This window comes from Luteolibacter flavescens (assembly GCF_025950085.1).
Lineage (GTDB): Bacteria > Verrucomicrobiota > Verrucomicrobiia > Verrucomicrobiales > Akkermansiaceae > Haloferula > Haloferula flavescens.
The window spans coordinates 1-57,671 of sequence record NZ_JAPDDS010000012.1 but is presented as its reverse complement, the minus strand read 5'-3'; the positions used below and the strand labels follow the sequence as shown (position 1 = coordinate 57,671).

Sequence of the window (57,671 nt, the reverse complement as noted above, 5' to 3'; positions counted from 1 at the left end):
GATCTCGAGCGCTTCATCTCGCGCTACTCGGGGCCACCGGATTTCTGGCAGCACGCCATCTCCTCCTTCACGCCCTCGGACCTGCGCGAATGGGCAGCGGGCCTCGGCATCGAGACATTCGAGCAACGCACCGGCCGCGTTTACCCTCGCGAGATGAAGGCGGCTCCCCTGCTCCGCCGCTGGGTGGATCGCCTGCGCGCGCTCGGCGTGACCTTCGCGATGAATCATCGCTGGACCGGCCTCAAGCCGGGACCACCGCACGAAGTCGGTTTCTCCATCTACGATGAACATCGTACTTATGCGTTCGATGCCGTCATCCTCGCGCTCGGGGGGGCATCATGGTCCATCACCGGATCGGATGGAAAGTGGACATCGATCCTCGAAGGCCTTGGAGTCGAAGTGACACCGCTCGCTCCGGCGAACTGCGGATGGGAAACCGAGTGGTCCGCCGAGGTTCTACGTATCGCGGAAGGCCACCCGCTGAAGAACCTCGTGATCCGTGCGGGTAATTACGAAGCGAAGGGCGAACTGATGGTCACATCGTATGGCCTTGAAGGCGGAGCCATCTATCAGCTCGGCGCAGCATTGCGCTCCATGAACGAGCCGACGATCCACATCGACTTCAAGCCGACGTTCTCAACCGAAGAATTGGCCGCTCGTCTAACAGCCGCAAACATCGATCCCGTAAAGGATTGCAAGCGCCTGTGGAAGCTTTCCGATGCAGCACATGCTATCCTCTGCGATGCATTAAGCCCCGCAACTTCTGCATTGCAACTTGCTGCACGCGCCAAAAATTTTCCTGTTAGATTCAAGTCACCGCGTCCGATCGATGAATCAATTTCATCTGCCGGCGGAGTGTGTTGGGATGAGCTTTATTCCAATTTAATGCTGAGAAAATTTCCCGGCATTTTTCTCGCCGGTGAAATGATTGATTGGGAGGCACCCACGGGCGGCTACCTGATGCAGGGATGCTTTGCCACTGCAACGATTGCGGCGATTTCCGCTACTGTTTGAAGCGCGCAAAACGGAACTCGTAGTTCTCCGTGTATTCGAAAACGGACTAAACCTACGACGTATATCGTACGTCATCGGACCGAATGAATCGAAACGCGTTTGTCCGGCAGTTTGACGGCTTCTGTTAGTTGCCGACTTGAAATCGCGGCCTATGGTCCCGCGGTTTCGGCGATCCTGGATGATCGTCACATGCCGGACCGAACGTGTTCCGATTCGCTCTGACACAGCCTCAAGATCCCTATGCAAAAAACACTCGAACCCCGTGACGGTGGACGTGCGATGCCGCGTCTGCCCATGATCCGAACCCTCCTCGCCCTTGCCGCCGCCAGCACTGTGGTTACGCAAGCTACGGAAGTTACTTTCCGATATTTCCGGTTTACCCCGACGAAAAATTACCTGGCTCCCGACAACGCAGTCACCCAGCTTTCCGAGTTCACCTTCGGCCTGCGGGGGACGATCCTGAACGTCAGGGGATCGACAGGTGCCGGACCAGTGGTTCCGATGACGCCTACCGGCGGATCATTTGCTCCCGATGCAAATGAAGGAATCGAGAAGATGTTCGACGGCTCCGTGCAGACCAAGCTCTTCAGCGGAGACCGCGGACCATTCCTCTTCGACTTCCTCACCCCGGTAACGATCGATTCTTACAATTTCGCGACCGCCAACGATTTCAACGACCGCACGCCTGTCAGTTGGACCCTCGAGGGAAGTAACGACAATGCGAACTGGGTGGTCGTTGACGCCCGTGCGGACGTGGCAATCACGGACCTCTACCGCACTTTCCAAACCGGCTGGACCATCTCGGGCGGCCCCCTGCTTCCTGCCTTTTCATCCGCATTCGGACTCGCGGCTCCAGCACAGACGAACCCGTTAACCTACGCGGTGTCCTCACCGGGCATCGTCAAGGTCGGCGAGTCCACGAATCTAGCATGGACCGTCACCGGCACCAATCCCGCCGGCACCGTGCTGAATCCAGGCGGCGTGGTCCAAGGTGATGCCGGTCCATACACCATCACCCCGACGGCAGGAACCACCGCCTACACGCTGGCTGCAACGAATGCCTCGGGAACTTCCAGCAACACGATCCAGGTCCGGGCTGTGACCGGAGGTACTGCAACCTACCAGTACTTCCGCTTCACCCCGCTCTCGCTGCGCAACAATGCAGGAGCCAACTCGATCCAGCTTGCCGAGTTCGAGTTCTACAACGGTGGGGTCAAGGAAACCGCCGTGCCATTCGTCTCCAATCCCGGAGGCAACTTCCCCGGTGGCGAACCACCATCCGCCCTTGTCGACAACAACCCCGCCACCAAGTGGCTGGACTTCAACAAGCAGGGCCTGGTCTTCGACTTCCCTCAACCGATCACCATCGACGGCTACCAGTTCGTCACCGCAGGTGATGCGCCTGAGCGGGATCCCGTTGCATGGGTGATCGAAGGCAGCGAGGACCTCACCAACTGGGTGCTGGTGGATGCAGTCGGCGGCGGATTCCCATCCTATCCGACCCCGACTCGCCGCATGACAGGCACCGGCGTGCTCCCGATCTCCGGTCGCACCCTGCTTTGGAAGAACGACGCCAATGGCAATTGGGACACCACCACCGCGAACTTCAATCCGAAACCCGGCGACGCATCGACCACGGCATTCGGCCAGGGAGATCCGGTCAGGTTTGCTGACATCACGGGCAATACCAACGTCTTGCTGACGGGCCCGGTGACGCCTTCTCACGTGGCATTCGCGAACGAGACGACCAATTATGTCCTCTCTGGCTCCTCGATCAGCGGCAATACGCAGTTCGTTAAAAGCGGTGCCGGAAGTGTCACGCTTGGCGCTGCCAATGCGTTCACGGGTGGCATCTTCCTCAATGGCGGAACCGTGGTTGCTGATACAGCCCACAGCCTTGGTGCAGCACAGTCGAACACCCGGCTCCAGCTTGGCGGAGGAAGCACCCTTTCCATCAAGGCGGCAACCGTCTCGCAGAGACACCTCGAAATCGTTGGCGACGGCGCCACCATCGACATCGATAGCGGCGCATCGCTGACCAAGATCGGAAGAAGCGACTTCAATGGCACGCTGACAAAGACCGGCGGCGGCACCCTGCGCTTCGAAGCTTACATGGGGTCATCGGCCGGAGCTCTTGAGGACATCATCATCGAAGAAGGTACGGTGGACTTTGGCCAAAACTACTACGCCAACTTCATCCCCTATCCAACATCGAGCCTGAATATCACGGTGAACCCGGCAGGAACCCTCCGTCTGGGAGCCAGTTCTTCGCTCGGCGGTCACCACACCTACACCACCACATCCATCGGACAGGTTCGTCTGATCGGGGGAACCATGGAAGTCGCCGAGTGGCTGACCTACTTCCCATCGGGAACCGTGGACGACCAAGGTCGTGTCGTTCTCCAAGGCGGTCTCATCACCGGTGGTGCGACATTCGAACCTGTGGAGGGAAATGCGGATGCAGTGACCACCTTCAGCGCGCTCGCGAGCGAGATCTTCTCGCAGATCGGCGGTTCCGGTGAACTCGCACTGAATCCCGGCAACATCACCCTGATCACCGAGGCCGGAGCCGTCCTTGAGATCACGCGCCCGGTGTCGGGTGGCTATGGTATCCTCAAGCAGGGAGAAGGAGAATTGATCTTGACCAATGCGAACACCTACACCGGAGCCAACCCGAAAACATGGACCGGCGATGTAGGCCTCGGCACCAACGTGGTGGCAGGAACGCTGACCCTCAGCAATTCGACCGGCAGTGCCACCGGCACGTCCGAGATCAAGATCGCGGCCGGAGCCAAGCTACAAGGCACCGGAACGGCCACGGGTGCCGCAACGGTTGCCGGCACCATCGCTCCCGGAGATGCCTTCTCCCCGATTGACGAACTGACCTTGGGAAACACCACTCTCACCGGCAGCCTCGACATCGAACTCTCCGGAGATGCAGCGGACAAACTGACGGTCACCGGCTCGCTCAACATCACCGGTGCGACGCTCAACATCACCGGCACCCCGACGGCGTCGATATACCAAATCGTGTCCTCGACGGGTCCGATCACCGGAACCTTCGCGGCAAACGGTGTCCCGGCCGGCTACACCCTGCAGTATTCACAGAATGCTGTCGTGCTCACCACGGGGGAAGCACAGGGCTACGAAGCCTGGGCCGCCGGCCTGAGCGATCCGTCCCCTGAAGCGGATATCGATAACGACGGCATCGCGAACATCCTTGAGTATCTCCTGAACTCGAATGCAACTGTCAGCAGCACCGCAGACCTGCCGAAGGTCACGAAAAACGCAGCCGGTGATCTGATCTTCACCTTCGTGCGGAAGTCGGAAGCGGCTTACCTCAACGCGGTGGTGGAATACAGCACCACCCTCGCCGACGGTAGCTGGACCACCGTCAGCGGAGCCCAGGTGGCGACCAACACCCCGAGTGCCGGACTCGACACCGTGACGGCGACGATCCCTGCATCGGCAGCAGCCGCAGGCAAGGTCTTCGCCCGCCTCCGGGTCGAGACCGCCATCCCCTGATGGACTGAGGCAAGATAGTTTATTGAATATGTGAGGGCCGCCACCGGATCATCCGGTGGCGGCCTTTTCTTCTGTCGGAGGGAAATGAGTGTCAGCACATCCCCGCGTGCATCCGGGCAGAGATGGCCATTGAGCCGCGGCCCGTTCATGACATTGTGCGGGCAATGAAGTGGCGCTCACGTCTCCTCCCAAAGCCCCTGCCTTTCATCGCGCGTATCGCCGCGCTGGCGGGCATTTTCCCGATCCTCGGTCTCTTCGGCGGGATGCATTGGAAGCTGGATCTCTTCAATCACTTCCAGGTCCATTATGCGGTGTTCATCGGGATCTCGGTGATCGTGTTGCTCGCCTTCAAGTCGTTCCGGCTCGCCGGCTTCGCGGCGATCTTCCTCGTGGTGCCCGTCTTCCAACTCGCGCCATGCTTTATCGGCAGTGGGGGCAAGCCCGTCGGGAATCCGGTGCGCATCGCGACATTCAATGTCCTCACGGCAAACCAGCGCTATGACGACGCGGTGCGCTGGACCCGCGAGACCGATTCGGACGTGATCTTCCTCCCCGAGGTGAATCGCGTGTGGGCCAGGGAATTGCGGCCGCTTCTAACAAGTCATCCTCACGCGATCAAGCACCCCGTGGAGGGAAACTTCGGCTTCGCCTTCTACTCGAAGCTTCCCATCGTTTCCCACGAGATCATCCCTTGCGGAAAGATGGAGCTACCCCTGCTCAAGGCGCGCCTCACGGGCCCATCGGGCGACTTCATCCTCTACGGCGCGCACCCGGTGCCACCGACCACGGAATTTTGGTCGGGCGAGCGGGATGAGTTCCTGCGGATCATGGCGGACGAGGTCGCGAAGCAAACGCTGCCCGTGATCGTCACCGGCGACCTGAATGCCTCGCGCTGGAGCCATGGCATGAAGCCGCTGTGGGATGCCGGCCTCATCGACTCCGCACAAGGCAAGGGCGCGGGCAGCACGTGGATGCGCGGGCACCTGCTCGCCGTGCCGATCGACCACGTGCTCTATCGCAGTGCCAAGGATGCACCGGGCATGGCGAACTGCCGGAAGCGCTGGATCGGTCCTGACCTCGGCTCGGATCACCGCGCCGTGGTGGCCGAGATCGCGTGGTAAGGCATCACGCCGACTCCAGATCCACGCGGTAGAGTCGCTCCGCGGCGCGACGGGCATCGCCTCCCTTTGGGAGGCACTCGGCACCGAGCGGCAGTGGCAGCCCCAGCTCGCGCACCTTTCGAAAAACCTCGCTGTAGCAAATCTCGCCGGTGCCCGGCTCATTGCGCGCAGGCGAGTCGGCGAATTGAACGTAGCCGATCCACTCCTTCCCCTTTTCCAGATTGTCGATGAGGTTGCCCTCGTAGCGCTGCATGTGGAAAAGGTCCCAATTCAGCTTCACCCATTCCGATCCCACCGCCTCGCAGATCGCGATGCCATCGGCGCTGCCGTAGAGACAGTGCCCGGGATGGTTGTAGGGATTCATCGGTTCCAGGATGATCATCTTCCGCTTCGCCTCCAGCACCGGCACGGCGGCACGCAGCTTCTCGATGATCGAGGCGTGCATCTGCTCCTTGGTCAGCCCGGGGACATTGTCGCCGCCCACCACGCAGAAGCGCTCGCAGCCGGGCAGGATCTCCGCGGCTTCACAGGCAGCGGCGATCTCCGCGACGAAGTCTTCCTTCGGGAATGCCGGATCATTGATCTGCTGGCCAAATCCCCACGCGGTGAACTGCGTGGCGATGATGTCGTGCTTTCTCAGCGCCTCGGCACCGGCGGCCAAGTCCTTGTCACGCCATGACCACAGCTCGATCGCCGGGAAACCTAGCGCCGCCGCCTGCTCGATGCGCTCCACGAAGGAGCCCTCGAACCACATCTCGACATTGACGGCGATGGGTGTCTGCGGCGTGCGTCCGGGAAGTTCGGTCATGGGCGGGCAGGAAAATGGAAACCTCCGGACAACTCAAGCCAGTGTCTCGTCGTCCTGGCCCGGAGCGCCTTCGACCAAGCTCTTCTCATCGAAGTCCACTTCGCGGACGCGCTTGCGGTCGCGCCAGAACTCGACCTGCTTGCGCAGCGTCTCGCGGAGCCCGTCACCATTCCGCACCGCCTTGATCTCGATGCGCGGCTGCGAGCGATCCGAGGTCTCGATGATCAGCGTGGAAAGGCCGAAGACTCGATACCAGAAGGGGCGCTCCATCGAGGTGTCCTTCACGCGGTAGAGTTCCACGTCGTCGAGCTTCTGGTTGAAGACACCGGCGGACAACTTGATGCGCTCCGTGGTCAGCTCGTGGCGGATGCTCTTCGTCTCGATGAAGACCCACAGCATCCAGCCAAGAGGCAGGACGAGGGCGATCCACAGGAGCTGCAGACCGGGGAATGCCCCGGCTATCGCCAAGCCGACCGTCAGCAAGATGCCGACGACATACTTGCCGAGATTGAGAACCTGCGACGGGCTGCCTTTCCAAAGAACTTCTTCACTCACGATCACAGGGTGCACGAAACCGGCCGGGGGCAACAAGTGGAGAAATGTACGGGAATTGGATCACCTCACCTTGATCGGCTCCGAGGAAATCTCGGCGGGCTTGCCGCGGAGGTGCATGTCCAGAAAGAGGCGGATGCGGTTGTTCAGCTCCGGGCTGGCGAAGCCGTGACCGGCACCCTGCATGGCGACGAGATGGCTCTCCACGCCTGCCTTCACGAGCGCCTCGTGGATCGTGGTCGCCTGCGAATAGGGCACCAGTGTGTCCTTCGTGCCGTGGGCGGTGAAGAAGGGCGCATCGTCCTTCGTGACCCACGAGACCGGCGAGGCGGCCTTGGCATTCCCGCGGGCCTCCTTTTCATCCCTGCCGAGGAGTTGCTGGACCATCTTGCGGCCATTGCTGCGATCCGCATCCGCGTCGGGGATGAGACCGGTCAGGAAGTCGGTGGGGCCGAAGAAATTCACCACGCACTGCACGCGGCTGCTGACCTTTGCAAAGGCACCCAGCGTCCCCTCCAGGCCCGGATCGTCATTGCCGGTGCCGAGCAGCGAGACGAGGTGTCCGCCGGCCGACATGCCGACGACCCCGATGTGATCGGCATCGATGCCGTATTCGTCTGCCTTTGCCCGAAGGAAACGGATCGCTGCCTTGCAATCATGGATCTGCGCGGGCCACTTCGCCTCCTGGGAGAGCCGGTAGTTGATGGTTGCGGCGGCGTAGTCACCGGTAGCAGTGACGGCGCGGATGATGTCCAGCCCGTCTTCCTTCCGACCTGCCTGCCAACCGCCGCCGTGGACGAAGACGACCATCGGGCGCTTCTTCGCCTTGCGGTCCTTCGGCAGGATCAGGTCGAGCTTCTGGCGGGGATTGTCCGCACCGGCGTAGTCGATGTCCTTCAGGTGCTCCATCTCCGCCACAGTCCCACCGCTCCCTTGCCCGGAGATGACGGCGAGGAATTCCTCCTTCGTCACCACGCCATCGCCATTCGCATCCACCAGCGGGAACTGCGGACGCAAGGGTTCCGGGATCTCCGTCAGGGTGAGCTTCCCGTCCTTGTTCTTGTCGAGGGAAGCGAAAGGATCGCCCTCCTGGGCAATGGCGACGGAAGCGAGCAGCGGAAACAGAAGCCAACGCATGACCGAGCTAACACCAAGGCCCGCGGGCTGTCGCGGGGAAAAGTCGCCGGCCCATCTCACGCGAAAACCAAAGGGAAGCTCACTCGACCTCGATTTGGAGAACTCCATGATCGAAGTCCGAAGATCGAATCGTCGCGGACTCCAACTTCCCGGAATTGAAATCCAGGATCGAGCTGAACCGCGGCCGGGACAGAAGAATCACCGCCGGATAGGTATCCATCTCCGGCAAGAAGCTCATCTGGCAAGCGATGCGGATGCCATATTTCGTCGTCTCAACCTCGTCGGGTGCGATCCCATCAAGCGCCTCATATTCGTTCAGAAACTCCCAACTCTGCCTCCAGAACATGAACGTCAAGGCGATCCATGATTCCGTCGGGATATCGGATATCCGGTATTTCTTCATGTCCACTGGCCCTACCCAAAGCTTCTCCGTGCACGTGGGCGATCTCAATCCTCCCTCCGCCGGCAAACAAAAACGCCCGGCCTCTCACGAGACCGGGCGCTTTGTAAATCAATCAGGCGTGAGCCGTCGGGATCAGATGCCCTTCTTCACCACGTCGGTGAGGAGGTCGATCACGCGGTTCGAGTAGCCCCACTCGTTGTCGTACCAAGCGACCAGCTTGAAGAAGGTCGGGTTCAGCTCGATGGAGGAGCCAGCGTCGAAGATCGAGGAGTGCGCGTCGTGGATGAAGTCGGTCGAAACCACTTCGTCCTCGGTGTAGGCGAGGATGCCCTTGAGGTAGGTCTCGGAAGCGGTCTTCAGGGCGGCCTTGATCTCGTTGAGCGAGGTCGCCTTGGTCGTCTTCACCGTGAGGTCCACCACCGACACGGTCGGGGTCGGGACGCGGAAGGACATGCCGGTCAGCTTGCCCTTCACTTCCGGGCAGACGAGCGCGACAGCCTTGGCGGCACCCGTGGTGGACGGGATGATGTTGATCGCCGCGCTGCGGCCACCCTTCCAATCCTTCTTCGAAGGACCGTCCACGGTCTTTTGCGTGGCGGTGTAGGAGTGGATGGTGGTCATGAGACCTTCCTCGATGCCGAATCCTTCCTTGAGAAGGACGTGGACGATCGGGGCGAGGCAGTTCGTGGTGCAGCTCGCGTTGGAGATGATGTGATGCTTGGAAGCGTCGTAGAGCTCGTCATTGACGCCCTGCACGAAGGTGCCGTCCTCGCCCTGTGCAGGAGCGGAGATGATGACCTTCTTTGCGCCGGCGGTGATGTGGCCCTTGGCCTTGTCGGCTGCGGTGAAGAGACCGGTGGACTCGACGACGACTTCCACGCCGAGCTCGCCCCATGGCAGACCTTCCGGGCTGCGTGCGGAGACGACCTTGATCTCGTGGCCGTTCACCACCAGCACGTCATCTTCCTCAAGCTCCGGGGAGGACTTCTTGGAGGAGACGGTGCCGTTGAACTTGCCCTGGGTGGAGTCGTACTTCAGCAGGTAGGCGAGGTTGTCGGCCGGGACGATGTCACCCACGGCGACGACGTTGAAGGTGGTGCCGAGATGGCCCTGCTCGACGAGAGCGCGGAAGACGAGGCGGCCGATGCGCCCGAACCCGTTGATGGCGATGGTGGTCATGGTGATAGGTCGTTGCCCGGCGGAGTTCGCCGCCAGCGGCGGGATGATGCACGCGCTTCCGTGGCCGTCAATGGCCCGGTAAGTCACGAAAATGGCAGCACCCGGGCTGCCATTCCCAAAAATCAATCGGATTTCAGGCGAAAAAACCGCGCCGGGGCCTCCTCGACCGGCGTGCTGTAGAGATAATCCGCCCCCAGCGGTGAAATTCCGTCCGTCACCCGCCTCCATTCGTCGAGATCCGGCGAGGATTGCAGGACAGCATCCCCGTGGGCCGCAGGCCAGCGGACGTGGAACATCGTCCTGCCGCCAACTTGCGACGAGAAGGTCGAAAGCGCGAATGCCGGGGCGGGCGGCTCCGGCGTCACGGAGAAGCTGTCCCGCGGATCCGTCCCGGCGAGGTATTCCTCCAGCGCCGTCTTTCCGTCGCCATCGGTATCCGCATCCGGGTCGGACTGGCCGAACATTTCCTCCCAGAAATCCGGCAGGCCGTTTCCATTCAGGTCCTGGTGCTCGGTCAGGCTGAGGTCGGGAAAGGTCCCGCCACCCTCATCGGTCGAGTAGCGCGCAGAGAAAACGGCATTTGACCCATCCGCCTTCGCAAAGACCGTGACCGGCCCGGTGACCCGGATCGGCCCGTTATAAGGCACCCAGGGCGCATCTGCCGAGAAGCGATACCTCATGGTCGTCAGGCTGCCGGAGTAGCGGAGCTCCACCGAGAGCTCCGGGTCGGAATAGCTCCCCGCCGCGGGTGAGAAGCTGATCCCGGCAGGGACCGCACCGAGGCGGTTCGAAAGCACGGAGACCGAGAACGGCGCGACGCCATCCGCCGATCTCCAGAGCTGGTTCAGCAGAGTGAACCCGGACGGAATCGAAAAACCGGTGGGATTTCCTAGTCCGGAGCGCGGACCGGCGTCGGTCAGCGAGAAGGGACTGCCATTCTCCAGCATCGTCCAGTCCGGTGCGGCGCGCATCTCCACGAGTCTCGCGGCGGGATCCACGAAGGGCTGGCCATTGAACTGGAAAACTTGAGCACCCCGCTGCAGGCCTGCGGTGGGAAATGTGCCGGTGCGGGACTGGACGTGGCGCGTGCCGTCATGGTCCATCCGCGCCCAGCCCGTGGAGCGGCCGCCTTCCCCATGGAGGAAGAGAAACGAGCCATTGCCCAGCGGAGCTGCCCGGGTGAAACGCTTGCCTGGTGGGGCGTCCCACGACTGGAGTTCCTGCGGAGCCGAGCCATTGTGCCAGTCGTAGAGCGTCGCACGTGCGCCCTTGTCAAAGATCGCCAAAACGGCATCACGCTTCGGCGAGGCGAATGGAACCGTGACGAGCAGATGAATGGCTCCGTCCAGATCGACAGCCGGGAGAGAGGTCACAGTCATCGCTCCGGCTGCCGTCTCCAACGGGATGACCCGGCTGGTATCCCGGGCATAAGCGAGGAATCCGGTGAGGGAATCACTGCTGGCAAAGCGCCCGTGCAGCCAGAGCGAATCCGCGGGAAGGCCGGATGCGATCGCCGAGACCGTGCGGGAGTCGCCGGAATTCGTCGTGTCGCGATAGATCCGCAGGTCCGAGGCAGCCCGGCCTTGCTCGGCTGAAATGAATGCCATCCCCCGCGACGTGCCCCATGGCAGCGGATTGCCCCGCAGCAGCGGTGCGGTCGAGCCGGTGGCCATGTCCGGGATCGTACCCAGCGTCGCCGTGCCGGTGGACGAGATGATCATGCGGGTGATCCTCCGAGGCGTGGGCGGGGCATTCTGATCGGTGGCGACATGGACGCTCGCCGTGGTGTCAGCCATGGCAGAGGGCATCGCGAGACCACTTGGCGATGACCGCGCACCGAGAGGCAGGGTGACGACCTGAGCCGTCCGGGGAATGATCAGCAGTGCCTGATTCGTCGCGAGCGAACTCACCGCGATCCCGGCTTTCCCAGGCAGCAGCCCGGCGGTGAACGCGTCCGGCCGATCCAGCCCGGTATGAATGACACCTGACGAGGCAAAGCCACCATCGCTCCCCGCCGCGAGGATGCGAATAGAACCCGTGGCCCGATCCATCACCGCCACGTCCGCCACGCCGTCGCCGGTGAAGTCCGCCTGCGTGCTGTATTCCTCCGGAGTCTCGTAGGTGAAGGTCGCGCCTGCGACACCGGTCAGCATCAGTGAAATGAGGAACGTTTTCATCGTCGCTTCAGTTCAGGGTTGGGTTTCGATCGTCGTGGTTCCCGCGTCCACCACGTCGCGCATCTCGCCCTCGCCATCGAAGCGGACGAGGAAGTATTGATAGCTGGCACCCTCGATCACCGGCTGGGTGTCCAGCAGGCAGAAGGCGAGCGCCAATTGGTCTGAACCTCCCGCGAGGGGAACGCCGAGCACGGCCACGTAAGGATCGGCGATGCGGCTCTCCGATTCCCCCACGCGATACGATGCGATGCTCTCGATGAGGGGCGACACCTGGATGACATCCCCCGCCGGTTGGGGGAATGTGGAGCTCGGAATCTGCCGCCTGTAGAGCACCGCGGGAAGCGTGAGGTCCCACGGCCGGTCGCGCACGGGAGTCAGGTAGGCGTTCGCGTTTCTCCGGCCAGCCTGCAGGTCATGCGAGGTGATCGAGAACCGCGGGGCAGCCGCAGTGCCACCCGCAATGTAGTCCTTCGAGTTGAAAGGTCTGCCAAATCCGATCATGACTCCGCGCAGGTAATTCTCGCTCACGCCATCCGCCGCGGCATTCGCCGGCCAATACGTGCGCCACGTTCCGGCGACGCCATTCACCGTCATGCTCAGGGTCGAGCGCGGAATCCTCACCACGCGGACCGGATTGGTGAATGCATTGCCATTGATCGCCGGTGGCAATTCGCGGGCGGGCCATGGGATCGGTGCTTCATTCACGTTCGTTTCCGGCACGGGATTCCTCCAGCGGAAGTCGAGCGCGTTCGACGGAGCGCTGACGCCCCCGCGCAGGCCGATGGATTTCACCCACACCTTGTATTGTCCCGCGCCATTCACCGGGATGCGCATCTTGTAGTTCGGCCCGATGCCGAGCATCTCGGTGGAGCCCTCGGCATTCTCGCCCACCCGCTTGGTGTAGTAGCTCCGCGTATTGAGCATCTGCTGCGATCCCACGTTTCCGGGGACGAGCGTGTGGATGAAGTTTCCGGAGATCGTGACCGCGCCCGGCCCTCCTGCCGGACCGCCCGGGGTGCCGCTCAGCACGGTGGGCACCGGCTGGAGATACTGGATGAGATTCCCCGACCCGGACTCGACGAAGATCTGGAACCGCTCCACTCCGGTAGCCGAGCAATGCCACTGGACCTCCATCTCATTCCCGCTGCCATTCTCGGCAAAGACCGGCCTCAGCCGGTTCAGCACCGGCACGGGCGGGGCGGTGATCACGATCACCGGACAAGCGAGCGCCGTCATCGGGCTCGCGCTTCCGTCGCCATTCACGAATTGCGCGTAGTATTCCACGCGGGCCGATCCCGCGGGCAGATTCGGATCGGAGAATCCTGCCAGGCCATTCACAGCACCGGCCACCGCATCGCCCTGTTCGATCAGGGAAAGCTCACCGCCATTGATCGAGCGATAGATGCGATACTCCTTCGTGCCCGGCGTCAGGCACAGGCCCATGGTCAGCGGCGGGCGGGTGCCATCGGCGGTATCGCCACGATGGACGCTGCCATCGCAACCGGCAGGCGGCCGCACTTTCAGAAGCGTCGCACGCACCGGCCCATCGAACTCCCGTGCGATCATCGCCAGATTGTTCCGCAGGCGCACACCACCGGCAGGCTGCCATGAACCATTCGAGCCTTGGACTTCGATCAAGACGGCGGCATCGGTGTCCTCGCCGGGACCGGGTGCGGGAATCGCACCGAAGGAAAACGGCACCACGCTGAAGCCGCGGCCTTTTGCCGGAATCGCGGTCCCGTTGGATGTGGTCGTGCTCACCACCACGGTGCGCAGGATGCTGCCCGGCGGAGGCGGCGAAGAAATCGAGTAATTCCCCGCCACGAATCTCAGCCACGGCATGCTGGTCTTTTCCCTGACATTGGCCGCGACGGTCGGCAGCTCGAAGGTCTGCGTCACAGTATTGCTCACTGAGCTATCCGCGCCGTAGGCCGTGCAGCGGACGGAAGGCTTGTCCGAGGCTCCGGTGAAAACCACCGATACCTCCACGTCTTCCAGGCTCTTGCCCGGAGGAAAATAGACGGTGCGCTCCCAGACGACGGTGGCTCCGCCGCCGACCAGGACCGCGAGCTTCATGTGGGTCACGTCTTCCGTCTCGCGCCCGCAGGCGATGTTGACCCGGTGCTCCACCGCCGGATAGCGGCTCATGATCGTCGACTGCTTGTCGAAGGCCACGACGGTGAACGGGAAATTCGTGCCCTGATGGCAGAGGACCGGCGGTGCCGGAGCATGCATCCGACGAATGGTGACGAAGGCCGGAGCCGAGGGCGGCGACACCAGATCCGGGCACTCCGCGCAGCCGACCTCCTGCACCGCGCGCACGGCATACCAGCAGGTCTCGCCCGCACCGATCACCGGGGCTTGATCGACCCACCTTAGCGTGGTCGCGTTCGCAGCAAGTTCGCCGCACTTCACCAGCAGGTTCGGATCGCCGCGCTCCAGGTGCTCGCCGTCATTCACCATCAGCACGCGACTGATGCGCGGGTCATTCTTCCCCACTCCCCGAAGAATCTCGTACTTGGTAGGCGGGGTCATGCCGTCGGTCTGCGGCTGCCATTTCACGATGACCTTCGCCGGGGTGCTGGTGTAGTCCACCTCCACGTCCACGCCCGATGGATTCATGGGGACAAAGGTGCGGCAGGCGACACCGCGGCCCGGCGAGGAAAGCGCCCCCGGCTGGCCTAACAGGTCACAGGCGACCGTGTAGTAGTAGAATCCCTCGCAGGGCTGAAACGCACGCGGAGTCGCCTCACCGCAGCAGCGCTGGTTCCGGTCGAGGTAGAAGACGGTGGTCCCGTCGGCATTGAAGTCGGAGACGTTGGTCTCGGTGAAAAGCTTCGGAATGATGATTGGCACCTGGCTCGTACGGATGGCCGCGGCCGGCATGCCGATGACCAGCGACTCCAGGTCGGCGAGCGTGAGGTTCGCGGGATTCAGCCCCATGTCGGCCACCAGCTTCTGATCCACGCGGTAAAGGCGGAATCCGGAGCTGAGCATCGAGAGCCGGCGAAGATCCACCGGGCTCGCCCAGCGCATGCCGATCCCGAGGTGGGCATCCGCGGAACGTAGCGGCACCTGCACCGGAGCCCCCGGCGCTGGCATCGCTAGCGGGACACCCGCACGCAGCTCGACTCGGCCCACCACCGGCCCGTCCAGCTCGCCCTCGCGCAGCCGGATCTCCACCGTGACCATCTGCCCGGCGGCGGGCAAGGCACCGGCCCAGGCACGGCCGCGGAGCATCGCGATGGCCGGTGACGCTTGAGAAGCCAGATCGAGATCCAGCGCCAGGGCTGGATCTTGAGCAGCACGCGCCACCACCATCACTGCTTGCTCCGCGACCGGCGGTTCTCCTTGTTGGGGGGGATCATCGGGCCACGGCGGGCTGCCAGGCTGCCGGGGATTGGTGAGAAGGGAAAGATAGCCCGGGTGCTTCGCCTTCCGATACAAGAAGCGCAGGGTCTTCTCGACCTCCTGCCGGGACTCGCCGAGGCGCTCTGCACGACCGAGGATCGCGGATGCCGCGGCGGGCTCGGTGACCGGCTGGATCATTCCCTGGAAGGAGAACTCACCCGCGGCATTCGCGGCGGCGGGCTTCACGTGCACGCCGAAGCGGCGGCCCGCCAACGTGGCGGTGTCCTGGCTGGAAAGCAGCACGTAGCCGAGCGGCTGGCCGGCCGGGTCGTTCTTCGTTGCTCCGAGAGCGAAGACACCACCGGGCACTTCGTTTGCATGCGCCGCGATGCTCAGGCAGAGCAGAATGAAAAGGCGGAAGGCTTTCATGAAAGGTGTCTGTTAGTAGATCACATCGACGTCCACGCCGTCGTCTTTGCTGATGTGCATGTTCAGCCGGAGCGTCGCCGACTTCGAGATGGAGAAGGGCGAAACGCCGAGTTCGCCCCGCAGGGTGACGCGCCCGGTCCCAAAGGCCTCCGCCTCATCGAGATGCCCCAGGAATGACGCGGGATTATTCAGTGCGGTGGCCAGGCTCGGCACCGGGATCTTGGCCATCGCGGCAACCGCCCCCCTGCCTTCCAGACCGATGATACAGAGGACCCTGCCGCTGAGACCGAGCATGTAGCGTATGCCCGGCATCACATAGATGCCGTCTTCCCGATTCTGGAAAAAGCAGAACGACGCCGACCCCATGTGCCCCATCAGGCTCAGCATGCAGGAGTCGGGAATCCCAAAGATGCTATTCACCGAGATCCCTGCCTCGAGGCCGGTATAGAAGCCGGTGAGCGGCGTGGTCATGCAGCCGGTGTCAGGCAGGCCGGGCAAAGCCGGTGCGGGATAGCCCAGCAACGCCCGCGTATCCTCGTCGATCAGCGAGATGTTCGCCTTGTTCCTCGTGGTGCCGAAGAAGCACGCGCCCTGTGCCGCCACCGCATACACGCGGCCGCTGACCAAGCCGCTGATGTATCCCGTGCCGCCGCCGAAGCCGAACTTCGCGACGAAGCGCTCGAAGCTCGCTTCTTTCACCGGCATGTTTGCCCTCAGGTCGAAGCTGCCATCCAGACCCGAGAGACGGTTCTGGCCATCGAAGGAGAACTTCCCGTCCAGCGACACCTCCACTTTCGCCGTCGGACCGAAGTCCGCCTGCGCGTGGGCACCCACGGCCACATCCATCGCGACGGCACCGGGATTGCGGCACGAGGTATTGGGGATGCCGGACTCGTAATTGTTCAGCTCGAAGTATCCATCCACGGCAAGTGTCACCGCCACCTTCAGCTTCAGCCGGCCATTGAGACGTATCTGCTGGATCTCCTCGCCATGGATGCGCGCGTAGCCATCGATGCGAGCCGCGGCCATGAAGTCACCCACGCCCGCGGCTGCGGACTCCGGGACGCCGGTCTTTTCCGCCAGATCCCGGAACTCCTCCGCGCCCGCCGCGATGAGGCCCTTCACCGCCCGGTTCAGCACGCGGTTGATCTCACCGAAGACCAGATCGATCGCCCCGCGAAATTGATCCCTCAACTCAGTGAAGAGCCCGCGCACCAGCGGCTGCACCGCCTGCGCCATCACCCCGCCGGTGATACTCTCCTTCAGCAGCGAGAGGATCTTCGCGCGATGCTGGGCGGGCGAAAACTCGGCCATGTAGCGGCCGGTGACATCGCGCTCCGCCTTGTAGAAGCTGACGATGCGGTTGATCGCATTCGCCGATGCCGTGTTCGATGCGTTCGCGAATGCGGTGGAGATATTCGTCAGCAACGCCGACTGACTCCTCGTATCCTCAAGCCGCTGTCTCACCTCTTCCAGCATCGTCTGCACCTGCGCCAGCGTGCTCTCCGCCTGAGCCATCACCTCGGGAGAAATGACCACCTCCCCTTCCCCGCCGATCCGCCCGAGTTCCCGCGCCACATTGATGATGCTACCGCGGCTGCCCGGCGTGCCGACGATGTCCAACGCGATGTCGCAGGCACCGATCGCATCGTCCAGAGCGGCGACCACTTGCAACTGCACCGCGCCATTCGGTGCCGCGATGCCGGACAGGCGGGTGATCATCTGGCCCTCGGTAGCGGCGAAGACATTTGCATTGAGGCCGGAAAAGTTCTGCGGGCCGCTGTAGTGATCGGCGAGTGCGGCATGGATCTGGTCCGCGACCGGAGCCAATGCCGTGTCGAGCGCGGAGCCGATCATCCGCTCGAAGCGCGATGACAGCATGTCCTCCAGACCGTTCACGCCTGTCAGAAGATCATCCGCACCCGGCAGTGCGTCCATCAGGCCGCCGGTGAGCTGCTCCGCCATCAGCGCGGACACGCTCAGTTGCGGCGTCTCGAATCCCGCGCCGAAGGTGATCGCGCATCCTTCCGAGGTGAGCTTCTGGACCTGGTGCTCGACTTCGATCACCAGCAGCTTGTCCACATCATCCCCCGCGCTGGTGAAGGTCCTCAGTCCGGCCGACCACTCCAGCGGGTAGTCCATCTGGATGCCCCGCCAATTCCGGCGGGCCACCGGCTGGTATCGCTTGTCCGAGTTTTCGCGATATTGCTCCAAGCTGATCCCCTGCGGATACCCGCGGAAGGTGGGATCGAAATTTGCGTTGTTGAAGAAGCTCTCGCCCGCGCTGCCGGTCCAGCCTCCGGTCACGTGATACAGCGAGGTCTCGCTGCCATCCGCCGATGCGGTCGCATGGATGTGCACCGGGATGTCATCGAAGAAGGGCACAGCCAGCGCCCCGGCAAAGCTCGTAAAGCCCACCGGCACCGTGCTGGGCGTCCATGCGCTCAGAGCCGCCTTCGTCACGGGAGTCAGCCCGTAGTAACCGCCTGCCTCACCTTTCAGCCGGATGCCGGATGGCAGCGTGAAGCGGGAATCCACGCCGCTCTCGCCGGCCTGCGCGAGCGTCACCAGCGTGCCATTCGTATTGAAGCCGAGACGGCCCTGCAATGGCTCGTCGGTCACCGCGGGCATCAGCGCGGTGACATCCAGCACCAGGAAGGCACTGCCCGGCACGCAGGCCTGCGAGGTCGCGAAGGACATGCCCTCCGTGCGGATCTTCAGGTTCCAGTAGTCGAGCGTCCTCTCGCCGGGGTCCGCCAGCTCCGCCCCGGAGAATTCACCGGTGGAGGTCAGCGTGAGGTCCTTGAAAGGAATCTCGATGTTCGATGGCCCCTGCAGCCTGACGTTCCCCCTCACCATGCCGGGAGCCACCGTCGCATTGTCGAGATACGCCCAGCCGAAGCGGTTCAGCGTCATCTCGTATCCATAGAAGGGCGGCAGCGGCTGCACATCCGCCGTCACGGAATCATGGACGCCGGACACACCGCTACGACGAATATAGTACTTTGCGTATGGCTTCAGCCCGTACGGGCCGACCGGCGAATTCGCCACGATGCTGCGGCCCCTCAGGCTGCCATCCGCGCCCACCCGGAAATTGAAGCCCGGATAATCCGCCCGACCCGTGGCGGCAAGTTCGGCGGACGTCTGAGCCAAGGCCGGGTCATAGCCCTTCTTCCAAGGACGCTCCACGATGGAACCATCCGCCGGCGAGCCATGGCCGCTCAACAACATCGCCGCCGGGAGATAGCCCGCCCCGCTCTGCGGCGTGACCCCATAGACCGATGTGGCAAGCGTCCAGCCCGCCGTGTGCATCACGCCGGACTGCAGGGACAGCACGCGGTGAGTGAAGCCACCCGTGCCATTCAGACCCCATGCGATGTCGGTGGTGGTCACGGTCCCCGGAGAACGGAGTCCGCCGTCCGGGGTGATGCTCCATATGCCGCTCTTGGTGAGGAAAGAGATCGTCCTCTGTGTGTTCGGCCCGCTGTTCTGCACGCACGCGGGACTGTCGTCCGCAATGGTCGAGTAGGTGAGTTCCGCTCCATCCGCGGGGTTTTGTTCCACCTGACCGCTGATCAGCGAGTTCACGAAGGACATCGTCGTGCGGCCTGGGGACACCGTCACGCCGCGGGGGAAGTGCGCATCGAATCCATCGTGCGTCGCGTCCACCTTGCAGTTGAGAAGCGCCCGCCCTTCAGGCGAAACCTTGATCACGAATTCCGACACCGAACCTGCGACACCCTTCGCGAAAGCGAGGTAGCCATCGTTCGCCATCCGCTCGCCCTTGGTTCCATCCTCGAGTTGGAAATTGCTCCCGGTGGTCTGCAATGCCTGCTGCTCCTCCCTGCGGACGAAGGTGGTGGAATCCTCCGTCTTCCCGTAGATCTCGCCTTCCTCGACACGCCAATAGACGTGCCGGTAGCCGACCGTGGCGGGCAGCTTCTCATGGGAGAAGTAGAAGCGACTCGCCGATCCCGGCAGGACAAAGCCTGCCTCGCCGGACGGATTGAGATCCTGATCCAGCCCGATCTCGATCGCGATCTTCCCCTTGTGGCGGCGGCTTATGGGATCGAACGCCACGCCGAATCCCGCAGGCAGTGTCATCTCGCTGCCCTGCGCGTGAAGACCCGACGTGCTGAGCACCACCGGACCGCGGGACCACGAGACCCCACCCGTGGTGCCAGACGTAGCACTTGCGATTTCCACGGTTTGGCTGCCGGACAGCGTGAGCTCGCCATTCGACCAATAGATCACATTCAGCGGGCCTCCGCTCCAGGCGCGGCCTTGATAACTTGGCAGCGATCCAGACCCAGCGGGAAAGGTCACCTGGACCACGAACCGCTCCACCCCGATATCGGTCACGGTGCCGGCCGCAGGGTTGTTGGACACGGCAGTGAAGGTCGCCTGCACGTGCCCGAACCTCATGTTGCCATTGAGCGACATCAGCTTCAACCCGGCCAGAGTGCGCGTGCCGAGATTCACCGTGGTTCCCCCCTGCTGGACGGTCTCCAGCTTCACACCGAGGCTGAAGGTGTGGGTCGGGAAGATCGCGTTGGGATTCACCGGCTGGATCATGATGTCGCGGTCCAGCGACTTCGCGACCGGCACCCGTACACCGCCGGTGATGGTGAAGGCATCCATCGTGTCGCTCGTCTCGGTCACCCCGCCGTTCACCAGCGCGACGGCCTGGCCGGTGGTCGTATTCGTGAGCGTCGCGGTGTAGCGAATGGTGAGCGCTTCCGGGAAATACGGTGGCTCGGCGGGCAAGGTCTCGGCGAAGGCATCGTAGCGTCGCAGGTCTGCATTCACGCGGAAGCGGAAGCCCTCTTTCCCCGGCACGCTGCGGATGGCCACTCCCGACTCGACCCCGAGCGACCCGACCGACGTGTACGAAGCCAGTATATTCAGCGACGCGTCCGCCGAAGTCGTGCTGGTGAAGTGCCAGTACTGATTCGCCCTCGTCTGGACCAGCGTAGCGCGGGTGACGTAACTGGTGGTCGGAGGAAAGCCCCCCGATGTCTCTTCCTGCAGGAGCAGGCCTACACGATAGCGCTTGTCCTGCGAAAGCCGCGCGGTCGGCTGCACCTTGAAACCATTCATGGGTATCGTCGCGGTCGCACCGCTGACGCGGAATCGCGGCGTGAAGACGACCGACATGCCGGACGCCACCACGCCCCCGACCAGTGGAACCGGCGCATTGGCCTCGTCCACCATTATGATTCCCACCCGGTAGTAGTCCACGGAAGTGGCCTGCCCGCCGGTGAAGCGGAACTCGCCATTCACCAGAACGCCATCCCTCGCAGTGTCCGAGGCGATCACCACGGTGCTGGCCGTGCCCACCGCGGTGATGGACTCCGTGTAAACCGTCCCCGCCCGCACCGCCGGGAGGAGGACGGCGAAGCAGGCGAGCAGGACGGAAAGGCAGGAAATTACGGATCGGACGGGTGAAAGGTGCATGGCGACGAAACCTCCACCCTTCCCTTCCCCCATCCGGGCAGAAGTACAACGCCTGGTGACGAAGTTTTTTCCCAGCCGGCTGCCACCTGCTGTCAGCGCAGCGAAAACACGCGTAGATAGACATCTTCCCCGCCGCCCCCGCAGGTCACCGCCACCGACGACCCATCCGGGGAAATCGCGAGATGATGAAAGGCATCCGGCACCGGCAACAGCGCAAGTTCACGCCAGGTCCTGACGTGCCAGAATTTCACCCCCTCCAGCCCGCCCAAACTGAGCAACGTGCGGCTGTCCGGGGCAAAGACGAGATCTCCGGTATTCCGGTCGTGCCCGGTCCAGCGGCGTTGGAGGGCACCCGATTTCCGGTCCCACACGGCGATTTCCCCGTCCACACTGCCACCGGCCAGCCAGCGGCCATCCGGGGAGAAAGCGAGTCCGGTGATGTAGTTCTTCTCGTTCGCCAGCTCGCGCACCTCGTTCGCCGCGAGGTCGGCGATGCGGAGGCCAAAGGGATGCGCCTCGGCAGCGGCGGCGACTTGAGTGCCCGTGGGATCCCACGACAGCGCGCGGAATTTCCAGCCGTCCTGCCGCTGCGGATAGAGCGTCACGCGGCGGGCCTCGCCTCCGTCCACCGGTTGCAATATCAAGGTGCCATCGTCATCCAGCACGGCGATCGTCCCGCCGTCCGGGGAAAGCGCCATCTGGTAGGAAAAACGCGTGCGTGCCGCGGGTGGCTCGAAGGTGTGACGGGGCTCATCCGCGGCGAATGGCCACCACTCGATGCGACGGGTGACCGTATTCCACAGGACAACTTCCTCCCCCCGGCTGCCGATCAGCAGCGTCCCGGTCGGAAAGGTCTGGAGCAGGGTGCCATCGGACGCCTGCCAGCGGGTGACCACCGTGTCCGGCAGGTGGCCATCGCCGGTGATTACGGATTTCCCGGACGCATCGAAATGCGGGCGCGCAAAGCTTCCACGAGGGATCACGACCGGGCCGCCGGTATCCGCCACCTGCCATTCGCGGACCTCGCCATCCTTGCAGCCGCTTGCCAAAACAGCGCCATCCGGGTGCCAGGCCACCGTCCATACCTCGCTGTGATGGCCCCTCAGCACGGCCTGCACGATCGCATTCCCCGCCCCCCAGACCCGCAGGGCACGGTCCGTGCAAGCGGTCGCCAGCCTTGCTCCATCGGGAGAAAATGCCACCGCTGTCACCTGGTGCCCGGGCGCATGATAAAGCACCCGTGGCGCGCCACCTGCCGTGGGTAGCAGCCATGCGAGATCCCGGCCACCCGCTGCCACTTGCCGGCCATCCGGGGCGAAGTGCAGGCAGGTCACCCCGGGCAGATCCCAATCAGCCCGGCGTGCGCGGGTCTCGACGTCCCAGAGCACCACCTTTCCCTCCACATCCGTGGTGGCGATCTGCGAGCCATCCGGGCCGAGTTCCGCAGCGGCGAAGTTTTCTCCCGGCAGCTCCCACAGGGAAGCTCCCGTGGCGGGATCGACCAGACGCGCCCGCCCGCCTTCGCGATAGAAGAACATCGGATCAGCATCCAGCGTCACGCAGCGCGTGCTGTCGCGGCTGAAGGAAATCCGCCGCGCCGGGAACTTCCGGGCCACCTGGCCGCCGCTCGTGGTCTGGAAAAATCCGTCCGCACAAAATCCAGCCCCGTCTTCCAGCAAGTAGGGCGTCGCGGGATGGGCGATCCCCGCGAATTCCTCGACGCCGCCATCGCGATCCACCACCGCAAGCGGCCCGCCCAAGATCCCCACCGCCAGGCTATCCCCGCCGGGCGCGTAGGCCACCGCGCGGACCTGCCCCCGGAAAGAGGCCAAGGTGGTCACATTCCGCGGACGGGACTCCGCCATCATCCAGCTCCACTCGACGCCCCGCTCCGGGTCCGCCTCGTGGGCTTCCAGCCATCGCCTCGCTCCTCCCGGATTGCCCGCGGCGATCTCCTGCGCTGCTGCCCGCAGGTCGGCGGCGTAGAGATTTGCCGCCAGCGTCTCGCGGATCACGGCGGACTTCGCCTGCTCGCGGGAGAGCTCCCCCGCCTGCCGTAGGTTCACGCCGGCCTGCACGATCACGGCGACAGTCCCGATCAAAAGCGAGATCGCCAGTGCCGCACCCAGCCCTGCCAAGGTGCGGTTCCGCCGGGCCCATCGCGCCAGACGACCCGCCGGGCCGACCGGCCGGGCCAGCACCTCGCGCCCGTCGAGGAAGCGCCGCAGGTCATCCGCCAGATCCGCCGCGGAGGCGTAGCGCTTGCCCGGCTCGCGCTCCAGACACTTCAGGCAGATCGTCTCCACGTCCCGGGGAAGCCCTGCCTGCAAGGCGCGCGGGCTCACGATGTCCCCGGCGCGCGCGCGCTCCAACACCGCTTGGGAATTCTGCCCCATGTAGGGCGGACGGGCGGTCAGGAGTTCATAGAGCATCGCGCCGAGCGCGAAGATATCCGAAGCCCGGCTCGCTCCGCCGCCGCCCGCTATTTCCGGGGACATGTATGGGGGCGAGCCCAGCAACTCGGTGGTCAGGGTGAAGGCCGGGTCGCCCGATTCCTCCAGCAGTCTGGCCAGCCCGAAGTCCGCGATCTTTGGCTGGCCGTCCCGCGCCAGCAGCACGTTGGAAGGCTTCAGATCCCGATGCAGCACGCCGCACTCATGGGCATAGGCCACGGCCCGGGAGATCTTTTCCAGCAACTCCGCGGCCTGCGTGACGGGCAGCGGATCCCCCGCCGAGACCAGATCGCCGAGCGTTCCGCCCTCGACCAGTTCCATGGTATAGAATGCCTGGCCCTCGGCCTCGCCCGCCTCATGGACGGTAACGATCCCCGGGTGATGGAGCTGCGCCGCCGCGAGGGACTCCATCCGGAAGCGCCGCAGGAAATCCGGCCGGGCGAAGACGCCACCGACCAGGATCTTCAGCGCAACATGACGCCCGAGTTGTGCATGCCATGCCCGGAAGACCACGCCCATCCCGCCCCGACCGATCTCTTCCTCCAGCACGTATTCGCCGAAGCGCTCCGTCTGGAAATCCTCATCCGCCGCCACCATCTCCATCAGGCAAGCCGGACACCGGCCGCCGAGAATCCCCGGCTCCAGCAGCGCCGAGCAGCGCGAGCAAGTCCCCGCCGCCATGCTAGTGCGGCCGCAGCGCGGCGATGAGCTCCGCGAGTTCCGCCTCGACGTCGGCCTCATCGGCCAAGGTCGCCGCCACTTCCCGCCTGACCAGATCCCGCATCCGCGAGCGCAGCCGCCCGATCGCCATGGCCACCGCCCCGGTGCTCATTCCCAGCGCATCGGCAGCCGCCGCATGGCCGATGTCCCGGCCATCCCCATCGAGAAAAGGGGCCAGCAACTCGAAGTGCCGGGCTTTCCCCGCCGCGTCGCATTCCGCGCGCAATTGATCCGCCGCTCTTTCCAAAACAGTCAGCGCCCATTGCCGGTCGTAGGCCGCTTCGGGGGAGCTGCCCGGCTCCTTGAGGCGGTCGGAATCCACCAGTTCGATCGACACATGTGCCGCGCCGCCGCCACGCCTTTGCCTGCCGCTCCAGATACGCTCGTCCGCCAGGAAGCGCTTCAGCACCACGAGCAGGTAGGAGCGGAAGCGCCCGCGCTCCGGGTCCGCCGAGGCCAGCCAATTGCGCTGCAGCCCGCGGGAAAAGAATTCCTGCACCAGATCGCGCGCGCTTTCCTCATCCCGCCCGGAATTCACCACGAACTGGTGCGCCGGCTTCCAATAGGCCCGGCACAGCAGGTCGAGCGCAGCCTCCCGCGATTCCTCGTCCTCTCCACCTGCTCGGGCCACCATGGACCAACGCGTCGTTTGGAATGCGGGCATAACTCGGTTTTCCGATGATACGCCGGAATTGTAAAATAGCGATGCCTCCGGACCATCGATTTTTCCGCGGCTCCAGCGCCAAAGCGACCGGGCGTGCGTCATTTCGCGCAAATTCCGCGTGGCGGGAGCGTATCCGGAGCCCTAGCCTTTCGCCCATGCAGCACACCATCCCCGTCGAGCACAACGATCCGATCAACGCGCAGATCCTCGCCGTTTCGGAAGACCTCGTGTCCGGATTCCACCGGCATCCCTTCCATGTGATCGCGGAGAAAAGCGGCGTGGACCTCGGCACCGTGCTGGAGCGCATCCGCGCGATGCTGGAGGCGGGCGTGGTCCGCCGGGTGCGCCAGACGCTGCTTTCCACGAAGCTCGCCCACGGCGCGCTGGTCGCCTGGAAGGTGCCGGAAGAAAAGCTGAATGCCGCCTTCGACTTCATGGCAAAGGAGGACCCTTTCTCCGGCCATGTGGTCATCCGCTCGACGGATACCGAGGTCTCCGGCTCCGGCTATCGCCTGTGGACCACCCTGAAAGTGCCGGTCGGCGAGTCGCTCGACGAGCACGCCACCGCCCTGCTCCGCCTGACCGGCGCGACGGAATATCTCCTGATGCCGGCCAATGGTGTCTTCGCCCTCGGCGTGGGGCACGTCCGCCGCCGCTCCCTGGAGCCCGGCGAAAAGGCGGAGGAAACGGCGGTGATGATGACCACCGTGCCAGTCGATCTCACTCAGGAAGAGTGGGATGTGCTGCTCGCCCTGAAGGAGGAACTTCTCCCCGAGGAAGTCATCGCCAGCCCGTGGGATGGCCGCGCGGCAAAGGCAGGCGTCTCCGTGGACCGCTTCTGCGAGGTGGCCACAACGCTGAATGACAAGAAGGTCATCGGCCGCTTTTCCACCTTCCTCGAGCACGTGAAGCCTTCCTCGACCGGCGAGCGTGTCACCCGCTTCAATGGACTCTTCCACTGGGCCGTGCCAAAGGGCCGCGAGATCGAGGCCGGCGGCGAGGTCGGCCGCCACTACTGCATGACCCACTGCTACTGGCGCGAGGGCGGCCCGCAATTCGGCGACGTGAATATCATGGGCGTGGTCCACGGCACCGAGAAGCCGCGCGTGCTGGAGCACAAGGCGGCCATCGACCGCCACCTGGAAAGCATCGGCATCCCGGTTTCCTACACGAATGTCTTCTGGGGTGGCCGCTCGGAGATCAAACCGTCCGAAATTTCCCCGGTGGTCTACAAAGAATGGCACAGGAAAATGGCAGACCGGTGATCCGAATCGCACGCCGGGCTTTGACATGGGGAGTCTTTGCTCTCCTGTCACTTGGCTTCGAGAGCTGTACCCACCAGTCGGCGACCGGAGACGAGGTCTCATCCCGGGCGATGACAGATCATGCCCGGGCACTGGGACTTGCGAAAACAGGCCGCCAGAATGTGTGGATCATTCATCCAATTCTGGACTCAGCCAAGGTCTCAGCATGCCTCACAGATGCAAGCGATGGCGTCCGTCTTTTGGTTTGGAGTTCACCACGCCGGGCGCTGCGGAATCCCTTGTCGGACGATCTTTTGGGCGCGATGCGTGATCCCATGGCCTGCTTGTCTGCAGATTCGCCAGCGGTGGAGTTGGAGGGTTACCCGCAACTGGCGTTCCATTTGCCACCCAGAGCCAGCAACGATTTCGCAGCGCGCGTCTTCCAAGAATGCGCCAATCTCAGCATCGCGCACGATGAATTCCGCTTCCAAAGCGACTGATGCCCTTGAAAAAGAGTGCTTAAGATTTGCTAATCTGCTATCTGTCGATTTCGTCACAAGCGCCCCGTTCCCGCCGTCACGGGGCGCCCCTAAAGCTCAGCGCGCATGCAGAAAATCCTGATCGTCGAGGATGAACGCGACATCGCAGACCTGGTGGGCTTCAACTTGGAGCGCGCGGGCTTTTCCGTCCTGAAAGCACACGATGGCATCACCGGCACCGAGGTGGCCATCCGCGAGCGGCCCGATCTGGTGATCCTGGACCTGATGCTGCCCGGCAAGGACGGCTATGGGGTTTTCAAGGAACTCCGCCGCGACTCCCGCAGCCGGGATATCCCGGTCATCATGCTGACCGCCCGCGCCCAGACCGAGGATCGCATCCAGGGGCTCGAGGCCGGTGCCGACGACTACCTGACCAAGCCGTTTTCCCCGAAGGAGCTGATGCTCCGCGTGCAAGCCGTGCTGAAGCGCAGCGATGGCCCGCCGGGCTCCGTGGAAGTGAGCTACGGGCCCTTCCGCTTCGACAAGAATTCTCTCAAGTTCTACCTCGAAGGTGAGCCGGTCGAACTGACCTCCACCGAGTTCAAGCTGCTGCTCTTCCTCACCGAGCGTGCGGGCAAGGCACAGGACCGCAATGACCTCCTCCGCACCGTCTGGGGATACAGCGACGAGGTCCACAGCCGGACCCTCGACACCCACATGAAGCGGCTCCGTCAGAAACTCGGCGATCATGCAGCGATGGTTGAAACCGTGCGTGGCATTGGCTACTGCGTGTCCTCACTCTGAGGATGCCCGAGCCATTTGCCACCTTTTCATCCGTAGCCGCGCTGGCAGCCATTGCCGCACTCGGCGTCACGGCGCTGCGCCTGCGACGGGCGCGAAAGAAATTCAACGAGGAGGTCTCCGCGTGGAAGCTGAAGCTGGATCTGGACCTGCGACAGGCGAAGCGGGAGCGCGACCAGCTCCTCGACGCGCTGGGCGACGCCTTCATGCTGGTAGATGCGAATTCACGCGTCCTCTTTGCGAACAAGGCGGCGCGCACCCTCTTCCGCGGCCGGGACCTGACCGGGCGGACGGTGCAGGAAGCCTTCCTCGACCAACGTCTCGCCGCCGCGCTGATGCGCTGCCTGGACACCGGCGAGCCCACGGTGACGCGCGCCGTGCTCCCTCAACAATCTTCCCCGCTGGGCGACCAGGAGCGCCGCGGGATGAACGCCTGGGTCATCGACGCCGCCCGGCTTTCCGACAGCCCGGCGGACGATCCCACCACCCGAGTCGTAATTCGTGACGTGACCAGCGAGTATCAAACAGAACAGATCCGCAAGGACTTCGTGGCCAATGCTTCCCACGAGCTCCGGACGCCGCTGGCCATCATCAATGGCTACCTGGAAAACCTCATCGACGACGACCTGCTCGACGACAAGGAGCTCACGCGCCGCTTCCTGAAGGTGATGCGCAAGCACACCGAGCGCATCTCCCGCATCGTGGAGGACATGCTTGTCATCTCCCGTCTCGAGTCCGGCGAAGCAGCAGCGCTGAAGGTGAAGCCTTTCCGCATCCGCTCCTGCGTGAGCGACGTGCTGGAGCGTTTGGAATCCGTGATCCACAACCAGCAGGCGACGATCAAGATCGACATGCCGGATCTCGATTTCACCTTCGCCGGCGATCGCTTTTACTGGACGCAGGTGCTCTTCAACCTTGTCGAAAACGCGTTGAAGCAGAATCCACGTCCCGGCCTCACCGTGACCATCGGCTGCAGCCGGAATGAAGAAGTGACCCGCATCTGGGTGGCCGACGATGGCGTGGGCATCCCGAGTGCAGACCTGCCGCACATTTTCCGACGCTTCTACCGGGTGGAAAAGCACCACTCGCAGGAAGAGATCAAGGGCACCGGACTCGGGCTTTCAATTGTGAAGCGCGCGGTGGAAGCGCACGGCGGCGGCATCGACGTCAGCTCGACCCCGGGCCAGGAGACGCGCTTCACCATGGAAGTCCCGCGCGAGGCCGAGGCACGCCTTCTCGCCGAGGCCGAGGCAAATGCGCTGCCGGAATTGCAGAAGATGACGGATTGACCGGCCTTCTTGATAAGGGGTGTCGACGTTCCGTCGACACGTGTGGACGGCGCATCAAAAGCCCCACTCGATCCCCTCGTAGATCGCACGCAGCTTCCGCCCCTTCTCCGGATGGATGAAGGCGACCCACGAGATTTTTCCTGACAGATACGCCGCGAAGTCCGCATGCCCCTCGCAGTTCTGCAACTCGGCCCCGTGGCGGACGCAATTCGTCAAGATCGCCTTCAGCCGGTCGTATTCGCGGCGGTCGATATTCGGCCGCTCGTTGAGGATGACCCCGGCAGCGTGCTGCTGCTGCCCCCGACGCATCACGCGGGTCTTGCGATGATTCGGCGTGAATCCTTCTTCAAGGATGACAGCCGCAGCCGCGACAACGAAGCGCCCCGTCTGCCGCGCGAAATCCTCGCCGCCGGAGAAAAGGAGATCGTCCGCGTATCGCGTGTAATTAGCACCCGCGGCCTTCGCGAGACCGCCCAGGCGACAATCGAGGCGGAAGGCACACAGGTTTGCCAGTGCGGGAGAAGTCGGAGCCCCCTGCGGCAGATGAGGCGTTGCCAGCCGTCGCCTCGCCGCCCACGCGAGCGGCTTCTCCGATACGACGCCGTGAGGGGCGGCATGCGTCACCAGCCGGGTCAGGGCATGCGCCACGGCCTCGGGGTAGCCCGCCGTCAGCAATACCCGCAGCACCCGGGCTGAGGAAATCGAGGGAAAGAAGTCTTCCAGATCGATGCGGACCAGCACGTGCCTGCCCGCGTGCGGTGCCACGAAATCACGCACCGAGCTTCCCTTGCGAAACCCCATCGCCGCCTCGTGCGGCGGGATCGCATCGAGGATCCGCCGCAGCACCCTCCGCTGGACGTGTTTCAGCAGGGTCTTCGGCATCTCGATCAGCCGGAAGCGACCGTCGGGCTTCTGGTGCCAGCGGTGACGGTAGTGCTCCGCTGTGCCGTAGGCGGTCAGCCAGCCGAGGTCATCGGCGTGGATTCCCAACACATCGGACAGCTCCCCTATCGTGGAAATCCCCGGCAGATCCCACGACCTCGGGGCACCCTCCGCCGGAGCCATCACCGGCATCACGTGGGCGGCGGTGATCCTACCCTGCCCGCGCGTCCATGCTTCGATGAAGGAACGATGGTCGAGGATGCGATCCATCACTTGGCGCACGGTCGGGCGCGGCTGGGCTCCGAATTCGCGGGCCAGCTTTTCCGCCAGCGGCCTGAGCCAGCGGGCCTTTCCCAAGTCCCCCACCAGCGGCCTCGCGCGATCCACCAGTGCCTCCACATCATCCATCGGCCCGGCCGCCAGTGCGGCGGCCAGCAGGCGGATGCTGTGGGCTCGGGAGGACATTGGCGGGCGGGTGGATGCAAGGAGGCACCGCGCACCAACGCGTCCGGTCTGGCGCGGGCGGTTTCACGCGGGAGCGTGACTAGGCCCGGGCCTCGTGATGCCTTGATGAGTCGATCCCCCGGGGTATCCCCGGGGAGGCCGGGTGCGTTTCCACACATGGCCAGCTTGGCGCGCGGGCCTCCCTGCGATCCGTCATCACGCTACGCCGACGGATGCGATCACGTCAAAGCCCGCCGCATCCCGGACACGATCCGAAAACCGCATTGAACAAAATTTTGACAAACCCCTGGGAGACCGCTACAGACCCCGCCCCCGGCCGCGGAAATCTCGCGGCAAGGGTCCTGAATCCTCACGCCCATTTCGTCATGGCCAAGAAGCACGTTCTCAAAGCCGAACCGCGCCAGCGCTCCGGTTCCGGTGTCCTCAAACAACTGCGTCGCGAGGGCTGGATCCCTTCCGTCATCTACGGACGCGGCACCGAAAACAAGAACCTGAAGGTGGATGCCAAGGCATTCGGCGAACTGCTGGCCCACGCCACCTCGGAAAACATTCTCATCAATCTGGACCTCGGCGGTGCGAACCAGCTCGCCTTCCTCCAGACCGTCCAGCACGACCCGCTCTCGGGCAAGGCGCTGCACATCGACTTCCTCTCGGTGGACGAGAACAGCGAAATCACCGCCCACATCCCGGTGCACCTCACCGGTGAAGCCGCAGGCGTGAAGGCCGGTGGCCTGCTCGAGCAGCTCGGCCACACCCTCGAAGTCCGCTGCGTGGCCTCCGTGCTGCCGGAAGTCCTCGAGTTCGACGTGACCCACCTGAACGAAGGCGACTCGCTGCACATCGGCGACGTGAAGCTTCCAGCCGGTGTCACCGCGACCCACGCCGACGACGTCGTGATCGCCCACGTGGCGAAGAGCGCCGCCGCCGTCTCCGAGGCCGCCGCCTCCGCTTGATCGGTATTTCTTTTCCGAAAGCCCGGTCCGCACCAGCGGCCCGGGCTTTTGTTTTGAAGACCGGGATTCTTATCTGAGATCCCGGATTTCACGTTTCAGATTTCAGATTCCCGCATTGGAAACCGGAGCATCCATTCCCCTCGTCGTCGGCCTCGGCAATCCCGGCCGGCAGTATGAGAACACCCGCCACAATGTGGGCTTCATGGTGCTGGAGCGACTTGCGCTGCTCGCCGGCGTGCCCTTTGAGTCGAAGCCGAAGTGGCAATCCCACGTCGCGAAGCTCCCCGGGTCCGGAGTGCTGCTGGTGAAGCCGCAGTCCTTCATGAACCTGAGCGGGCGGCCGGTCCGCCAGATCACCACCTTTCACAAGTGGACGCCGGAGCAGGTGCTGGTGGTCTATGACGATGTCTCGCTGCCGCTCGGCAAGCTGCGTTTCCGCGAGAGAGGCAGCGCCGGAGGGCACAATGGAATCAAGTCCATGATCGAGCATCTGGGAGGCGACGCCTTCCCCCGGCTGAAGGTCGGGATCGGTGCCTCGGAGCCTGGAAACATGACCGGCCACGTGCTGGGAACCTTCCGCGAGGATGAGCGGGAAGCGCTTGAAAACACACTTGCAAGAGCCGTTGCCGCTGTGCAGCTTGCGCTCTCCCAAGGCCTCACGGCCGCAGCCGGATTTTACAATAGCAACAACGGAACCACCTAACCAAAACGACCCCACATGAGCCGCAAGTACGAAGGACTCGTCATCCTGAACACCAAGTCGATCGAAGGCACCATCGATGACCTCGTCGCCACCGTCAGCAAGGAAATCGAATCCGAAGGCGCGAACGTCGCCGACGTCCGCCAGCTCGGCCGCCGCAAGTTCGCCTACGCCTCCCGCCATCTGGAAAGCGGCCACTACGTGAGCTACTCCTTCAAGGCCGAGCCTGAGACCATCACCCGCATCCAGGAGAAGCTGAAGCTGAACGGAAACGTTCACCTGCAGCACTTCCAGCGCGTTGCCTGAGATTTCGCTTGAGATGTTCACTGGAACACCTCATCTTTCTTCCCTTTCCTTGCCATAACTAGCCTGCCCCTACCCTGCCATGGCCAATCTCAACAAAGTGATGTTGATCGGGAATCTCACCCGTGATCCCGAAGTCCGCTACACTCCCAAGGGAACCGCTGTCGGCGACCTTGGTCTTGCCGTGAACCGGCGTGTCGCGGATGGCAATGGCAACTGGTCCGATGAAACCACCTTCGTGGACATCACCGTCTGGGGTACGAATGCGGAGAATGCGCAGAAGTACCTGACCAAGGGCCGCGGCGTTTTCGTCGAAGGCCGCTTGCAGATGGACACCTGGGAGGACAAGCAGTCCGGCCAGAAGCGCAGCAAGCTCAAGGTCGTCGCCGAAGTCCTGCAATTCCTGCCTGACGGCAAGCAAGGTGCAGGCGGCGGTGGTGGTGGCGGCTCGCGTCCCGGCAATGGAGACGGTGGCGGTGGCGGCGGGTATTCCCAGCAGCCGCGCCAATCTTCCGCACCGCAAGGTGCCTCGCCGGCAAGCTCCGGCGACTACCACGACGAGGAAGACGACATTCCCTTCTGAACCGAAAAGGCCGGGCAGCAATGCCCGGCCTTTTTCGTGGAGCGGAGTTAGAGCGCTTCCCTACACGCCACCGAGCATCGAGACCAATACCCCCAGCGCCGCGCACGTCGCAAGCACGGGGAGGATGCCCACCTTGAATCTCTCCATCGCGATCCACGCGGCGATGGCCATCACGGCGACGATCGCATCGAAGCCCCTGCCCTCGGGAAAGAGCGCGTGCATGGCAAACCAGATCGCGAGATTGAGGATGACTCCCACGACGGCAGCGGTGATCGCCGTGAGCACCGATGCGAGCCGTGGTCGCTCATGCAGCCTCTCCACATGAGGCGCGCCGAGGAAGACGAACAGGAAGCACGGCAAGAACGTCACCCACGTGGTGATTCCCGCTCCCAACGTCGCTGCTAGCAAAGGCGACATGTCGCCGGGATTCTGCCACGCGGCCACAAAGCCCACGAATTGCAGCACCATGATCAGCGGCCCGGGCGTCGTCTCCGCTAGACCTAGGCCCGCCATCATCTGCCCGGCATCCAGCCAGTGGTAATGCTCCACTGCCATCTGGTTCACATACGGCAGCACCGCATACGCCCCGCCGATCGTGACCATCGCCGTCTTGCTGAAGAAGAGCCCCTGTTGGAAATGGACGCCATGCCAGCCTGACAGCAGCCCGCAAGCAACGACCGGCAGCCACCACAGCGCGAGACAAATGCCAGTCACGGTAAGGCTCCGCCGCAAGGTCGCGCGAGGCGATGGCGGGAGCTGCACAAAGGATGCTCTTCCCGCATCCGCTTTCCCATACCCCTTCCCCGCCGGGAATTGCGACGGGCAGAATCTTGCGCCGATCCATCCGACCAATGCTGTGACAGTCAGGATCACGACGAAGTTCACCTTGAAAAAGAAGATCGCAACGAAGGCGAGAAGTGCCAGCACCCACAGCGCCGGTGTCTTCAGCGCCTTCGAGCCGATGCGCTTCACCGCCGATGCGACGATCGCGATGACCGCCGGCATCAGTCCGTAGAAGATCCCCTGGATCCACGTCACCTCACCCCCGGCCATGTAGAGCCAGCTCAGGAAAAACAGGATGAGGACCGAGGGAATCACGAACAAGGCACCTGCCGCGATGCCACCCCGGGCACCGTGCAGGCGCCAACCGAGATAGGTCGCGAGCTGCTGGGCTTCCGGCCCGGGCAGCAGCATGCAGAAATTCAGCGCGTGCAGGAAGTGTTCTTCGCTCAGCCAGCGGCGCTTCTCCACCAGTTCCCGGTGCATGATCGCGAACTGCCCCGCCGGACCGCCAAAGCTGATCCAGCCGAGCTTGATCCAGAAGCGCAACGCTTCTCGAAACGTGGGAACGGGAGGAGGTGAAGTCATCGCCAAAGCCCGGGCTGCCCGGGGAGCCAGCCATGTCAAAGGAGGCACCCCGGGATACCCGGAAAGATCGGTGGCGATAGCGTCACACGCACGCCCATACTTCGCATCACCTCACTTCACCTGCAGCGCGGTCGCATTCACGATCAGGGCATCCGCGGATGATCCCGGGGCGACCTCGCCCGAGACCGTCACGGTGGCGAGATTGGCCAGTCCGCCGACTCCTTCGACGCCTTCCGCCAGCACCTTGCCATCGGCTCCGGTGATTTGGATGGTGGCGATGCCGGCCTTCTTTTCCTCGGCGGAGTTGCAGCAGGTGTCCCACGGCGTCTCGCAGTTGTCGCCCGGCTTCTCACTGCATGGTGTGAGCACTTCCGCATCGCCCAGCACGAAAGCGGCGCGGCCTTCGACGAAAGGTTTCGACTTGCCCATGATGCGCCCGGTCAGGGTGATCTCATCACCGGGCTGCACGGTGGTGCGGACGAGATGGATGGCCTTCGCCTCACCCGTGGGGACAGTGGCGAAGACCTTCGACAATTCCGCGCTCGGTGCCGCTGGAGTCTTTTGCTCCGCAGCGGGTGCGGACTTCTCCTGACAGGAGGCGAGCAGGCTGACGGCGGCGGCAAGGATCAGTTTTGTTTTCATGATGGAGTTTGTTGGTAGTGGTTTAGAGATTCAGGAGGACCGGAGGGCGAAGGGAAGAGATGGTTTCAGGCAGCGGATTGCCGGGGGCAAGGCACCCAGCAGGCCGAGGAGCAGCCCGGTCACCACGCCGGTGATCGCAACGCCCGGCCCGATCTCGAGCGTGAAGGCACCGATGGAGAATGGCACGGTGCGTCCATCCAGCAGCAGCACCGCGGCGAGCGACGCGAGCAAGGTGCCGGTGAGACAAGCCAGCGTGCTTTCCTGGACCAGACTGGCGAGCAGCGCGCCGCGGCCATAGCCGATTGCCTGCAGCGTGGCCATCTCTCGCACCCGCGAGGCAAATGCCGCGTAAAGCGTATTCACCCCGCCGAACAAGGCTCCCGCAGCGATCAGGCCTGCGGTGATCCAGGTCATCGCCCGCAGCGGCTTGAAGAACGAACTAAGGCGTGCATAGTAGTCGCTCTCGCGGATCGCGCTGAGTTCGAGATCGAGCCGCTGTTTTGCGAAGAGATCGGCATCGGCGAATCCCGCGGGATCATCGAGGCGGAGGACGACACAGGATACCGTCTCGCGCTTCGACAGCACGCGGATGTCCCCGAGGGTGGCCCATAGCTCCGACTCCAGCACCGTGCCGGGAGCGGCGAAGATCCCGGAGATCACGAGGTCCTGGCCATCGAGTGTGACGTGCTTTCCCGGCTGCAGGGCAGCCTCCGGCACACCGAGCTTTCGCCAGGCCAGCCGACCGATCATGATCTGCCCTGCGGAAGGAAAGCTCCCCGCGATGACGCGGACCTCCGGATGGACGCGAAGCGCCTGTGGAGTGACTCCGCGGAACATTGCCTGCGCCCGCTGGCCGCCACCGAGATCGACATAATTCATGTAGTGGATCTCGCTGGAGACGGCTCGCACCCCGAGCTCTTCACCGATGCCGGGGACGGCCGCCTCCGCAATCCCGGCGGCACTCTCCGCCACCTCGCTGCGCTGGATGCTTTCCTCGGATCCCGCCCCGACGAGGACGACATTGTTCGGCGAACCGGATGCGGAGAGCACTCGCTTCATCCCTTGGTTGATCGCCACTGCGGCCATCACCAGCAGCACCACAAGGGCACTGCCGCCGATGGTCTGGAGCAGCCTGCTTTTCGAGCGGGTGAGATTCCTCACCGCGTATGAGAATGGGAGCATGATTATCCGCGGAGGTTCTTGACGATGGGTTGCATCACGGCCTGCCAGGCGGGCCACAACGAGGCGAGGATGCCTAACAGCAGCGCCGCGAGGATGCCGGTGACGATGACCGAGGCATCCGGCTGGATCGCGAGGGTCTGCCCCTCATTCCCCATGGTGAAGCTCTGCCAGCGGAGGAAGGCGGCGGACAAGCCGACGCCTGCAATGCCACCTGCCAGCCCTAGCATGCCACCCTCACCGATGACCAGGCAGCCGATGGCGCGGCCTGGATAGCCGAGCGTGCGCAGCACCGCATTCTCCTTCACGCGTCCGCGGACCACGAGCAGCAGTGCATTCGCAACGAGGGCGGTCACGGCCAATACAGCACCGATGCCGAGCCATCGCGTGAAGCCGATCAGCTCGATCAACTCGGCGGCGGTCTCAGCAAAGAAGGCTTTCTCCGGCCGCGTGTCGGTCGGCTGGGCATCCGAGTGAAAGCGCTCGTCGATGGCTCTCGCGACCGGCTTCAGATCATCCCCCGAATTCACACGCACATTGAACTGCGTGACCACGCCGAGGCCCGCCTTTGACGCGCGCTGGAGAAAGGGCAGCTTCACATAGGCGACGTTGTTGTCCTGCGGGAATGGTGACCGGAGGATACCCGCGACGGTGACGGTCACGCCTGCGCCGTCGAAGCGATCGCCCGGCTTCAAGCCGCGCCGCTGGGCGAAGACCTCGCCGACCAGCGCGCCATCACCACGCTTTTGCCATTCCTCCATGCTGCCGGCGATCACCTGGATCTCCGGCGCAAATTTCGCGAGCTGATCATCCGGCACGCCGCGGAAGGTGATCACATCGAGCGAAGCCCCGCAGTTGTTCACCACGATCTGCACCGGGATGACATCACGCACGCCATCGATGCGGAGGATCTCATCGGCGTAGTGTTCCGGCAGGCGGCTGGCGGAGGGGCAGAAGCGATTCTGCCGGTACACGACGAGCGTCGTGTCCGCCGCGCTCTGCTCGGTGGCCTTGGCCAGGGAACGCTGCAAGGTCTCCACCGCGGTGTAGAGAAACATGCCCGACGCGACCCCGAGCACGGTCAGCAACGAGCGCACCCGATGCCGCGAGAGCTGCGTCCACGAGAGCCGTAGTAGATTGAGGAGAGCATTCATGGCCTACTCTCCTTTCGTAGCGGAAGGGCTGTGCCCTTCCGGCTGATCGCGCTCCGCCGGACATCGCCACCCGCAAAGATAATGCGGCCCACACCCAGCCGGAACGACGAAGTCGTTCCGCTACATGACTTGCATATCGGACAAGCATTCATGACAGGATCAGTTGGCCTTTCTCCAAATGCAGGGTCCGGTCCGCAGCCTCGGCGGCACGGGGATCATGTGTGACCATCACGATCGTCTTCCCATGCTCGCGAGAGAGCTGCTGGAGCAGATCGAGAATGCGGGTGGCGGATTCTCGATCCAGATCGCCCGTCGGTTCGTCAGCCACCAGCAAGGCGGGATCCGCAACGAGAGCGCGGGCAATCGCGACGCGTTGCTCCTGGCCGCCGGACAGCTCGGTCGGCGCATGGTGCATGCGGTCGGCAAGGCCCACCAGCGTGAGGGCGGCCTCCACACGTCCGTGGCGTTCCTTCTTCGACATCGGGGCGAGCAGCAGCGGCAGCTCGACATTCTCAAAGGCCGTGAGAACCGGCACGAGGTGGTAGAGCTGGAAGATGTATCCCACGTGATTGGCGCGCCACTTCGTCAGCTCGCGGCGATTGAGCTTCGCCAGCTCCTTGCCCGCGATGACAAGCGATCCCTCGGTCGGGGAATCGATGCCAGAAAGGAGGTTCAGAAGCGTGGTCTTGCCTGAGCCCGAGGGCCCCATCAGTGCGAGGAATTCGCCACGGGGCACGTCGAGGTCGAGTTTCTCCAGCGGCGTCACCACCGTGCTCCCCTTGCGGTAGCTCTTGGAAACGCCGCGGCATTGGATCATCGGTTGTTCGTTCATGGTTGAGTCGGGTTGACGCGCTGGCCTTCGCGCAGGTTCTTCGGGGAAAGGACGACATGCTCGCCAAGACGCAGGCCGTCGATGATGCGGAGGCGTCCTTCGCGGGTCTCGGCTGAGGTTTGGATCGCGCGCTTTTCCACGCGCTTCGACTCGGGGTCACAGACCCAGGCGGTGCCATCGACCACGGCGGACTCGGGCACCCAGATGGCCAGTATCCCTCCTACCGACTGGCCGGGGATGGTGGAGGCAGAGCCGAGAAATTCCACACGGCACAGCATCTCCGGACGGAGCTGGTCGATGGGATCGATGATGCGGACCTTTGCCTGGAGCGTGTTCCGCTGGACGTCCGCCTCGCCGGTGATGCGGGTGACTTCGCCGGCGAAGACCTTCTCCGGGAGAAGACTGCAGCGAACCTTCGCCGCCTGACCGACACTGAGCCGCGCGGCATCCGCAAGCGGGACATCGACCCGCACCTGCAAGCGATCCGGCTGGTAGAGGATGGCAATGGTGGAGCTGTCCGGGTCATCCATCAGCAGCATCTTCTTCTGGCCCGGCGCCGCATTCAGCCGGAGCACGCGGCCATCGACGGGCGAGACGATGCGCGTGCGGGAAAGGGCAAGCTTTGCCTGATCCACCTCCACCATTGCCGCGGCGATCTCGTCGTCCTTCGTCTGCGTCTCGAGTTCGAGGCGCTTCACCTCGGATGAGGCCTCCGCGGCCGTCGCCTCGGCAGCGAGGTATCCGGACTTTGCACGATCAAGCGCGAGCCGCGTCGCCACGATCTCCGCGGCGGAGACGGCATTCTTCAGGTCCTTGATGCGTGCGTGGCGGTCGTCGGCCTCCTCCTCCATGGAAACGGCAGCCGCCCTCATGGCTTCCAGGTTCTCGAGCTTCTTCCTCGCGGCATCGATGGCTACGAGATGGGAGGCCCGGCCGGAGACGAACATGCGATGCCTGCTTTCGGATGCCGCCAGCGCGAGACGGGCGTCGGCATCCACCAGAGTGGCCAGGGGTTCACCTTTCTTCACGGACTGGCCCTCCAGCACGTGGACGACATCCACCACACCATCGATCAAGGCGGTCGCCCTGATCGGCAAGGGGTCGGGCTCGATCCATCCGCTCGCTTGGAAGAGCATGCCGCCAGGCTCGGAGGATGGAGTGGAAGAGCTTTCCTCACCGCCGGCAGTGGCGAGGACAAGCGCGGTCTCGACCGGAGTCGCGGGCAAGAGCCGGTCACGGAAGAGGGCGAGGAAGAGCAAGGCGAAGCTTGCGAGGAGACCCAGCGGAACCAGCCACGCCGGTATCCGCCGGACGGGTCTGGATGTCTCCGCGGGCGCACGGGAGAGCGTATCGAGAGTAGGATTCATGTGGAAAAGTCTGAAGACAGGGCTACCCGGTCACGGGCATGCAATCCGGCCGCGCAAACGCACGACCGAAGGCGGCTATCCAAGGATGCCGCCTACAGTCTCCAGACTTCCAACAAGGCTCGCCACGCCGCGGGCGAATCCGGCCCACGGATGGGAACCGCCGCTTCGTAAACCGAGGCTTCCACCAGCACCACCGGCGGCAGAACAAAGATCACCGGCGGCAAGTCGATCGCCGCGATGGCTGGCAGCCCCTCAGGCAATGAAGGAGCCGTGGCGTCCGGCAGATCCTCCAGATCCACACAGCAGGACTCCTCTTGATGCTCCCCGCAATCCGGGCAGCACTTGGACTTCTCCGACTCACACCCGGATGCGCCCGGCATGAGCAGTCGATGCTCCAGCAGACAAAGGCGCACGGGTGTCGCCGCCACCGGGATCATAATCCCGAGGCAGATCAACAACAGTGCTGCAATTGCCCGTCGCATCCGAAATCAACTTCTCACAAATGAGAGGCGCGGGTCAAGGGAGCTATTCCCGACCCACGCCCCGGATTTCATCAGTGAAGGTGCAGCTCGAAGCGCTCCGTCACCGCCTTCGCATCAGCCGCAGTCTTGATGACGAGGATCATCGCCACGTGGGCACCTTCCGGCAGTGCCTTGTCCGAGATCAGGACGTTCGCATCGTCATCCTTGCCCTTGGCGAAGGCGAGCTTCACCGGGGCGGAGCGCTCACCTGCGGTGCCGGTGATCGTCTGAGCCTCCAGCTTCGCGGCTTTCTTGTCCTTGTCGAGGAAGGTGACGCGGGCCTTGCGCTCCTTGTCCACGACGACTTCAAGGATGATGCCGGACTTCGACTCGACCAGATGGCCGCCATTCGGGCCCTTCTTCTCGTCGCCGTGATCGTGGTCGTGGTCATCATGATCGCCGTGGTCATGATCATGATCGTGGCCGGCGTGTTCTTCCTTGGTCTCCTTGCCGTGGTCGTGCTTTTCGTCGGCGAATGCCAGCGGGGATCCGAGCAGGGCGAGCAGGATCATCAGGTTCAGTTTCATGGTATCGGTCGGTTTCTATGGTTCGGTTTGAATGACGGATGTCAGGGGTGATTCATTCAGTGTGTTGCAGGCGCATTTTGTTCCAGGGCCCGCTGGGCGGCCTTGCGGCCGAAGAGACGGAAGACCGCGGGCGTCACGGCGAAGTCTAGCAAGGTCGAGGTGACGAGGCCGCCGACGATGCAGATCGCCACCGGGCTGAGGATTTCCTTCCCCGGCTCTCCTCTCGACAGGACGAAGGGGATGAGCGCGATGCCCGCGGAAAGCGCCGTCATCGTGACGGGCACCAGTCGCTCCAGCGTCCCCCGCTCGATCATCGAGTAGGTGAAGCCCTCCCCCTCGTGCTTCATGAGGTGCAGGTAGTGGGAGATCATCATGATCCCGTTCCGCGCGGCCACCCCGCCTACGGCGATGAAGCCGACGAGCGTGGCGATGCTGATATTTCCCACCAGATGCCAGGTCAGCGCGAGGCTGCCCATGAGTGCCAGCGGCAGATTCAGCAGCACCTGCACCGCGAGCATGAGGCTGCGAAAGTACGACCACAGTAGTAGCACGATGACCGCCAGCACTCCGGAGAAAAGGACCGCGATCCTCTGTGCCGCGGCCTGCTCCGCCTGGAACTCCCCTTCGTAGCTGATGAAGACGCCTTCCGGGGTTTTCACCTCGGCATCGACCTTCTCCTTCAGTTGGCGCACCAGTTCACCGGCATTGCGCTGCGTCGGAGTGATGGCGATCACGTAGCGGCGCTGGGTATTCTCGCGATGCACGGAGCTGGGGCCCGACGCCTCACGCACGTCCGCCACCAGCTTGAGCGGGATGTTCCGGCCGGTCTTCGTATGAATGGGCAGCTCGCGGATCTTATCCGGATCGCTACGCCATTCTTCCGGCAAGCGGATCGCGAGATCGACCGTCCGCTGGTTCTCCCGGAGTTGGGAGACAGCACTGCCGCCGAGCAAAGTGGCCAGCTCCGAGTTCAGCTCGCCGGGCGACACGCCGTGGGCCAGCGCGCGCTCGCGATCCAACTCGATGCGGAGCTGGGGGATCGGTGCCTGCTGATCGAGCTTCGCATTCTCCAGTCCGGGGATGGTTTTCGCGATGGCCTGCACCTTCGCTCCCACCGCGGTGATCGTATCGAGATCCGGGCCGAATACCTTCACGGCCACGGGTGCCGTCACCCCGCTCAGCAAGTGCTGGATGCGGTGCGAAAGTGGACCGGAGAGGATGCTGAATGTCCCGGGCACCGTCTGGATGCGCGCGCGGATGTCATCGAGGATCTCCTGGTTGCTGCGCCCGCCTTCCTCCTTCCTGAAGTCGATGTCGAACTCCACATTGGAGACCGGCACGACGTGATCGCTCCGCTCCGCACGACCGATGCGCCGCCCGATGTGATTCACCTCGGGCACCTCGCGGATCTGCTTTTCCACGGCCTCGGCGAGATTCGACATCTCCGCCAGCGAGGTCCCCGGTGCCGCACCCGTGGTGACGACAACGGTTTCCTCATGGAACTTCGGCAGGAAGTCCCGGCTCATCTGGGGAAATAGCATCAGCGCCATCACCAGCAGGATGGAGACGACGGCCAGCACGATGACGGGCTGCTTCAGGCTGATGCGCAGCAAGGTCACGCGGAGCAAGTTCTTCAATCCGCGGACGATATAGCCGTCCTGATGACCATGATCGCCAGCCTTGACCTTCACCTTCAGCAGCAACGAGCACAGCACCGGGATGGCGGTGAGCGAGACCACGAAGGACGCGATCATGCTGACGATGGTGGCGATGGCGATGGGGCCGAAGAGGCGGCCTTCCACACCGGACAGTCCGAGCAGCGGAAGGAAGACCAGCACGATGAGGACCGTTGCGTAGAGGATGGAATTCCGCACTTCCCCGGAGGCCTGTGCGATCACTTCCAGCTTCGGCAATGGATTCGGCAATGAGGCGTTTTCCTTCAACCGCCGGAAGACGTTTTCCACGTCCACAATGGCATCATCGACCACCATGCCGATGGCCACGGCGAGACCGCCGAGGGTCATGCTGTTCACGCTGAGGCCGAACCATTTGAAGGTCAGCAGCGTGATCGCAAAGCTCAGCGGCATTGCCATCAGCGTGATGAAGGTGGTGCGCAGGCTGAGCAGGAAGAGCAGCAGCACCACGGTCACCATCACCGCACCCTCGACGATGGCCTTCGACAGGTTGCCAATCGCGCCGTCGATGAAGTCCCGCTGGCGGAAGATCACCGTTGCCTCGACGCCCTTCGGCAAGGATGGCTGGAGTTCGTTGATCGCGGCCTCGATCTTTTCGGTGAGGTCGATGGTGTCGAAGCCGGGAGCCTTCGTGACACTCATGATCACGCCGGGCACGCCGTTCACGCTGGCGTCGCCGCGCTTCGGCTCGGTGTCCCACGCGACCTTTGCCACGTCGGAAATCGCGATGGGTCGACCGTTGGTGACCTTCACCACCGTCCGGGCGATGTCCTCGAGCTCCACGGTCATCGCGAGATTCCGCACCATGATTTCCTGCGCTCCCTTGTCGATGAAGCCACCGGTCGAGTTCGTCGCAGCCTCGCGCACGGCTTGCTCCAGCTCCTCGATGGAGACGCCATTCGCCTGCATGCGCCATGGATCCGGCTGCACCTGGGCCTGCTTCACGCCGCCACCCATGCTGAGCACCTCGGCGACGCCGGAGATGGACTGGAGCCGCATGCGGATCGTCCAGTCGGCGATCGTGCGCACATCCATCGGCACGGTATTTCCATCGGTGCTACGCACGCCGATGAGCAGGATCTCGCCCATCAGCGAGGCGACCGGGGTCAGGTACGGCTGGGTATCTTCCGGCAAGGACTCGCGGGCGACCTGAAGCCGCTCCTGCACGAACTGCCGCGCACGATAGATGTCCGTGCCCCACTCGAACTCCGCGTAGACGAGCGACAGCGCGATGTCCGATGTCGAGCGCATGCGGGTCAGCCCCGCCACGCCCATCAGCGAGTTTTCGATCGGCTGCGTGACCAGCGCCTCCACTTCTTCCGGAGCGAGTCCGGGAGCTTCTGTCAGGATGGTAACGGTTGGCTTCGTGAGATCCGGCAGGACCTCCACGGGCAACTCACGGGCGGTCTTGAAACCGAGCGCGAGGATCAGGAATGAGATGCAGAGGATGATCGCCCGGTTCCGCAGCGACCATCGGATGAGGATGTTCAGCATGGGTTCAGGTGAGTTCCGGGGTTCCCTTTCGCTTCGATACCGAGCTCAGCACGAGCAGCACGAAGAGCAACGCGGTGGTAGCCATGAAGAACTTCTCACGCCACGCGGGAGCGGCGCTTCCATGCTCGTGGCCGGCTTCACCGGATTTTGCCGCCTTCTTAGCAGCGGCCTGCTCCGGGGTCATCTCGGAGCCGTCCTCATTGTGCTCGTGGCCGTGGGCGGCATCCATCGCTTCCTTCAGCGAGACACCTCCCCCCTGCCCTGCGAAGCCGAGCGAATACGATCCGCGGGTGACCACCTCGTCGCCGGGGTAGAGGCCGTCCACGATCTCCACGCGATTCGCGCTCGTCTCGCCGGTCTGCACGCTCACGCGGTCAAAGGCATTCGGGATCTTCGGGTGCTTCACATAGACGTGGCGGTTCGCTGGATTCCCCTGCAGCGATTCCTTCGGCACGGAGAGCACGCCCTCGCGCATCGACTTCACGATGGAGAATTCGGCGCGCATGCCGGGGCGGAGCACGCCGTCCGGATTTGGCAGCAGGAAATACGCGTCGATGGTGCCGCTCTCCGGATCGGCCGAGGTGCCGAAGCGGATCAGCTCGCCCTCGAATTCCTTCTCGCCGAGCGCGGCCACCTGGATCCTCGCCTTGGAGCCAGGCTTCAGCATGCCCGCCTGATATTCCGGCACACGTGCGACGGCGTGGACCTCGGAGAGGTCAGTGATTTCTAACAGCGCCTTGTCCGGCTCCACGGGATCGCCGAGGCGGGCATCGGAATGCATCACCAGCCCCTTCAGCGGCGCGCGCAGCGGGATGACCGGCGGCGGGTCGCCCGCCTGACGGCTTTCCACCTCGGCGACGATCTGGTCGGCAGTCACCGAATCTCCGGGCGAGACACGCAGCTCCACGAGCTTGCCGGAGATGCGGCTGCTCACCGCGCCGGTGCGGCCGGGTATGGTCTCGATGCGCCCGAGTGCGAAGGCGGTGTCCTGGAACTCGGCCTCCTCGACCGTAACAATCTCGATTCCAAGGTTGTTCACACCCTGTTCGGTGAGGAGTACCGTCCCGCCCTCGGTGGCGGAGAAGGCGGCATGCGGGAGCAGCAGCGCTCCCATGCAAAGGATAACAGAAAATTTCATGGTCTGACAAAAATGGTTCAAGGTTTGCCCGCCGCCGCTTCGTGGCGCACGCGGGCGAGGTGGAATTGTTGCAAGGCGTCGAGGCGGGCGGCGGCGAGCTGCAGCCGCTTCTCGCGGGTGCGGAAGACGGTCTGGAGTTCACCCTGCCCTTGGCGGAAGGCATCCTCCGCCGCCTTTGCCTGCTCCTCGGCCAGCGGGATCAGCGTGCCGCCGAGTTCATCGAGCAGCTTGGTCCACTGCTGCATCTCGGAGCGCGCCGCTTCCGCTTCCAGATGGATCGACCGGGCCAAGGCGTTCGCCTCCTTGTCGCGGCGTTCCTTCAGGGCTTGGGCTTCCTCGATCGCGCCCTCGTTCTTGTTCCAGAGGGGCAGAGGGAAGGTGAAGCGCAAGCCGACCATGGCTTCCTTGTCGTAGCCGTCCGGCGCGTCCTCGGTGCGCTCGGCACCGGCGAAGATGCCGGCTTCCACGTCGTCGTAGCGCTTCGCCTGCTCCAGCTCCACGCCCTTTGCGGCAGCATCCGCCTGCAGGATCGCGGCCTGATAGTCTGGCCTGCGGGCGTGGTTGACGTCTGCCACGGGGATGGCTGGCGCGGGCAGGCTGCCACTTACCAGCAGCTTCTGGGCGGGCAGCATGCCGAGCAGCGGCTTCAGGGTGCCGATGGCGGCGGCTTCCGTGGCATCGAGCTGGCGCATTTCCAGCGCGATGCCCGCAGCTTCGAGCTTGGCCTGCCCGGCATCGAGCTTCGAGCCTTCGCCCTTCTCGGCGATGCCGGAAAGGAAGTCCGAAAGCTCCTTCGCAAGCGCCGACTGCTGGTCGAGCAGCTCACGACGCTGGCGGATGGCCAGCACGCTCACGACGCCCTCGCGGGCCTCGGCGATGATCTGGCGCTCCACCTCGCGGACCTCGGCCTCGGAGGCCTTGTATTCGGCGAGGGTGACGCTTTTCTCGAGCCGCAGGCGATTAGTGAGCGGGAAGCGCTGGACGAAGCCGATCTCGAGGCTCCGCTCCCGGTAGCGGGGGTCATGGCTGACCTGGGTCTCGATCTCGGGATTGGAGAGGCGGCCGGACTGGTTCATGCGGCCGAGCGCCTCGCGGATGCGGAGGCGGGCGGCGGCAAGGTCGGGATTCTGGGCGCGGACGCGGTCGCCGACACTGGCGAGCGAGACCACCACCCCCGGCTCCGCCCGGACTGCGGATACCGTGATGACGAGTGCCACGAGGGCACGTGAAAAGAGTGAATGCATGAATGGAAAAGCTGTGGTCGCCCGCCGACGGCAGGGCATGGACCTGATGATATTCCTGACAGGAGGACCGCCGGACAAAGAGGGTCAGAGGGCGGAGGACATCGCGCCACGCGGGCACGATGGAGCGTCTAACAACGGACGCTCAGATCAAAGGGGGCTTGTCCAAGGCAAACACGGGCTCATCCGGCGGCAAGGCCGTGACCCAGGAAACACAGAGCCATACGGCACCCGGAGGCGGCATGCGATGCTGCTGCAGATCCATCCCCGCGAGCGGTGCCGGATGGCAGCACGCGTGGGTGTGATGCTCGTGCGGTCCGGGCGGGCAACCTTCATGCGAATGGTCGTCCGTGGACTCGTGATCATGGTCATGACCATCGTGATCGTGACCGGAGCACTGGGAGGTGTGGACCTTCGAATGCACGTGATCCAGCGCGAGCACGCGGCCACACAGTCCGGCGATCACGCCGAACATCAGTAGCCATGCAAACACGCTGCGCACGCTGACCAGAAAACCCCGATCGTTTCCAACAGCAAGCGGAATTTCACAACTCCCCCGGCCGGACCTCGCACCATCCCCGGCTCCACGTAACTCTCAATGGGAGCCCGAAGAGCCCGCTGAGAAGCTCTCCCTTCAGGGCTTTCCGCTTCGGGGCATCGACCCGCACTGCACCCTTCTCCAAGAGGATGACCCGCCCGATCTCCGGAGGAATTTCTCCCGGATGATGAGTCACCAGCACCAGGGTATGGCCGTGGGCGAGCAGTTCCCGCATCACCGTGGTCAGCCCCATGGCGGCGGTGAAATCGAGCGCGGTCGAGGGCTCGTCGAGCACCAGCACTGCGGGATCGTGAACGAGGGCGCGCGCGATGAGAAAGCGGCGTCGCTCGCCGGAAGAAAGCGTTCCGAACTCCCGCCTCGCCAGATGCGCCACGCCTAGCCGCTCCATCGCCGCGTCTGCCGCAGCGCGGTCCTTTGCGGAAAACCGCATGTCGCGCGTGCGCCCGAAGGCACCTCGGAGCGACGAGAGCACCACGTCTGCCCCTATCTCCTCCCGATCAAAACGGGCCACGTCCTCCGGCATCACCACGCCGATGCGGTGGCGGAGCTCCTCCAGCGACCACAGTTCCTCGCCAAAGAGCCGACAGACCGTCCGCGGGTCCGCTTCCGGTCTCACCTCGCCGGTCAGCAGCTTGAGCAGCGTGCTCTTCCCCGCGCCATTCGGCCCGAGGATCGCGACGCTTTCACCGTGGCGGAGCGTGAGGGAAAAATCGCGCAAGGCGCAGGTTTCCCCGCGCCAGACGGTTGCATCCCGGATCTCAAGAAAGGGCTCGTGCTCCACAGGACTGATGCCGCCGCGTCGCCGGAGCGCTGGCCAGCTTTTTCGCCGCGGATTACTTCTCAGCGGTGTCAGCTTCCTTCCCGGCCTTGTCCTTCTTGTCGCCGAAGAGTTGTCCGACGATGCCGAGCTTCTGCTGCATCTCCAGATTACGCTCGGAGGTGGTCTTCTGCCCGCCCATCATCTCCTTCATCGCGCCGTCGATCTCCTCTCCCGCACCTTCCGGCACGGAGTCGGGATCGACACCCATCGCACGGGTGGCGTCTTCGATGTGGTTGCCGTGGACGGCGATCTTCTCGAGCTGCTTGTCGAAATTCTCCTTGGTGTTCGCGAGCGACTTCACGTCGCGCATCGACTCCTTGAACAGGGGGACGATCCTGGCGACCTTGGCCTGCGCTTCCGGATTCACCGCGAACCAACCACCGGCGGAACCCAGCATCGCCAGCAGGGCTAGGGTGACGGCAAGGCTCGTCCGCTTGTTCTTCTTATCCTTCACCGCATCGCGCTCCTCGATCATCGCGCGGAGTTCGGGACATCCCTCGTCCTTGAATGCCGGGGTCTCGGGAGCGGCTGCCACTGCTGGCACCGGTGCGGGAGCAGCGGCCGGAGTTGCCGGCTCGGACTTCACCTCCTGCTCGCTCGCTGTTGCCGGGATGGCTTGGCGGAGCTTCTCCGGAGCGGCCATGAAGGTGGCTGGCTTTGGGACTCCAGTCGGAGCCGGAGCGGAGCGGAGAGCTGCCATCGCAAGCTGCTGGATCTTGTCTTGAGCATTCATGGGAGGTGGCTGGTTGGGTGTTTGGGAAAGTCGTTGCCTTTGACGCCATCACTATCTGCATTCCTTAATTAGTTTCCCATTACGTAATCGCGTGGAAGCCACCGATCCACGAAACTGCCTCTAAATGAGACCCTTGGCGTTTCGCATTTTCGCAAACTACGCAGATTTTTCAGACTACTCGCCAACCTCTCCGACCTCACAAAGCTGCGTGAATTACGTAATCTTCTGGGGTATGAACAAGATAAGATGAAGTCCGAACAACAAACCCGGAGATAAGACGTCCCGACAATCGGATTGCCCCTTGTCACATCTACCATTCACGGCCCCGATCCGGTCGCGTGCCGGACAGAAAAAACTTGCCCATCGACTTCATCTCCCGGTCTGGATAGAGTCATGGGAAAGTCATGACCGTCCACGACGTTTCCACTCTGGCCGCGCTGATCGCAGCCTATGAAAAGGCGGTCGTTTTCGAGGAGTCCACCCCGGGCGCTCTCCGCATCGCGAAGGCATTCCCGGAGCTTCATTGGTCGAATGGAGGCCTGCTGCTGCTCGGGGTGCGGAAGGACGGCACGGTCATTGGCGTGGACGAGTCCGAGGTGGACGGCATTTTCAGCAAGTTCGCCCATCTCTGCGCGGAACTCACCAAAGCCCGGGTCGAGATCGGCCTGCTCCGCTGCGATGATCGCCTGGTCGTGTTCCTTGTTTTCAATGCGATCCCGCGACTCACCAGCCCACTGGATCGCTATGCGGGAAGCATCGAGCGGATCGCCATGGTGTGAGGCCTCGCTCCCGGCACGTCTTCGGAGTAGCACTGTATTCTTGGAAAGGCTTCATTCCGGGAAACCACGCCGCCATCATGGACCTGCCCGAAGTCATCGCCCACTTCCTCTCAAAGCCCGGCGCGGAGGAGACCACGCCCTTCGGCCCCGAGGTGCTCGTTTACAAGGTGGCGGGCAAGATGTTTGCCCTCACCATGCCCGAGGACTTCCCGTCCCGCATTAACCTCAAGTGCAATCCCGAGCGTGCCGTGCTCCTGCGCGACGAATACTCCGCCGTCCTTCCCGGCTATCACATGAACAAGCGCCACTGGAACACCGTGCTGCTCGATGGCTCGCTGCCGCCATCGCTGGTCGGCGAATTGATCGATCACTCCTACGACCTCGTCGTGGCCGGGCTACCAAAGTCACAGCGCGCCAAGCTCGGGCTTTGAGCGGAAAGTCCCCCGTCTCCCCCGCCCTATCTCCTTTCTTGGCACGCTCCTTCCCACGCTCCACCCTCTCCCCGCATGGCCGTCGCCGAACCCCAGAAGGAATTGCGTTTCACCCGCGCCGGGCAGGCCGTGGCATTCTGGATCTCCGCCGCGGTGTGCCTGATGGCCGGGCTCGTGTTTTTCCTGCTCACCCCCTACCGGGCGGATACGCCGGAGCTTCCTCACCCGGCCTGGGGCTTCATCCCGCTCGGCATCTCCATCCTTCTCGGCCGGCTCGCCTGGCATTGTGGGAAGCACGCCTACCTCCTCCTCAGCCCGATCGGCGTGGAGATCTTTCCCTTTTTCCGGCCAGCGACCAACATGCAAGTCATCCCGTGGGCGCAGATCACGGCGGCAGACATTGATGACTCGCGCTTGACGCTGCACTTCTCCGCGGAAAAGACCTCGGGCATCCACCTGTCGCTCTCACCGATCACGAAGGACCGCCGTGCCTTGCTCGCCAAGGCGATCCAAGGCCGTCTTCCCGCGAATCCGGAGCCATCCGTCTCCCACTCACCATCCCGATAAATGCGCCCGCCATCCCGCCAGATCCTCACCGTCGAAGAAGCATTCGGAGCCAATGGCTGGCACTGTGAATTGGTCGAGGGCCGCGACGTCCTCCGCTCCGTTTTCACCGGTCACCATACCCGGATCGAGATGACCGTGCAGGCCTACACTCCGATGAACGCGCTGGCGGTGATCGGGGAAATGCCGCTGCCGCTCGACGACGGGCACCGTCCCTATGTGCTGGAGCTGCTGGCCCGTGCCAACAAGACACTGAACCTCGGCGGCTTCGAGTATGACCTCGACCGCGAGCGCCTCGTCTTCCGCATCACCAATCTCTTCGACAAGGAGCGCTACGATGCCGACATCGTATCCTCGATGGTCCACTGCACCGTGGCCGAGCTCGATCGACTCGCTCCCTATGCGCTGACCGTCGTCCGAACTCCCGAGGACCTTCTGGACGATCTCGACCTGAAGCGCCTGCTTCAACGCGAAGACCTCATCCCTCCCGTCCCCGGCGACGAGGAGGACTACATCTGATTGCTTCCCTCTCACCGATCACAAAACCCCGATGAAGACCCTTGCCCTCCTCGCCCTGCTGGCCGTCCCGGCTTTCGCCGCGGAAAAGCCCGCCACCACAAAGCCCGCTGCCAAGACGGACGGCGGCGCGAACATCGACGAGATCCTGAACAAAAGGGATGCCAAGGATCAGATCGCTCCGATCAATTCCTACCCCCGCGCGGATCACCCTGCAGAGGCATGGGAGCTAACCCTGGAGTCCGGCTATCTCTGGAACATCGGCAGCAATACCGCCATCGACTACGAGATCGCGCCGACGCAGTTCACCCTGCGCAGCCCCACCGTGCTGACCTGGTGGGAGGATGAAGATGGCGCACGCCTCGTGGTCCGCAGCCGCTTTTCTCTGCTGATGGAGTCCATCGTCGAGGGGCCGGAGGACTACTACTTCGGGGTCAATGGAGCGCCATCCATCGAGTATTGGTTTCCAAACGAAAAGACCTCGCTCTTCTTCTCCATCGGCGGCGGCTTCGGCTGGACGAATTCCACCAATGATCCCGAAGGACAGGGCCAGGACTTCACGCTGAACTGGTTTTCCCAGCTCGGAGTCCGTCAGGAGATCGCGCCGAACCTTTCGGTGCTGGGCGGAGCCTATTTCATCCACCACTCGAATGGCGGACAGACCGACCCGAATCCCGGCATCGATGCACTGGGCTTCACCCTCGGTCTCGGCTGGCAATTCTGATCAGCCCTTCATCAGTCGCGGGTCCGGGCGGAATGCCTGCGGACTCGCGATGCGGATGGATGGTGTCCTCGGGTGTCCGGGATTGATCAGGTAATTCCTTTCGCCGGATGTCACGATGGACGGCACGGCGAGCACCGCGGAGCGCTGGGACCGCGCCCAATCGTCACCGATCGCGCGCGTCGAATTCGTCGTCTCGTCTGCACACCAGCCGGGAGGAAGCTGCGATTCGTCGAAGACCTCGATCAGGCTGTCCGGGATCTCCACCGAGAACCACGAGAACAAGCGGGCAAAGGCGTCTGGGTCATCCAGATGAACCAGCACTTCCAAGGTCGCCAGTGACAACGTGGAGGAGGCATAAACCACCGGGATGCCCGGTGAATTCCAACGCCCTCCCGCGATCCGGGCACCGTCCCCCGTGAAGGCGGTCGCGACGTGCCGGGTCTTGCAGAGACGATAAGCGCGGATCATGAGAAAACGCCGTGCTCGATGCGGATCAGCAGGGCCTCGACTTCGCGGGCTCCGATCTCGGTATCACAGCACCGCAGCGGGGTGAGCCCACCCAGAGCCCGCTTGGGCTGGAGCATCCAGCGCCGGACTGCCTCCGGATCTTCCAGGACGTCCGCCGCCTTTCGCAGCACCGAGCCGAGCCGCAACAGGCGCTCTGACTCGTCCGGCTTGAAGCGGTCGGTCCGTCGCGAAAGCGTCCGCGGCGGAATCCCGAGAATGTCAGCCAGTTCATCGGAGGAAACTCCGAGATCTTCGCGGAGCCCGTCAAAGGCCGAGCGGGGCACCCCCCGATGCAGCGCGTCTCGGACCTGGGCCAATGGACCACCGGATCTTGCTCCGGCTCTCATGCCGAAGTCCCGCAGTACGGCGACGGTGCGCTCAAGACCACCTGAACCACCAACCTTATAGGTTCCGGGGTCTTCCCGAAGTGTGGATGAGTATTCGCCCTCCGCCATATGGCAACAAATTACCGCCAATTGGCAAACCTTCAAGCCTTTTCTCCCCTCCCTACAATCCCAAGGCTTTTACATGGGCCACCGCTGCCGAGGCGAGGCCCGGCGGATAGTAGCCACCTTCCAGTGACGAGACGCCTCGTCCTTGCGCGTGCTTGTTTGCGATTTCGACCACTCGCCGCGTGAGTTCCGCAAAGGTCTCATCTTCCCAGCGTAGGCCTCCGAGTGGGTCATCTCTCCGCGCATCGAAACCCGCGGAGACGAGAATGAATTCCGGCCGGAAATCATTGAGCGCGGCAGCCGCATGCTCGTCCCAGGCAGCGAGCGCGATGCCGCCTTCCGACCGATGCGGCAGCGGAAGATTCAACGTGTATCCCTCCCCCGCTCCACGACCCCGATCCGTGGCGAGCCCCGTGTAGGGATAGTTTCCCTCCTCGTGGAACGACACGTAGAAAACACCGGGGTCCGCTTCAAAGATCGCCTCCGTGCCATTTCCATGATGGACGTCCCAATCGACAATCGCGATCCGCTTCAAGCCATGCGCCTGCTGAAGATGCTTCGCGGCAATGGCCACATGATTGAAGATGCAGAAGCCCATGCCGCGCTCGGCAGTCGCATGATGTCCGGGAGGACGCACGGCACAAAAAGCCCGGGAGATATCGCCCCGCATCACCGCGTCCACTGCCTCGATCACCGCGCCACTCGCTTCCAGCGCCACATCGTAGCTCTCCTCGGAAAGAGCCGTATCACCGGTGCGGAGGATGTCCGCGCAAGAGACCACGTCCCGATAGACCACGTCATGATAGTAGGCCTCGTGCGCGAGCAGGATCTCCGCGACCGTCGCCTTTCTACCGGGCAAGCGCACGATCTCCATGGGAAGCTTCTCAAGCGCCTCGCGCAGCACGCGGTAGCGAGCGGCGGACTCGGGATGGCCGGGCCCCGTGTCGTGACGCTCGTAGCGGGAATCGTAGTGAACTCCGATGGGTTTCATCTCGGATCTCGGCGGATGTTCTTGTGAGTCAGGTAGCCCTTCCGCCAGCGCAAGATGCGTCCTATCGGCAGTCGGAATTCCCGTTCTTCACCCAGGCCTCTCGATACACCGCCGGCCCGGGCGAAGAGCGCTGACATGCCATGATTCTCCGCCATGACGCTCGCCCAAAATTCCACGATGCCACGCTTCTTCGCCACCTGCGCCAACTCGCCTAACAGGAAGCCCGCCATCCCCGACCGCCGGGTATTCTCATGGACGACGAAGGCCACCTCGGCCGCCGTCCCGGAAGGATCGAGATAGTAGCGACCGATAGCGCGGAGTTCCTCACGACCGCTGGTCTCCGCAAAGAGCCCGAAGGCGTGATCCTTCCCCTGATCCACCGCCGCCAGCTTGTACGCGGACTCACCCGTCATGCGGTCACGCCGGTAGCCATAGCGGAGCCGCACCGTCTCCTCGTCATGCGAGTAGAAGAACGACTGAAGCGCCTTCATGTCACTGGGATGCAGCGGCCTCAGCCGGAAGCGTCCGCACGAGAAAGTCACCCAACCACTCTCCACCTCGTCCCGCGCGCCGCCAGGCATCGTGAAAAACTTCGGCAGCCATTCTCGCGTCCGCGCCCCTTCCAGCAGCGCCTCCCGGTGATCCGGGTGCGCGATCTCGACCAACCTGGCGACACGCTCGCGGATGCTTCGGCCGTAAATACTAGCGATGCCGTACTCGGTCACCACGTGGTGGACATCACCGCGCCCCGTGCAGACACCGCTGCCCGGTTGCAGTCCCGCGACGATCCGCGAGTCCTTCCCGTCATCGGTCAACGAGGTGAGCGCGATGATCGGCCGGCCTCCCTTGCTTCTCCCCGCTCCACGGATGAAATCCTGCAACGCTCCCACCCCGCCATAGAAACGATGGCCGCTGGAATCGCGCACCACCTGACCTGTTAGGTCAATCTCGCGAGCGCCGTTCACCGACACCATCTTGTCATTCCTCGCGATCCGCTGCGGATCATTCACCCAGTCGCTGGGGTGAAGCTCGAGGTCCGCGTGACCGTCGGCAAAGCGGTAGAGCTTCCGGCTGCCGAGCACGTGACTCGCGATGATCTTCCCCGGCTTGTAGCTCTTGCGGGAATTATTCACCGCGCCGCAACGCACCAGGTCCATCAGCGCGTCATTGAACATGCCCGTGTGAATACCGAGATGCCGATGCTTCCTCAGCGCGCGGATAACGGCTTCCGGCGTATTGCCGAGCCCGACTTGAAGCGTCGCACCATCGTCGATCAACTGCGCGGCATAGCGCCCGATCCGCTCTTGCCGCTCGTCCAACTCCGCGATCTCAGCCTCGGGCAATGCAGTGGTATGCTTGTAGAAGTAGTCGATCTCCTTCACCGGGATCAGCGATTCGCCTCCCGTGCGCGGCATCTTCGGATTCACCTGCGCGATGACGAGGCGCGCGCTCTTCACCGCAGCCCGCGTGACATCGACGCTGACTCCAAGCGAACAAAGTCCATCGCCATCCGGCGGAGTCACTTGAACCAGCGCGACATCGAGAGGCATGCGCCCGCTTTGAAAAAGCGCAGGAACCTCGGACATCGCACACGGCGTGTAGTCCGCCTGCCCGCGCTCCACCGCATCGTGCAGCGCAGGCGTGAGGAAAAACGAATTTGTCCGGATGACCTGCTCGTATTGCGGCTCGATCCACGGCGTGGGCCCCAGCCCGTGGATGTGCACGATCTCCAGGTCCATAAAGCGATCGGCATGCCGGAGCATCGATGCGACCAGGGCATGAGGTACCGCGGCGCTGCCACCGATAAAAACCCGGCTGCCCGGTCGCAGCAGGCGCGGCCAATCGTGCTCGTCCAGTAGCTTCACGGGACGAAGCTAACACGCCCCACTCCGGTGGCGAAATTTTCCCAAGGATTTTCCCCGAGCGGTGTCATGCTTGATGAACCCGCCATGAAATCCATCGCACTATTGCCACTTTTGTCCTGCCTAGCATTTGCCGCCGAGCCGGTGAAAACCACCGCAGGCCTCCCCGAGGACCGGATCATCTTTCCCCAGCCGGACACGGCACCGGAGCTGAAAGTCACCGCCACTTTCAAGAGCGACACCGTGATCAGCACGGTCCAGCAGGGAAACTGGATTCGCACCGAACACCTGATCACCTACGAGATCACGAAGCCGGTGCCGGAGTATCCCCACAAGGAGCTCACCTTCATCTGCCGCGACCAGAATCCCACGCCCGAGTCGGGCATCATGGTGAAGAAAGTCGCGTGGCCCTTCCAGAAGGGCGAGATGACCTTCTCCCTCGCCAAGGACGAATCCGTTCGCAAGGGCAGCTACTTCAAAATCGTCCGTTACGACGCCGTCGAACCCCGCAAGTAACCATGAAAACCATTCTTCTCACCACTGCTCTTATCACCGCCGTCCAGGCCGAGACCGCGCTGACCATCTACAATCAGAACCTCGCCGTCGTGCGCGAGTCCTTGCCTCTCGATCTGAAGGCCGGCGAGAATCCGCTGAGCTTCGACCGCGCCACCGCGCAGGTGCTGCCGGACTCCGTGGTCCTGCGCGATCCCACCGGCAAGGCGGCCTTCTCCATCCTTGAGCAAAGCTATCGCAATGACCCGGTCAGCAAGTGGCTGCTGCTCCAACACTTCGAGGGGCAGACGATTGACTTCCGCACCACCTATCTCGACGGAAAGGTGGAGGTGAAGCCCGGAAAGATCATCCGCTCCGGCTATGTCCCGGGCGGACAACCGCAGGAGCCGATCATCGAGATTGATGGTAAGCTGCGCTTCGAGCTTCCCGGAGAGCCGCTCTTCCCCACCCTGGGCGACGGATCGATCCTGCGCCCTACCCTCGGCTGGCAGATCCACAGCCAGGCGGAAGCGAAATTCGACGCCCAGCTCTCCTATCTCAGCAACGGCTTCCAATGGGAGGCCGACTATAATCTCGTGGCCCCCGAGAAAGGCGACACCGTGACTCTCACCGGTTGGGTGACCGTCAACAATCGGAGCGGCACCGGCTTCGAGAACGCCAAGGTCAAGCTGGTCGCCGGCGACGTGAATATCATCCAGCAGAATGCCCCTGCCGAGCACCTGCGCTTCAGCTCGCGCATGCGGGAGATGGCCGACTCCGCTCCCGCCGTGCAGGAGAAGGCCTTCGATGACTTCCACCTCTACACCCTCCAGCGCCCGCTCACGATCCGTGACAAGGAGACCAAGCAGGTCGAGTTCCTCCGTGCGCCCGAGGTGAAGGCAAAGAAGAAGTATGTCTACGATGCGGCATCCATGCGCTTCTTCGGACGCGGCGGCCCCCAAGTCCAACCGCTCCAAGGCCAGGAATTCCCGAAGGACGTGGCGATCTACTGGGAATTCAAGAACGACGAGGGCAACGGCCTTGGCGTCCCACTCCCCGCCGGCCGGATGCGCTTCTACCGTTCCGACGATCAGGACGGGAACCTGGAGTTCGTCGGCGAGAACAACATCGACCACACCCCGCGCAACGAGGACGTATCCGTTTATACGGGCAATGCCTTCGACCTCGTGGGCGAGCGGAAGATCACCAACTTCCAATACGACGAACGCGCGGAATCATTGAAGGAGACCATCGAGGTCACCGTGAAGAACCGCTCGAAAGAACCGAAGGAAATCATCGTCCGGGAGCACCTCTGGCGCTGGCTGGAGTGGAAAATTGAGGACGCCTCGGCTGAGCACGTGAAGAAGGACGCGCAGAAGATCGAGTTCATCGTGACTCTCGCTCCCGACGAGGAGAAAAAGGTCACCTACACCGCCCACTATACTTGGTGACTTGAGGAAGCATTGAAAGGGCGCAGCCGTCTCAAGACGGCTGCGCCTCTTTGCATGTGGGAGACGGCCGCCGGGATCACCAAATGCGGATCAAGCCATCCAACAGATCCCTACCACTCTACTTTTTTCTAAAGCAGGTCACCGTGTGATCATCCACCATCCCGACTGCCTGCATGAAGGCATACATGGTAGTGGACCCCACGAAATTGAATCCCGCTTTCCGCAGGGCCTTGCTCAGCGCGTCGGACTCCGGTGTCTTCGTAGGGAAGTCGGACATCACCTCGAATTGGCTCACCCTCGGCTTTCCGCCGATGAAGCCCCATATCCATTCCACCGGATCTCCCTCCCGCTCGCGCAAGGTCAGCCACGCTTTTGCATTCTCCCGCACCGCAAGGATCTTCCCGCGGTGACGGATGATTCCGGGATCGAGCACCAGCTTCTCCAGCTCGGCGTCCTTCATCTTCGCCACTTCCTCCGGCACGAAGTTCCGGAAAACCTCCCGATAGCGCTCGCGCTTCTGCAACACCGTCCACCACGACAAACCAGCCTGTGCACCCTCAAGGCAGATCATCTCGAAAAGATACCGCTCATCACGCGACGAAACACCCCACTCGGTATCGTGGTATTCAACATACAACGGCCTGTCTACCGGCAGCCAAGGACAACGGTTCATGACCAAATCTTGCTCCCACCCTCCCCACGATCTCAAGGCCGCAGGAAGCTCCCCACCAAACTAAGCCCTCCTCACCCGGAGCCCCCCCGCCCCCCCCCCTGGGAGCGCCGGTCATCAGACCGGCCCGAAGCGCCCCCCGATTGCCCGCTTCACCGGCAACGCCACATCGCCCACATCGCCCCAACGATAAGCGAGGAAAACCACTGGGAACGCGGAATTCATTCCGCCCGGGACAGGCAAGCACCACCAGCCATGGTGCCATAGCGCGTTG

Annotated in this window: 48 protein-coding genes (1 of these 48 running past the window's edge); 18 read left to right on the top strand and 30 right to left on the bottom strand. The window is 63.5% G+C overall.

Annotated features, from left to right (window positions below; all coding sequences use genetic code 11):
- The 3 genes from OKA04_RS18745 to OKA04_RS18735 all read left to right on the top strand — a co-directional run.
- A protein-coding gene (locus OKA04_RS18745) for a BaiN/RdsA family NAD(P)/FAD-dependent oxidoreductase (protein ID WP_264502738.1) crosses the window boundary here: on the top strand, window positions 1-1,014 show its 3' portion. It extends 198 nt beyond the left edge of the window; the window shows 1,014 of its 1,212 coding nt (coding positions 199-1,212); its start codon lies beyond the left edge, outside the window; the stop codon is at window positions 1,012-1,014.
- 294 nt (window positions 1,015-1,308) lie between these two features.
- Entirely contained in the window at window positions 1,309-4,539 is a 3,231-nt protein-coding gene (locus OKA04_RS18740) for an autotransporter-associated beta strand repeat-containing protein (protein WP_264502737.1), read from the top strand.
- A 164-nt stretch (window positions 4,540-4,703) separates the two neighbouring features.
- Complete coding sequence (locus OKA04_RS18735) at window positions 4,704-5,660, top strand: endonuclease/exonuclease/phosphatase family protein (RefSeq protein ID WP_264502736.1); 957 nt, start codon at window positions 4,704-4,706, stop codon at window positions 5,658-5,660.
- 4 nt (window positions 5,661-5,664) lie between these two features.
- Here OKA04_RS18735 and OKA04_RS18730 read toward each other — a convergent pair whose 3' ends face one another.
- From OKA04_RS18730 to OKA04_RS18685, 10 genes are all read right to left on the bottom strand, one after another.
- Window positions 5,665-6,468, bottom strand: coding sequence for a TIM barrel protein (locus OKA04_RS18730; RefSeq protein WP_264502735.1), 804 nt, complete (start codon window positions 6,466-6,468; stop codon window positions 5,665-5,667).
- Between the two features lie 33 nt (window positions 6,469-6,501).
- A complete protein-coding gene (locus OKA04_RS18725; RefSeq protein WP_264502734.1) occupies window positions 6,502-7,023 on the bottom strand; it encodes a PH domain-containing protein in 522 nt (173 codons plus the stop codon).
- Window positions 7,024-7,083: 60 nt separating this feature from the next.
- Window positions 7,084-8,157 (bottom strand): alpha/beta hydrolase fold domain-containing protein, encoded by a 1,074-nt coding sequence (locus OKA04_RS18720; protein ID WP_264502733.1) that lies wholly within the window; start codon window positions 8,155-8,157, stop codon window positions 7,084-7,086.
- Between the two features lie 79 nt (window positions 8,158-8,236).
- Window positions 8,237-8,560, bottom strand: coding sequence for a hypothetical protein (locus tag OKA04_RS18715; protein ID WP_264502732.1), 324 nt, complete (start codon window positions 8,558-8,560; stop codon window positions 8,237-8,239).
- A gap of 132 nt (window positions 8,561-8,692) precedes the next feature.
- Window positions 8,693-9,739 (bottom strand): type I glyceraldehyde-3-phosphate dehydrogenase, encoded by a 1,047-nt coding sequence (gene gap / locus OKA04_RS18710; protein WP_343226910.1) that lies wholly within the window; start codon window positions 9,737-9,739, stop codon window positions 8,693-8,695.
- 122 nt (window positions 9,740-9,861) lie between these two features.
- A complete protein-coding gene (locus OKA04_RS18705) occupies window positions 9,862-11,916 on the bottom strand; it encodes a hypothetical protein (RefSeq protein WP_264502730.1) in 2,055 nt (684 codons plus the stop codon).
- Window positions 11,917-11,928: 12 nt separating this feature from the next.
- Window positions 11,929-15,696, bottom strand: coding sequence for a hypothetical protein (locus OKA04_RS18700; RefSeq protein WP_264502729.1), 3,768 nt, complete (start codon window positions 15,694-15,696; stop codon window positions 11,929-11,931).
- 12 nt (window positions 15,697-15,708) lie between these two features.
- Window positions 15,709-21,153 (bottom strand): hypothetical protein, encoded by a 5,445-nt coding sequence (locus OKA04_RS18695; RefSeq protein WP_264502728.1) that lies wholly within the window; start codon window positions 21,151-21,153, stop codon window positions 15,709-15,711.
- Window positions 21,154-21,245: 92 nt separating this feature from the next.
- Window positions 21,246-24,287: a WD40 repeat domain-containing serine/threonine protein kinase gene (locus OKA04_RS18690; protein ID WP_264502727.1), complete on the bottom strand. Its 3,042-nt coding sequence runs from the start codon at window positions 24,285-24,287 to the stop codon at window positions 21,246-21,248.
- Between the two features lies 1 nt (window position 24,288).
- Window positions 24,289-24,990, bottom strand: coding sequence for an RNA polymerase sigma factor (locus OKA04_RS18685; protein ID WP_264502726.1), 702 nt, complete (start codon window positions 24,988-24,990; stop codon window positions 24,289-24,291).
- Window positions 24,991-25,145: 155 nt separating this feature from the next.
- Here OKA04_RS18685 and OKA04_RS18680 point away from each other — a divergent pair, with 155 nt between their 5' ends.
- The 4 genes from OKA04_RS18680 (at window position 25,146) to OKA04_RS18665 (ending at window position 28,803) form a co-directional block, all read left to right on the top strand.
- The gene (locus tag OKA04_RS18680; RefSeq protein ID WP_264502725.1) at window positions 25,146-26,255 is read left to right on the top strand and encodes an Lrp/AsnC family transcriptional regulator; all 1,110 of its coding nucleotides are present in this window, start codon (window positions 25,146-25,148) and stop codon (window positions 26,253-26,255) included.
- Between the two features lie 110 nt (window positions 26,256-26,365).
- Window positions 26,366-26,734: a hypothetical protein gene (locus tag OKA04_RS18675; protein WP_264502724.1), complete on the top strand. Its 369-nt coding sequence runs from the start codon at window positions 26,366-26,368 to the stop codon at window positions 26,732-26,734.
- Between the two features lie 105 nt (window positions 26,735-26,839).
- On the top strand, window positions 26,840-27,517 hold the full coding sequence (locus tag OKA04_RS18670) for a response regulator transcription factor (RefSeq protein ID WP_264502723.1): 678 nt from the start codon (window positions 26,840-26,842) through the stop codon (window positions 27,515-27,517).
- A gap of 2 nt (window positions 27,518-27,519) precedes the next feature.
- Window positions 27,520-28,803, top strand: coding sequence for a sensor histidine kinase (locus OKA04_RS18665; RefSeq protein ID WP_264502722.1), 1,284 nt, complete (start codon window positions 27,520-27,522; stop codon window positions 28,801-28,803).
- Between the two features lie 54 nt (window positions 28,804-28,857).
- Here OKA04_RS18665 and OKA04_RS18660 read toward each other — a convergent pair whose 3' ends face one another.
- Entirely contained in the window at window positions 28,858-30,150 is a 1,293-nt protein-coding gene (locus OKA04_RS18660) for a reverse transcriptase family protein (RefSeq protein ID WP_264502721.1), read from the bottom strand.
- A 365-nt stretch (window positions 30,151-30,515) separates the two neighbouring features.
- On the opposite strand from OKA04_RS18660, the gene OKA04_RS18655 reads away from it, so the two are divergent.
- From OKA04_RS18655 to OKA04_RS18640, 4 genes are all read left to right on the top strand, one after another.
- Window positions 30,516-31,103, top strand: coding sequence for a 50S ribosomal protein L25 (locus OKA04_RS18655; protein WP_264502720.1), 588 nt, complete (start codon window positions 30,516-30,518; stop codon window positions 31,101-31,103).
- Window positions 31,104-31,218: 115 nt separating this feature from the next.
- Window positions 31,219-31,806, top strand: a complete 588-nt coding sequence (pth, locus tag OKA04_RS18650) for an aminoacyl-tRNA hydrolase (protein ID WP_264502719.1) — start codon at window positions 31,219-31,221, stop codon at window positions 31,804-31,806.
- A gap of 15 nt (window positions 31,807-31,821) precedes the next feature.
- Window positions 31,822-32,109 carry a 30S ribosomal protein S6 gene (rpsF, locus tag OKA04_RS18645; RefSeq protein ID WP_264502718.1) on the top strand — a complete coding sequence of 96 codons (288 nt, stop codon included), beginning with the start codon at window positions 31,822-31,824 and terminating at the stop codon, window positions 32,107-32,109.
- A 79-nt stretch (window positions 32,110-32,188) separates the two neighbouring features.
- Window positions 32,189-32,689, top strand: a complete 501-nt coding sequence (locus OKA04_RS18640) for a single-stranded DNA-binding protein (protein ID WP_264502717.1) — start codon at window positions 32,189-32,191, stop codon at window positions 32,687-32,689.
- Between the two features lie 60 nt (window positions 32,690-32,749).
- Here OKA04_RS18640 and chrA read toward each other — a convergent pair whose 3' ends face one another.
- The 14 genes from chrA to OKA04_RS18570 form a co-directional block, all read right to left on the bottom strand.
- On the bottom strand, window positions 32,750-34,057 hold the full coding sequence (gene chrA / locus OKA04_RS18635; RefSeq protein WP_425503698.1) for a chromate efflux transporter: 1,308 nt from the start codon (window positions 34,055-34,057) through the stop codon (window positions 32,750-32,752).
- A 111-nt stretch (window positions 34,058-34,168) separates the two neighbouring features.
- The gene (locus OKA04_RS18630) at window positions 34,169-34,699 is read right to left on the bottom strand and encodes a hypothetical protein (protein ID WP_264502715.1); all 531 of its coding nucleotides are present in this window, start codon (window positions 34,697-34,699) and stop codon (window positions 34,169-34,171) included.
- A 30-nt stretch (window positions 34,700-34,729) separates the two neighbouring features.
- Window positions 34,730-35,881, bottom strand: coding sequence for an ABC transporter permease (locus tag OKA04_RS18625; RefSeq protein ID WP_264502714.1), 1,152 nt, complete (start codon window positions 35,879-35,881; stop codon window positions 34,730-34,732).
- A 2-nt stretch (window positions 35,882-35,883) separates the two neighbouring features.
- Window positions 35,884-37,032: an ABC transporter permease gene (locus OKA04_RS18620; RefSeq protein ID WP_264502713.1), complete on the bottom strand. Its 1,149-nt coding sequence runs from the start codon at window positions 37,030-37,032 to the stop codon at window positions 35,884-35,886.
- A 148-nt stretch (window positions 37,033-37,180) separates the two neighbouring features.
- Window positions 37,181-37,864: an ABC transporter ATP-binding protein gene (locus tag OKA04_RS18615; protein WP_264502712.1), complete on the bottom strand. Its 684-nt coding sequence runs from the start codon at window positions 37,862-37,864 to the stop codon at window positions 37,181-37,183.
- Entirely contained in the window at window positions 37,861-39,231 is a 1,371-nt protein-coding gene (locus tag OKA04_RS18610) for an efflux RND transporter periplasmic adaptor subunit (RefSeq protein ID WP_264502711.1), read from the bottom strand. The genes OKA04_RS18615 and OKA04_RS18610 overlap by 4 nt, the downstream gene beginning before the upstream one ends.
- 92 nt (window positions 39,232-39,323) lie before the next feature.
- A complete protein-coding gene (locus OKA04_RS18605) occupies window positions 39,324-39,611 on the bottom strand; it encodes a hypothetical protein (protein ID WP_264502710.1) in 288 nt (95 codons plus the stop codon).
- Between the two features lie 173 nt (window positions 39,612-39,784).
- Complete coding sequence (locus OKA04_RS18600) at window positions 39,785-40,279, bottom strand: hypothetical protein (protein WP_264502709.1); 495 nt, start codon at window positions 40,277-40,279, stop codon at window positions 39,785-39,787.
- A 56-nt stretch (window positions 40,280-40,335) separates the two neighbouring features.
- On the bottom strand, window positions 40,336-43,467 hold the full coding sequence (locus OKA04_RS18595; RefSeq protein ID WP_264502708.1) for an efflux RND transporter permease subunit: 3,132 nt from the start codon (window positions 43,465-43,467) through the stop codon (window positions 40,336-40,338).
- A gap of 4 nt (window positions 43,468-43,471) precedes the next feature.
- Entirely contained in the window at window positions 43,472-44,605 is a 1,134-nt protein-coding gene (locus OKA04_RS18590; protein WP_264502707.1) for an efflux RND transporter periplasmic adaptor subunit, read from the bottom strand.
- A gap of 17 nt (window positions 44,606-44,622) precedes the next feature.
- Window positions 44,623-45,849 (bottom strand): TolC family protein, encoded by a 1,227-nt coding sequence (locus OKA04_RS18585; RefSeq protein WP_264502706.1) that lies wholly within the window; start codon window positions 45,847-45,849, stop codon window positions 44,623-44,625.
- A gap of 142 nt (window positions 45,850-45,991) precedes the next feature.
- Complete coding sequence (locus OKA04_RS18580; protein WP_264502705.1) at window positions 45,992-46,348, bottom strand: hypothetical protein; 357 nt, start codon at window positions 46,346-46,348, stop codon at window positions 45,992-45,994.
- Window positions 46,349-46,391: 43 nt separating this feature from the next.
- Window positions 46,392-47,123 (bottom strand): ABC transporter ATP-binding protein, encoded by a 732-nt coding sequence (locus tag OKA04_RS18575; protein ID WP_264502704.1) that lies wholly within the window; start codon window positions 47,121-47,123, stop codon window positions 46,392-46,394.
- A 115-nt stretch (window positions 47,124-47,238) separates the two neighbouring features.
- Entirely contained in the window at window positions 47,239-47,958 is a 720-nt protein-coding gene (locus OKA04_RS18570; protein ID WP_264502703.1) for a hypothetical protein, read from the bottom strand.
- Between the two features lie 404 nt (window positions 47,959-48,362).
- On the opposite strand from OKA04_RS18570, the gene OKA04_RS18565 reads away from it, so the two are divergent.
- From OKA04_RS18565 to OKA04_RS18545, 5 genes are all read left to right on the top strand, one after another.
- The gene (locus OKA04_RS18565; RefSeq protein WP_264502702.1) at window positions 48,363-48,737 is read left to right on the top strand and encodes an AlbA family DNA-binding domain-containing protein; all 375 of its coding nucleotides are present in this window, start codon (window positions 48,363-48,365) and stop codon (window positions 48,735-48,737) included.
- Between the two features lie 77 nt (window positions 48,738-48,814).
- Entirely contained in the window at window positions 48,815-49,168 is a 354-nt protein-coding gene (locus OKA04_RS18560) for an MmcQ/YjbR family DNA-binding protein (RefSeq protein WP_264502701.1), read from the top strand.
- Window positions 49,169-49,243: 75 nt separating this feature from the next.
- Window positions 49,244-49,735, top strand: a complete 492-nt coding sequence (locus tag OKA04_RS18555; protein WP_264502700.1) for a hypothetical protein — start codon at window positions 49,244-49,246, stop codon at window positions 49,733-49,735.
- Complete coding sequence (locus tag OKA04_RS18550) at window positions 49,736-50,251, top strand: YbjN domain-containing protein (RefSeq protein ID WP_264502699.1); 516 nt, start codon at window positions 49,736-49,738, stop codon at window positions 50,249-50,251. It abuts the gene before it with no gap.
- Between the two features lie 31 nt (window positions 50,252-50,282).
- Window positions 50,283-50,972: an acyloxyacyl hydrolase gene (locus OKA04_RS18545; protein WP_264502698.1), complete on the top strand. Its 690-nt coding sequence runs from the start codon at window positions 50,283-50,285 to the stop codon at window positions 50,970-50,972.
- Here the strand turns inward: OKA04_RS18545 and OKA04_RS18540 are convergent, their stop codons facing one another.
- The 4 genes from OKA04_RS18540 to OKA04_RS18525 all read right to left on the bottom strand — a co-directional run bounded on the left by OKA04_RS18540 (window position 50,973) and on the right by OKA04_RS18525 (window position 54,787).
- Window positions 50,973-51,440 (bottom strand): RES family NAD+ phosphorylase, encoded by a 468-nt coding sequence (locus tag OKA04_RS18540; protein WP_264502697.1) that lies wholly within the window; start codon window positions 51,438-51,440, stop codon window positions 50,973-50,975.
- The gene (locus OKA04_RS18535; RefSeq protein ID WP_264502696.1) at window positions 51,437-51,763 is read right to left on the bottom strand and encodes an Xre family toxin-antitoxin system antitoxin; all 327 of its coding nucleotides are present in this window, start codon (window positions 51,761-51,763) and stop codon (window positions 51,437-51,439) included. The genes OKA04_RS18540 and OKA04_RS18535 overlap by 4 nt, the downstream gene beginning before the upstream one ends.
- Before the next feature lie 223 nt (window positions 51,764-51,986).
- On the bottom strand, window positions 51,987-52,922 hold the full coding sequence (locus tag OKA04_RS18530) for a histone deacetylase family protein (protein ID WP_264502695.1): 936 nt from the start codon (window positions 52,920-52,922) through the stop codon (window positions 51,987-51,989).
- A complete protein-coding gene (locus OKA04_RS18525) occupies window positions 52,919-54,787 on the bottom strand; it encodes a GNAT family N-acetyltransferase (protein ID WP_264502694.1) in 1,869 nt (622 codons plus the stop codon). Before OKA04_RS18525 ends, OKA04_RS18530 begins: the two co-directional genes overlap by 4 nt.
- A gap of 84 nt (window positions 54,788-54,871) precedes the next feature.
- Between OKA04_RS18525 and OKA04_RS18520 the strand changes: the two genes are divergently transcribed.
- Together OKA04_RS18520 and OKA04_RS18515 are read left to right on the top strand one after the other, a co-directional pair.
- Entirely contained in the window at window positions 54,872-55,300 is a 429-nt protein-coding gene (locus OKA04_RS18520; protein WP_264502693.1) for a hypothetical protein, read from the top strand.
- 2 nt (window positions 55,301-55,302) lie between these two features.
- Entirely contained in the window at window positions 55,303-56,727 is a 1,425-nt protein-coding gene (locus OKA04_RS18515; RefSeq protein WP_264502692.1) for a DUF4139 domain-containing protein, read from the top strand.
- A 118-nt stretch (window positions 56,728-56,845) separates the two neighbouring features.
- Here OKA04_RS18515 and OKA04_RS18510 read toward each other — a convergent pair whose 3' ends face one another.
- Complete coding sequence (locus OKA04_RS18510; RefSeq protein WP_264502691.1) at window positions 56,846-57,400, bottom strand: DNA-3-methyladenine glycosylase I; 555 nt, start codon at window positions 57,398-57,400, stop codon at window positions 56,846-56,848.
- Window positions 57,401-57,671 lie beyond the last annotated feature (271 nt).

Bases quoted from the DNA above. Each gene is read 5' to 3' on its own strand.
- OKA04_RS18735 (WP_264502736.1), top strand. From the start codon at position 4,704: ATGAAGTGGCGCTCACGTCTCCTCCCAAAGCCCCTGCCTTTCATCGCG.
- OKA04_RS18670 (WP_264502723.1), top strand. From the start codon at position 26,840: ATGCAGAAAATCCTGATCGTCGAGGATGAACGCGACATCGCAGACCTG.
- OKA04_RS18700 (WP_264502729.1), bottom strand. From the start codon at position 15,696: ATGAAAGCCTTCCGCCTTTTCATTCTGCTCTGCCTGAGCATCGCGGCG.
- chrA (WP_425503698.1), bottom strand. From the start codon at position 34,057: ATGACTTCACCTCCTCCCGTTCCCACGTTTCGAGAAGCGTTGCGCTTC.
- OKA04_RS18605 (WP_264502710.1), bottom strand. From the start codon at position 39,611: ATGCCGGGCGCATCCGGGTGTGAGTCGGAGAAGTCCAAGTGCTGCCCG.
- OKA04_RS18545 (WP_264502698.1), top strand. From the start codon at position 50,283: ATGAAGACCCTTGCCCTCCTCGCCCTGCTGGCCGTCCCGGCTTTCGCC.
- OKA04_RS18680 (WP_264502725.1), top strand. From the start codon at position 25,146: ATGCAGCACACCATCCCCGTCGAGCACAACGATCCGATCAACGCGCAG.
- gap (WP_343226910.1), bottom strand. From the start codon at position 9,739: ATGACCACCATCGCCATCAACGGGTTCGGGCGCATCGGCCGCCTCGTC.
- OKA04_RS18705 (WP_264502730.1), bottom strand. From the start codon at position 11,916: ATGAAAACGTTCCTCATTTCACTGATGCTGACCGGTGTCGCAGGCGCG.
- OKA04_RS18510 (WP_264502691.1), bottom strand. From the start codon at position 57,400: ATGAACCGTTGTCCTTGGCTGCCGGTAGACAGGCCGTTGTATGTTGAA.
- rpsF (WP_264502718.1), top strand. From the start codon at position 31,822: ATGAGCCGCAAGTACGAAGGACTCGTCATCCTGAACACCAAGTCGATC.
- OKA04_RS18720 (WP_264502733.1), bottom strand. From the start codon at position 8,157: ATGCGTTGGCTTCTGTTTCCGCTGCTCGCTTCCGTCGCCATTGCCCAG.
- OKA04_RS18515 (WP_264502692.1), top strand. From the start codon at position 55,303: ATGAAAACCATTCTTCTCACCACTGCTCTTATCACCGCCGTCCAGGCC.
- OKA04_RS18595 (WP_264502708.1), bottom strand. From the start codon at position 43,467: ATGCTGAACATCCTCATCCGATGGTCGCTGCGGAACCGGGCGATCATC.
- OKA04_RS18560 (WP_264502701.1), top strand. From the start codon at position 48,815: ATGGACCTGCCCGAAGTCATCGCCCACTTCCTCTCAAAGCCCGGCGCG.
- OKA04_RS18625 (WP_264502714.1), bottom strand. From the start codon at position 35,881: ATGCTCCCATTCTCATACGCGGTGAGGAATCTCACCCGCTCGAAAAGC.
- OKA04_RS18610 (WP_264502711.1), bottom strand. From the start codon at position 39,231: ATGAATCCTACTCTCGATACGCTCTCCCGTGCGCCCGCGGAGACATCC.
- OKA04_RS18675 (WP_264502724.1), top strand. From the start codon at position 26,366: ATGACAGATCATGCCCGGGCACTGGGACTTGCGAAAACAGGCCGCCAG.
- OKA04_RS18730 (WP_264502735.1), bottom strand. From the start codon at position 6,468: ATGACCGAACTTCCCGGACGCACGCCGCAGACACCCATCGCCGTCAAT.
- OKA04_RS18640 (WP_264502717.1), top strand. From the start codon at position 32,189: ATGGCCAATCTCAACAAAGTGATGTTGATCGGGAATCTCACCCGTGAT.
- OKA04_RS18695 (WP_264502728.1), bottom strand. From the start codon at position 21,153: ATGCACCTTTCACCCGTCCGATCCGTAATTTCCTGCCTTTCCGTCCTG.
- OKA04_RS18590 (WP_264502707.1), bottom strand. From the start codon at position 44,605: ATGAAATTTTCTGTTATCCTTTGCATGGGAGCGCTGCTGCTCCCGCAT.
- OKA04_RS18570 (WP_264502703.1), bottom strand. From the start codon at position 47,958: ATGAATGCTCAAGACAAGATCCAGCAGCTTGCGATGGCAGCTCTCCGC.
- OKA04_RS18690 (WP_264502727.1), bottom strand. From the start codon at position 24,287: ATGGCGGCGGGGACTTGCTCGCGCTGCTCGGCGCTGCTGGAGCCGGGG.
- OKA04_RS18665 (WP_264502722.1), top strand. From the start codon at position 27,520: ATGCCCGAGCCATTTGCCACCTTTTCATCCGTAGCCGCGCTGGCAGCC.
- OKA04_RS18600 (WP_264502709.1), bottom strand. From the start codon at position 40,279: ATGAAACTGAACCTGATGATCCTGCTCGCCCTGCTCGGATCCCCGCTG.
- OKA04_RS18685 (WP_264502726.1), bottom strand. From the start codon at position 24,990: ATGCCCGCATTCCAAACGACGCGTTGGTCCATGGTGGCCCGAGCAGGT.
- OKA04_RS18555 (WP_264502700.1), top strand. From the start codon at position 49,244: ATGGCCGTCGCCGAACCCCAGAAGGAATTGCGTTTCACCCGCGCCGGG.
- OKA04_RS18585 (WP_264502706.1), bottom strand. From the start codon at position 45,849: ATGCATTCACTCTTTTCACGTGCCCTCGTGGCACTCGTCATCACGGTA.
- OKA04_RS18740 (WP_264502737.1), top strand. From the start codon at position 1,309: ATGATCCGAACCCTCCTCGCCCTTGCCGCCGCCAGCACTGTGGTTACG.
- OKA04_RS18565 (WP_264502702.1), top strand. From the start codon at position 48,363: ATGACCGTCCACGACGTTTCCACTCTGGCCGCGCTGATCGCAGCCTAT.
- OKA04_RS18655 (WP_264502720.1), top strand. From the start codon at position 30,516: ATGGCCAAGAAGCACGTTCTCAAAGCCGAACCGCGCCAGCGCTCCGGT.
- OKA04_RS18615 (WP_264502712.1), bottom strand. From the start codon at position 37,864: ATGAACGAACAACCGATGATCCAATGCCGCGGCGTTTCCAAGAGCTAC.
- OKA04_RS18540 (WP_264502697.1), bottom strand. From the start codon at position 51,440: ATGATCCGCGCTTATCGTCTCTGCAAGACCCGGCACGTCGCGACCGCC.
- OKA04_RS18630 (WP_264502715.1), bottom strand. From the start codon at position 34,699: ATGAAAACAAAACTGATCCTTGCCGCCGCCGTCAGCCTGCTCGCCTCC.
- OKA04_RS18530 (WP_264502695.1), bottom strand. From the start codon at position 52,922: ATGAAACCCATCGGAGTTCACTACGATTCCCGCTACGAGCGTCACGAC.
- OKA04_RS18715 (WP_264502732.1), bottom strand. From the start codon at position 8,560: ATGAAGAAATACCGGATATCCGATATCCCGACGGAATCATGGATCGCC.
- OKA04_RS18520 (WP_264502693.1), top strand. From the start codon at position 54,872: ATGAAATCCATCGCACTATTGCCACTTTTGTCCTGCCTAGCATTTGCC.
- OKA04_RS18660 (WP_264502721.1), bottom strand. From the start codon at position 30,150: ATGTCCTCCCGAGCCCACAGCATCCGCCTGCTGGCCGCCGCACTGGCG.
- OKA04_RS18550 (WP_264502699.1), top strand. From the start codon at position 49,736: ATGCGCCCGCCATCCCGCCAGATCCTCACCGTCGAAGAAGCATTCGGA.
- OKA04_RS18620 (WP_264502713.1), bottom strand. From the start codon at position 37,032: ATGAATGCTCTCCTCAATCTACTACGGCTCTCGTGGACGCAGCTCTCG.